General features: G+C 61.9%; 50 protein-coding genes, 1 tRNA gene and 1 riboswitch (1 of these 52 running past the window's edge). Of the genes, 22 read left to right on the top strand and 29 right to left on the bottom strand.

All coding sequences use genetic code 11. The features are described 5' to 3' along the window. The 4 genes from WA904_RS10985 to WA904_RS11000 form a co-directional block, all read left to right on the top strand. A partial coding sequence (locus WA904_RS10985) for a hypothetical protein (protein ID WP_425197160.1) occupies positions 1-209 on the top strand: 209 nt, incomplete at its 5' end. 44 nt (positions 210-253) lie between these two features. Next, positions 254-1,198: a transglutaminase family protein gene (locus WA904_RS10990; protein ID WP_425197161.1), complete on the top strand. Its 945-nt coding sequence runs from the start codon at positions 254-256 to the stop codon at positions 1,196-1,198. 167 nt (positions 1,199-1,365) lie between these two features. Continuing rightward, positions 1,366-1,836 (top strand): RidA family protein, encoded by a 471-nt coding sequence (locus WA904_RS10995; protein ID WP_425197162.1) that lies wholly within the window; start codon positions 1,366-1,368, stop codon positions 1,834-1,836. A gap of 177 nt (positions 1,837-2,013) precedes the next feature. Then, positions 2,014-2,169, top strand: a riboswitch (FMN riboswitch). 102 nt (positions 2,170-2,271) lie between these two features. Next, the gene (locus WA904_RS11000; RefSeq protein WP_425197163.1) at positions 2,272-2,781 is read left to right on the top strand and encodes a 6,7-dimethyl-8-ribityllumazine synthase; all 510 of its coding nucleotides are present in this window, start codon (positions 2,272-2,274) and stop codon (positions 2,779-2,781) included. Between the two features lie 3 nt (positions 2,782-2,784). Here WA904_RS11000 and WA904_RS11005 read toward each other — a convergent pair whose 3' ends face one another. The 3 genes from WA904_RS11005 to WA904_RS11015 all read right to left on the bottom strand — a co-directional run bounded on the left by WA904_RS11005 (position 2,785) and on the right by WA904_RS11015 (position 7,841). Then, complete coding sequence (locus tag WA904_RS11005) at positions 2,785-3,636, bottom strand: dienelactone hydrolase family protein (protein WP_425197164.1); 852 nt, start codon at positions 3,634-3,636, stop codon at positions 2,785-2,787. A gap of 47 nt (positions 3,637-3,683) precedes the next feature. Continuing rightward, positions 3,684-6,332 carry an alanine--tRNA ligase gene (gene alaS, locus WA904_RS11010; protein WP_425197165.1) on the bottom strand — a complete coding sequence of 883 codons (2,649 nt, stop codon included), beginning with the start codon at positions 6,330-6,332 and terminating at the stop codon, positions 3,684-3,686. Positions 6,333-6,425: 93 nt separating this feature from the next. Then, on the bottom strand, positions 6,426-7,841 hold the full coding sequence (locus WA904_RS11015) for a PLP-dependent aminotransferase family protein (protein ID WP_425197166.1): 1,416 nt from the start codon (positions 7,839-7,841) through the stop codon (positions 6,426-6,428). Between the two features lie 182 nt (positions 7,842-8,023). Here WA904_RS11015 and gabT point away from each other — a divergent pair, with 182 nt between their 5' ends. From gabT to WA904_RS11055, 8 genes are all read left to right on the top strand, one after another. Then, a complete protein-coding gene (gene gabT, locus WA904_RS11020; protein ID WP_425197167.1) occupies positions 8,024-9,316 on the top strand; it encodes a 4-aminobutyrate--2-oxoglutarate transaminase in 1,293 nt (430 codons plus the stop codon). Between the two features lie 26 nt (positions 9,317-9,342). Continuing rightward, positions 9,343-10,428 (top strand): ABC transporter ATP-binding protein, encoded by a 1,086-nt coding sequence (locus tag WA904_RS11025; protein WP_425197168.1) that lies wholly within the window; start codon positions 9,343-9,345, stop codon positions 10,426-10,428. A 66-nt stretch (positions 10,429-10,494) separates the two neighbouring features. Next, on the top strand, positions 10,495-11,523 hold the full coding sequence (locus tag WA904_RS11030; RefSeq protein WP_425197169.1) for an ABC transporter substrate-binding protein: 1,029 nt from the start codon (positions 10,495-10,497) through the stop codon (positions 11,521-11,523). Between the two features lie 20 nt (positions 11,524-11,543). Further along, complete coding sequence (locus WA904_RS11035) at positions 11,544-12,797, top strand: ABC transporter permease (RefSeq protein ID WP_425197170.1); 1,254 nt, start codon at positions 11,544-11,546, stop codon at positions 12,795-12,797. Positions 12,798-12,837: 40 nt separating this feature from the next. Next, complete coding sequence (locus tag WA904_RS11040; RefSeq protein ID WP_425197171.1) at positions 12,838-13,662, top strand: ABC transporter permease; 825 nt, start codon at positions 12,838-12,840, stop codon at positions 13,660-13,662. Positions 13,663-13,830: 168 nt separating this feature from the next. Then, the gene (locus WA904_RS11045; protein ID WP_425197172.1) at positions 13,831-15,309 is read left to right on the top strand and encodes an NAD-dependent succinate-semialdehyde dehydrogenase; all 1,479 of its coding nucleotides are present in this window, start codon (positions 13,831-13,833) and stop codon (positions 15,307-15,309) included. After that, complete coding sequence (locus WA904_RS11050; protein WP_425197173.1) at positions 15,306-15,755, top strand: DsrE family protein; 450 nt, start codon at positions 15,306-15,308, stop codon at positions 15,753-15,755. Before WA904_RS11045 ends, WA904_RS11050 begins: the two co-directional genes overlap by 4 nt. A gap of 50 nt (positions 15,756-15,805) precedes the next feature. Beyond that, positions 15,806-15,879, top strand: a tRNA-Gly gene (locus tag WA904_RS11055). Between the two features lie 62 nt (positions 15,880-15,941). Here the strand turns inward: WA904_RS11055 and WA904_RS11060 are convergent. The 14 genes from WA904_RS11060 to WA904_RS11125 form a co-directional block, all read right to left on the bottom strand. Next, positions 15,942-16,619: a type II secretion system protein gene (locus tag WA904_RS11060; RefSeq protein WP_425197174.1), complete on the bottom strand. Its 678-nt coding sequence runs from the start codon at positions 16,617-16,619 to the stop codon at positions 15,942-15,944. Positions 16,620-16,691: 72 nt separating this feature from the next. Further along, a complete protein-coding gene (locus tag WA904_RS11065; RefSeq protein WP_425197175.1) occupies positions 16,692-17,789 on the bottom strand; it encodes a hypothetical protein in 1,098 nt (365 codons plus the stop codon). A 59-nt stretch (positions 17,790-17,848) separates the two neighbouring features. Beyond that, a complete protein-coding gene (locus WA904_RS11070; RefSeq protein ID WP_425197176.1) occupies positions 17,849-18,487 on the bottom strand; it encodes a response regulator in 639 nt (212 codons plus the stop codon). 47 nt (positions 18,488-18,534) lie between these two features. Next, complete coding sequence (locus WA904_RS11075; protein WP_425197177.1) at positions 18,535-19,851, bottom strand: prepilin-type N-terminal cleavage/methylation domain-containing protein; 1,317 nt, start codon at positions 19,849-19,851, stop codon at positions 18,535-18,537. A gap of 4 nt (positions 19,852-19,855) precedes the next feature. After that, entirely contained in the window at positions 19,856-20,419 is a 564-nt protein-coding gene (locus WA904_RS11080) for a hypothetical protein (protein ID WP_425197178.1), read from the bottom strand. Next, positions 20,419-21,051 carry a hypothetical protein gene (locus WA904_RS11085; RefSeq protein ID WP_425197179.1) on the bottom strand — a complete coding sequence of 211 codons (633 nt, stop codon included), beginning with the start codon at positions 21,049-21,051 and terminating at the stop codon, positions 20,419-20,421. The genes WA904_RS11080 and WA904_RS11085 overlap by 1 nt, the downstream gene beginning before the upstream one ends. Further along, complete coding sequence (locus WA904_RS11090) at positions 21,048-22,631, bottom strand: hypothetical protein (protein ID WP_425197180.1); 1,584 nt, start codon at positions 22,629-22,631, stop codon at positions 21,048-21,050. Before WA904_RS11090 ends, WA904_RS11085 begins: the two co-directional genes overlap by 4 nt. Before the next feature lie 2 nt (positions 22,632-22,633). Continuing rightward, complete coding sequence (locus WA904_RS11095) at positions 22,634-23,836, bottom strand: type II secretion system F family protein (protein ID WP_425197181.1); 1,203 nt, start codon at positions 23,834-23,836, stop codon at positions 22,634-22,636. Beyond that, positions 23,836-25,551: a GspE/PulE family protein gene (locus WA904_RS11100; protein WP_425197182.1), complete on the bottom strand. Its 1,716-nt coding sequence runs from the start codon at positions 25,549-25,551 to the stop codon at positions 23,836-23,838. The genes WA904_RS11095 and WA904_RS11100 overlap by 1 nt, the downstream gene beginning before the upstream one ends. Beyond that, positions 25,548-27,236, bottom strand: coding sequence for a tetratricopeptide repeat protein (locus tag WA904_RS11105; RefSeq protein ID WP_425197183.1), 1,689 nt, complete (start codon positions 27,234-27,236; stop codon positions 25,548-25,550). The genes WA904_RS11100 and WA904_RS11105 overlap by 4 nt, the downstream gene beginning before the upstream one ends. Next, entirely contained in the window at positions 27,233-29,017 is a 1,785-nt protein-coding gene (mshL, locus tag WA904_RS11110; protein ID WP_425197184.1) for a pilus (MSHA type) biogenesis protein MshL, read from the bottom strand. The genes WA904_RS11105 and mshL overlap by 4 nt, the downstream gene beginning before the upstream one ends. Then, a complete protein-coding gene (locus tag WA904_RS11115) occupies positions 29,014-30,582 on the bottom strand; it encodes an AAA family ATPase (protein ID WP_425197185.1) in 1,569 nt (522 codons plus the stop codon). The genes mshL and WA904_RS11115 overlap by 4 nt, the downstream gene beginning before the upstream one ends. 522 nt (positions 30,583-31,104) lie before the next feature. Beyond that, positions 31,105-31,743 carry a CoA transferase subunit B gene (locus tag WA904_RS11120; protein WP_425197186.1) on the bottom strand — a complete coding sequence of 213 codons (639 nt, stop codon included), beginning with the start codon at positions 31,741-31,743 and terminating at the stop codon, positions 31,105-31,107. An 11-nt stretch (positions 31,744-31,754) separates the two neighbouring features. Continuing rightward, complete coding sequence (locus WA904_RS11125; protein WP_425197187.1) at positions 31,755-32,459, bottom strand: CoA transferase subunit A; 705 nt, start codon at positions 32,457-32,459, stop codon at positions 31,755-31,757. A 113-nt stretch (positions 32,460-32,572) separates the two neighbouring features. Between WA904_RS11125 and WA904_RS11130 the strand changes: the two genes are divergently transcribed. After that, the gene (locus WA904_RS11130; RefSeq protein ID WP_425197188.1) at positions 32,573-33,127 is read left to right on the top strand and encodes a LuxR C-terminal-related transcriptional regulator; all 555 of its coding nucleotides are present in this window, start codon (positions 32,573-32,575) and stop codon (positions 33,125-33,127) included. A gap of 341 nt (positions 33,128-33,468) precedes the next feature. Here the strand turns inward: WA904_RS11130 and WA904_RS11135 are convergent, their stop codons facing one another. The 8 genes from WA904_RS11135 to WA904_RS11170 form a co-directional block, all read right to left on the bottom strand. Further along, positions 33,469-34,962 (bottom strand): serine/threonine protein kinase, encoded by a 1,494-nt coding sequence (locus WA904_RS11135; protein ID WP_425197189.1) that lies wholly within the window; start codon positions 34,960-34,962, stop codon positions 33,469-33,471. Further along, complete coding sequence (locus tag WA904_RS11140; protein ID WP_425197190.1) at positions 34,959-35,711, bottom strand: metallophosphoesterase family protein; 753 nt, start codon at positions 35,709-35,711, stop codon at positions 34,959-34,961. Before WA904_RS11140 ends, WA904_RS11135 begins: the two co-directional genes overlap by 4 nt. 241 nt (positions 35,712-35,952) lie before the next feature. Next, positions 35,953-36,312: an HPF/RaiA family ribosome-associated protein gene (locus tag WA904_RS11145; RefSeq protein WP_425197191.1), complete on the bottom strand. Its 360-nt coding sequence runs from the start codon at positions 36,310-36,312 to the stop codon at positions 35,953-35,955. A gap of 292 nt (positions 36,313-36,604) precedes the next feature. Beyond that, on the bottom strand, positions 36,605-36,937 hold the full coding sequence (locus WA904_RS11150) for a carboxymuconolactone decarboxylase family protein (RefSeq protein ID WP_425197209.1): 333 nt from the start codon (positions 36,935-36,937) through the stop codon (positions 36,605-36,607). A gap of 244 nt (positions 36,938-37,181) precedes the next feature. Continuing rightward, positions 37,182-38,690 carry a catalase gene (locus WA904_RS11155; protein ID WP_425197192.1) on the bottom strand — a complete coding sequence of 503 codons (1,509 nt, stop codon included), beginning with the start codon at positions 38,688-38,690 and terminating at the stop codon, positions 37,182-37,184. Positions 38,691-38,846: 156 nt separating this feature from the next. Continuing rightward, complete coding sequence (locus WA904_RS11160) at positions 38,847-39,092, bottom strand: hypothetical protein (RefSeq protein ID WP_425197193.1); 246 nt, start codon at positions 39,090-39,092, stop codon at positions 38,847-38,849. Positions 39,093-39,106: 14 nt separating this feature from the next. Then, positions 39,107-39,541 (bottom strand): globin family protein, encoded by a 435-nt coding sequence (locus WA904_RS11165; protein WP_425197194.1) that lies wholly within the window; start codon positions 39,539-39,541, stop codon positions 39,107-39,109. A 215-nt stretch (positions 39,542-39,756) separates the two neighbouring features. Continuing rightward, positions 39,757-41,103 carry a sigma 54-interacting transcriptional regulator gene (locus tag WA904_RS11170; protein WP_425197195.1) on the bottom strand — a complete coding sequence of 449 codons (1,347 nt, stop codon included), beginning with the start codon at positions 41,101-41,103 and terminating at the stop codon, positions 39,757-39,759. Between the two features lie 259 nt (positions 41,104-41,362). On the opposite strand from WA904_RS11170, the gene WA904_RS11175 reads away from it, so the two are divergent. Both WA904_RS11175 and WA904_RS11180 read left to right on the top strand, forming a co-directional pair. Next, positions 41,363-43,675 (top strand): PAS domain-containing sensor histidine kinase, encoded by a 2,313-nt coding sequence (locus tag WA904_RS11175; RefSeq protein ID WP_425197196.1) that lies wholly within the window; start codon positions 41,363-41,365, stop codon positions 43,673-43,675. A 74-nt stretch (positions 43,676-43,749) separates the two neighbouring features. Next, on the top strand, positions 43,750-44,325 hold the full coding sequence (locus WA904_RS11180; RefSeq protein ID WP_425197197.1) for a peroxidase-related enzyme: 576 nt from the start codon (positions 43,750-43,752) through the stop codon (positions 44,323-44,325). A gap of 24 nt (positions 44,326-44,349) precedes the next feature. On the opposite strand, the gene WA904_RS11185 is transcribed toward WA904_RS11180, so the two are convergent. The 4 genes from WA904_RS11185 to WA904_RS11200 all read right to left on the bottom strand — a co-directional run bounded on the left by WA904_RS11185 (position 44,350) and on the right by WA904_RS11200 (position 49,180). Next, complete coding sequence (locus tag WA904_RS11185) at positions 44,350-46,776, bottom strand: Lon protease family protein (RefSeq protein ID WP_425197198.1); 2,427 nt, start codon at positions 46,774-46,776, stop codon at positions 44,350-44,352. A gap of 199 nt (positions 46,777-46,975) precedes the next feature. Then, positions 46,976-47,395: an acyl-CoA thioesterase gene (locus WA904_RS11190; RefSeq protein ID WP_425197199.1), complete on the bottom strand. Its 420-nt coding sequence runs from the start codon at positions 47,393-47,395 to the stop codon at positions 46,976-46,978. Between the two features lie 61 nt (positions 47,396-47,456). Further along, positions 47,457-48,359: a DMT family transporter gene (locus WA904_RS11195; protein WP_425197200.1), complete on the bottom strand. Its 903-nt coding sequence runs from the start codon at positions 48,357-48,359 to the stop codon at positions 47,457-47,459. A gap of 38 nt (positions 48,360-48,397) precedes the next feature. Further along, on the bottom strand, positions 48,398-49,180 hold the full coding sequence (locus WA904_RS11200) for an SDR family oxidoreductase (protein ID WP_425197201.1): 783 nt from the start codon (positions 49,178-49,180) through the stop codon (positions 48,398-48,400). Between the two features lie 140 nt (positions 49,181-49,320). On the opposite strand from WA904_RS11200, the gene WA904_RS11205 reads away from it, so the two are divergent. The 7 genes from WA904_RS11205 to WA904_RS11235 form a co-directional block, all read left to right on the top strand. Further along, positions 49,321-51,006, top strand: coding sequence for an electron transfer flavoprotein-ubiquinone oxidoreductase (locus WA904_RS11205; protein ID WP_425197202.1), 1,686 nt, complete (start codon positions 49,321-49,323; stop codon positions 51,004-51,006). Between the two features lie 390 nt (positions 51,007-51,396). After that, complete coding sequence (gene galE, locus WA904_RS11210; RefSeq protein ID WP_425197203.1) at positions 51,397-52,503, top strand: UDP-glucose 4-epimerase GalE; 1,107 nt, start codon at positions 51,397-51,399, stop codon at positions 52,501-52,503. Between the two features lie 35 nt (positions 52,504-52,538). Continuing rightward, complete coding sequence (locus WA904_RS11215; protein WP_425197204.1) at positions 52,539-52,940, top strand: hypothetical protein; 402 nt, start codon at positions 52,539-52,541, stop codon at positions 52,938-52,940. Between the two features lie 2 nt (positions 52,941-52,942). Next, on the top strand, positions 52,943-54,460 hold the full coding sequence (locus WA904_RS11220) for an oligosaccharide flippase family protein (protein WP_425197205.1): 1,518 nt from the start codon (positions 52,943-52,945) through the stop codon (positions 54,458-54,460). Positions 54,461-54,471: 11 nt separating this feature from the next. Further along, positions 54,472-55,932 carry an O-antigen ligase family protein gene (locus tag WA904_RS11225; RefSeq protein WP_425197206.1) on the top strand — a complete coding sequence of 487 codons (1,461 nt, stop codon included), beginning with the start codon at positions 54,472-54,474 and terminating at the stop codon, positions 55,930-55,932. Positions 55,933-55,940: 8 nt separating this feature from the next. Beyond that, on the top strand, positions 55,941-56,903 hold the full coding sequence (locus WA904_RS11230) for a glycosyltransferase family 2 protein (protein WP_425197207.1): 963 nt from the start codon (positions 55,941-55,943) through the stop codon (positions 56,901-56,903). 4 nt (positions 56,904-56,907) lie between these two features. Beyond that, positions 56,908-57,671: the 5' portion of a glycosyltransferase gene (locus WA904_RS11235; RefSeq protein ID WP_425197208.1), read on the top strand. It continues 319 nt past the right edge of the window; the window shows 764 of its 1,083 coding nt (coding positions 1-764); the start codon lies at positions 56,908-56,910; its stop codon lies beyond the right edge, outside the window.

The following is a 57,671-nucleotide window of genomic DNA, read 5'->3' on the forward strand; positions in this document are numbered from 1 at the left end:
CCGACCTGACCCCCACCCTGCCCGACCCGGGCAGCTGGCTGCTCGACGACCTGTGCACCCCCGCGCACGGCGCCCCGGACGAGGAGCCGTATGCGGGCTTGCTGGCACAGCTGGAGTTATGCTGCAGCGCTGCTTTCGAGCTGTCGGACACGCTGAGCCGGCGCTACTTCAGCCACGTGGCCCCGGACGAACACAGCCTGGGCGCCTGAGCCCGGGCCCAGGCTGCAATCCCCTTTTTCTTTTTCCTTCGGCGATGCTGCTTCACCTTGTTCATGAAACGCGTTATGCGTACACCCCCACCGTGGAAAGTGCGCACCATGTGCTGCACCTCCGGCCGGCCAGCCACCCGGGCCAGCAACTGCTGCGCCACCAGCTGACGATCAGCCCGCAACCAGCGCGGCTGCAGGAACTGACCGACGTGTACGGCAACTGCCGCAGCTATTTTTCGCTGCACACACCCCACGACAGGCTGACTGTGGTGGCCGACAGCATTGTCTCCACACTGGCGCTCAGCACAGGGCCTGAAAACACGCCCGCTGGCCTGCCCTGGGAGCAGGTGCGCGAGCAGTTTCGCTACCACGCCGGTGCCGCCTATGACAGCGCCTGCGAATTCGTCTTTGCCTCGCCCTATGTGCCGCGCGACGAGGCCTTTGCGGAATTTGCCCGGCCCAGTTTTGCCCCGGGCAGGCCGCTGCCGGAAGCCGCCCAGGACCTGATGGAACGCATCCACGCCGGCATGACCTACGACAGCGAGAGCACCGAGGTGGGAACGCCGGCACTTGAAGCGCTGCAGCTGGGCAAAGGCGTGTGCCAGGACTTTGCCCACATCATGGTCGCCTGCTGCCGCGCCATGGGTGTGCCGGCGCGTTACGTCAGTGGCTACCTGCTGACCACACCCGCTCCCGGACAGCCGCGACTGATCGGCAGTGATGCCTCGCACGCCTGGGCCTCGGTGTACTGCCCGGTGGAAAGCGAGGGCGCAGGCATGGCACTGGCCGACGGGCAAAGCCCGGGTGTCTGGCTGGACTTCGACCCCACCAACAATCGCGCCCCCGGCGAAGACTACGTGACGCTGGCCATAGGCCGCGACTTCCTGGATGTCTCGCCTATGCGCGGCGTGATACGCGGCGGCAGCCGCCATGTGCTGGACGTCGCCGTGACGATGACGCCCATCGCCAAGCTGCCCGAGCCCGAGTGAACGCCGCCCCGCCTGCCGGCCACTGCATGCCCGGCGCTTCGCCGGCTAAAATTGCCGGAAGCCATCCGCAATTGCTACATTTTTCATAGCTGCTTGCGCCCACCCCATAAGGGCCCGAGGCGCATTTCATTCAAAATTTCGGTCCATCCACCCTTCTGGAGCATTTCATGAGCACAGCCCCCGGCAACATCTACGACAAACTCAAAACCCTGGGCATCACCCTGCCCCCAGTCGCCGCGCCTGTGGCGGCCTATGTGCCCTTTGTGCAAACAGGAAAGCTGGTTTTCCTGAGCGGACACATTGCAAAAAAAGACGGCAAACCGTGGGTGGGGCAACTGGGCCGCAACATGGCCACGGAAGAAGGCAAGGCGGCCGCGCGCGCCATTGCCATTGACCTGATGGGCACGCTGCATGCCGCCGTGGGTGACCTCAACAAGATCACGCGCATCGTCAAGCTGATGAGCCTGGTCAACTCGACCGGCGACTTCACCGAGCAGCACCTGGTGACCAACGGCGCCAGCGAGTTGTTCGCCGAAGTCTTCGGCCCCGCCGGCAACCACGCACGCAGCGCCTTCGGCGTTGCACAGGTTCCCATGGGTGCTTGCGTCGAGATCGAACTGATCGCCGAAGTGGGATAGGTACACCCCCGTGGAGGCTTTGCCTCCTCCCCCCTTGCAGGGGGCGGCGCCCTGCGCCCGGCAAAGCCGGATCGCGGCCCCTGCTGGTAAAGGCGGTGCGCGTGGGTTGATGTTGTGCGGCCGACAGATTCCTTGAGTCTCGCTTAAACTTTGAGCGTGCCGGCGATCCCGCCGGCACAGCGTTCTCAGGGCGGGGTGAAATTCCCCACCGGCGGTGTTTGCGTTCAAAACGCATCAGCCCGCGAGCGCCCGGCCTCTTCACTGAAGCCGGGGTCAGCAGATTCGGTTCAACTCCGAAGCCGACGGTCACAGTCCGGATGAAAGAGAGCGCGATGTTTTCGGCCCATGCGGTGGGCTGGCGCTTGCGCGCCGGCGCGCCTGTGGACTGCAGACTCGTGCGCCCTGATTCCGATGACCGTTATCAGGAGAAGCCACATGAGTCAAAGACATCCGCAGGCAAACACCACGCCTTTACAAGTTCCAGCCAGGTTCTGCTTCATTCAAGCCAGCTGGCACGCCGACATCGTCAACCAGGGGCGTGACGCGTTCCTGGCTGAGATGGCCAACCAACACATCACCGCGCAAGACATTGATTTTTTCGAGGTTCCAGGCGCCTTCGAAATCCCCTTGCATGCGCAGCAGCTTGCGCGCTCTGGCCGTTACGCCGCCATCGTGGCCTGCGGCCTGGTGGTGGATGGCGGCATCTATCGCCACGAGTTTGTTGCCGACGCGGTCATCAGCGGCCTGATGCGTGTGCAGCTCGATACCGGTGTACCGGTGTTTTCTGCGGTCCTGACGCCGCAGCACTTCCACGAGCATGAGGAGCACCGCCGCTTTTTCACCGATCATCTGGCCGTCAAGGGCAAGGAGGTGGCACAAGCCTGCTTGCGTACCCTCGCCAGTTTGAAGCAACTGCGGGAGCTGCAGGAGCTGGCAGTGGCCTGAGTGCTACTGAAAAGCCTTGCGTAGCACCTCGCGCAGCCGCGCGTAAGCAGCTTCGCGTGCGACCGGATTGGGGCCGACCTGCACGCCCTGGCCGGGGTGAACGCCGTTGGGTATATCCATACGAACCTGCAAGCGGCCGGCCGGGTTGTCAAAGTCGTGATAGCTGTCCGGGTACACGTTCACTTCGGCGCCGACGGCCTTGCCCAGGGCAATACACGGAGCTGGTGGCGTCCAGTCGTCTTTTTCGCCCAGCATCAGCACCAGGGGCACGCCTCTTTTGTAGCCCGACTTCTGCGCGGCGCTGCAACCCGGGTAAAACGCGATGGCCACCGCGGGCCGTACGGTCTGCCCGCGTACGTCGGCACGCGACACATCGGTGGCGGAGAGCACAGCGCTACCGCCATGCGACCAGCCCAGCAAGGCAATGTGCTCAGCTTCTGCCCACGGCTGCACGGCCACCCAGGCCAGCGCTCCCAACGTATCGGCACGGCGCTCGGCTTGGTCTATGTTGCGGGTGCCAAGTTTCTGCGTACACAGCTCGGTCTCGCCACGCGGTGTGAGACTGTCGGGAAACACTGCGGCATAACCCTGTGCCACCAGCAGGTCGGCCATCGCCTGGTGCCGGGCATTGAGCTGGCCCTTGTTCCGGCCAATGGTGGCGTAGAGACCACCGCAGCCGTGCAGCGCAATCACTGTGCCTCTGGGCTTTTGCCCGGCGGGCTGGAACACCCAGGCCTTGAGTGCTGTTCCGTCGAGGCTGTAAAAGTGCACCTCTTGCGGAGCGGCTGCGGCCGCGGCCGAAGAGGCCAGCAGCAGCAAGTGGACAACAAAAACCGCCTTCAGCCCTTGTTTCACCTGCGCCACCAGCTATTGTTTTAGTAGCAAATGGCTATCATGGGCCATCAAGCCCGCTCAGCCACCCAGGCCTGAACCGACTTCAAGGCCGCTGGCAGTTTGGACGCATCGGTGCCGCCGGCCATGGCCATGTCGGCCTTGCCGCCGCCTTTGCCGCCTACCTGCTGCGCCACAAAGTTCACCAGTTCTCCGGCCTTGACCTTGCCCACGCTGTCGGCAGTCACGCCGGCCGCGATCTGCACCTTGTCGCCATCCACCGTGGCCAGCACAATGACGGCGGTTTTCAGCTTGTCCTTGAGCTTGTCCATGGTGTCGCGCAGGGTCTTGGCGTCCGCGCCTTCCAGCCTGGCGGCCAATACCTTCAGACCTTTGATGTCCAGGGCCTGCGTCACCAGCTCATCGCCCTGTGACGAAGCCAGCTTGCCCTTGAGCGCGGCGATTTCCTTTTCCAGCGACTTGACCTGGTCCAGCACCTGGCCAATGCGGCCCTGCAGCTCCGAAGGACTGGCCTTGAGCGAACCCGCTGCGGCCTGCACGGTGGATTCAAGCGACTGCAGGTAAGCCAGCGCGTTTTCGCCAGTCACCGCCTCGACGCGGCGCACACCGGCCGCCACGCCGCTTTCGGCCACGATCTTGAAAAGGCCGATGTCACCCGTGCGCGCCACATGGGTGCCGCCGCAGAGTTCCTTGCTGGAGCCTATGCTCAGCACACGCACCTTGTCGCCGTACTTCTCGCCGAACAGCATCATGGCGCCGGTCTTCTGCGCGGCTTCCATGTCCATCACGCTGGCATCGGTTGCGGCGTTGGCCAGAATTTCGGCGTTCACGCGCGCTTCGATCTCACGGACCTGTTCGTCGGTGACCGGCGCGTTGTGCGCGAAGTCGAAGCGGGTTTTTTCGGCATCGACCAATGAGCCTTTTTGCTGCACGTGGTCGCCCAGCACTTCGCGCAAGGCCTTGTGCATCAGGTGGGTGGCGCTGTGGTTGCGCACGGTGGCCGCGCGCACAGTGAGGTTGACTCGTGCCGAAACATGGTCGCCCACGTTCAGCGTGCCCTGCGCGACGCTGCCGTGGTGGCCGTACACATCGGCCTTGATCTTCTGGGTGTCACCGACTGCAAAATGCGCCGAGCCGCTGACCAGCTCGCCCTGGTCGCCCACCTGGCCGCCGCTTTCAGCATAAAACGGGGTGGTGTCCAATACCACCACGCCCTGCTGGCCGGTCTTGAGTGCAACCACCGGCACGCCGTCGGCATACAGGGCAATAATTTTTCCGCCGGATTCCAGGCCTTCGTAGCCCGTGAAGGTATTGCCTTCGCCGGTGTATTCCAGCGCGCGGTCCATCTTGAACTTGCCGGCGGCACGTGCCTGGTTTTTCTGCTTGTCCATGGCGGCAGTGAAGCCGGCTTCGTCCACCTCGACGCCGCGCTCGCGGCAGACATCGGCCGACAGGTCCAGCGGGAAACCGTAGGTGTCATGCAGCTTGAAGGCCACGTCGCCGGGCAGCAGTTTTGCGCCGCCAGCCAGGGCCGTGTCCAGGATCGTCATGCCGATTTCCAGCGTCTCGAAGAATCGCTCTTCCTCGGCCTTGAGCACGGCGGTGATGCGCGCCTCGTCGGTCTTGAGCTTGGGATAAGCCTCACCCATCAGCTTGACCAGATCGGCCACCAGCTTGTGGAAAAACGGCGTTTTCTTGCCCAGCTTGTAACCGTGGCGAATCGCGCGGCGGATGATGCGGCGCTGCACATAACCGCGGCCTTCGTTGGACGGGTTGACGCCGTCACTGACGAGAAACGCCGTGGCGCGGATGTGGTCGGCAATGACGAACAGGCTCTTGTTGCCCAGGTCTTTTTCGCCGGTCTCGCGTGATGCCGCCTTGATCAGCTCCGCAAAGATGTCGATTTCGTAGTTGCTGTGCACATGTTGCAAGATGGCGGCCAGGCGCTCCAGGCCCATGCCGGTGTCCACGCAGGGCGCGGGCAGCGGCGCCACCGAGCCGTCTTCGGCCATGTTGAACTGCATGAACACGTTGTTCCAGATCTCGATGAAGCGGTCGCCGTCTTCATCCGGGCTGCCGGGCGGGCCGCCGGGGATGTGGTCGCCGTGGTCATAAAAAATTTCGGAGCAAGGTCCGCAGGGGCCGGTATCGGCCATCATCCAGAAGTTGTCGGACTTGTAGCGGCCTCCCTTGTTGTCGCCGATGCGAATCACGCGCTCGGGCGGCAAACCAATCTCTTTGGTCCAGATGTCGTAGGCCTCGTCGTCCTCTTCATACACCGTGGCCAGCAGGCGTTCGGCCGGCAGCTTGTAAACCTCGGTCAGCAGCTCCCAGGCCCACTTGAGCGATTCACGCTTGAAGTAGTCGCCAAAACTCCAGTTACCCAGCATTTCAAAGAAGGTGTGGTGGCGTGCGGTGTAGCCCACGTTTTCCAGGTCATTGTGCTTGCCGCCGGCACGCAGACAGGCCTGCACCGAGGCCGCGCGAACATAGGACCGCTTGTCGGTGCCGAGGAACACATCCTTGAACTGCACCATGCCCGAGTTGGTGAACATCAGGGTCGGGTCGTTGCCCGGCACCAGTGAGCTCGACGCCACCACGGTGTGGCCCTTGGACGCGAAGAAATCGAGAAATGTCTTGCGAATGTCTGCGACGGTGAATACAGGCGTGGAAGCTGACGTGGAAGTGGGATGGCTCATGGTCTGGAATATTGGTTTTGGCAAGGCGGGCGCCCTCGGGCTCACCCGCTTTGGCTAAGCCTTTGATTATAGGTTTGAGGGGGATGCCCCCGCTTACTGGGCTGTCTGCCGGCCCAGATCAATGCGACGGGACAAAAAGCGCCATAAGCGCTCATCGTCGCTGAAAGCCACATTAAAGCGGAGCCAACCCGTCGGATGGGGTTCAAGCAGAAACAGTTGCCCCGGGCCAAGCATGATGCCCTCGGGCGCAGCCTCTTTGGACAACACGGCACCGTCAGGAAGGTCTGGGTGGCGGGCCCAGAGGTACATGCCGGCTCCCGGCTCATGGAACAGCTCAAATCCCAGGCCGGTCAGGTTCTTTTCGGTCTTGCGATGCGCCGCAGCCAGCTTCTCTCGAAGTGATTTGAGGTGCTTGCGCCAGCGGCCATCGGTCACCACGCCAAAAGTCAGCCGCTCGGAAATGTCCGAAGACGTGAGCCCCGAAATCATCTTGAGCTGGGCCAGGTCCTCCATCAGGTCGCCTCGCGCCAGCAGGTAGCCCACGCGCAGGCTCGGAGAAATTGTTTTGGAATAGCTGCCTATATAAACCACGCGCTGCAACTGGTCCAGGCTGGCCAGCGTAGACCGCGAGGTCGGGTCCATGTCAGCGTAGATATCGTTTTCCACCAGCGTGAACTCGTGCGCTTCGGCCAGTTGCAGCAAGCGATGCAAGTGGGCCGCCGAGGCAATCGAGCAGGTGGGGCTTTGCAGACGGGGTTGTGTGAAGAAGGCCCTGGGTTTGTGCGCAGCAAGCAGCGACTCCAACGCGACGAGGTCGTAACCCGTAGGGGTGCGCGGCACGCCCACGAGGTTGGCGCCCAGAAAACGCAGCATGAACATCAGGTTGGGATACCCGGGGCTGTCCACCAGCACGGTGTCACCCGGCTTGATCAGTTGCCGGGCCACCAGGTCCAATGCCTGGCTGGACCCTTGCGTCAGCAGCACCTGGTCAACCTCGACCGATATCTGATTTTCGGCAAGCGCCTCCGCAATGACCATGCGCAGGGCCATATGCCCATAAGGCAGGCCGTAACCTTCAAGGGAGGCCCCGTCCGTCGACAGGTGCCGCATGCTGCGGCGAAGCGCGTCCCCGAACAGAAAATCATGCGGCAACCACCCGCAACCGGGTTTCATCGGCAGGTTGCGGTTCTCGAAAATCTGCTTGAGGTACCAGCGTGCGTCAAATTTCGGCTGCTGGGGCTGCGCGTACGGCGCTCCCGGTGCACCATCATCGCCCCTGCGTTTGACGAAAAACCCGGCATTGGCCCGGGACACGAGCCAGCCCTGAGCCACCAAGCGGTCGTAAGCTTCAACCACCGTGAAGACACTGACGCCATGCATGGCGGCAAAAGCACGAATGGAAGGCAGCTTGACACCGGCTTTGAGCGCTTGCCCGGCAATCATCCCTCGCAGGCCGTCGACGATCTGGCTCACCAGGGGCGTCTGTAGTTCCGGGCGAAGGGTGAGCATCAAAAAACCAAAAAAGGCAGATTGTGCATCGCAATCTTCATGCACCGGGTTGGGGAATCCATGTACAGGATTCTAGACCCGCACAGTGTGCTGAAAACAGCGCAGCGGTGTACATGGACGGGCTTGGCGCAGGCTTCTAAAGTCCAGCCGTCTCCTTCCCCCAACCTGAAATCACCTTCATCATGCAGTCCAACCCAACCTCCAGCAACACCGCCCTGATGGCGCGCCGCCAAGCCGCCGTGACACGCGGCGTGGGCCAGGCCCACGAGATTTTTGTCAGCCGGGCGAAAAATGCCGAACTGTGGGATGTCGAAGGCCGCCGCTATATCGACTTCGCCGGTGGCATCGCCGTCCTCAATACCGGCCACCTGCATACCGAAGTCATCGCCGCGGTCAAAGCCCAGCTCGACCTCTACACACACACCTGCTTTCAGGTGGTGGCCTATGAGCCCTATGTTGAACTGGCGGAAAAGCTCAATGCTCTCGCGCCCGGAAATTTCACCAAAAAGACCCTGCTGCTGACCACCGGCGCCGAAGCGGTCGAAAACGCGGTCAAGGTGGCACGGGCCTATACAAAGCGTCCCGGCATCATCGCCTTCACCGGTGGCTACCACGGCCGGACCAACATGACGCTGGGCATGACCGGCAAGGTGGCACCCTACAAACTGGGGTTCGGCCCCTTCCCCGGCGAAGTGTTTCATGCGGAATACCCCAACGCGCTGCACGACGTAAGCATCGACCAGGCGCTGCATTCGGTCGAGCAGATCCTCAAAAACGACGTCGAGCCCGAGCGCGTGGCGGCCTTCATCATTGAACCGGTGCAGGGCGAGGGAGGCTTCTACATCGCCCCACCCGAGTTCATCAGCCGCCTGAAGGCGCTGGCCGACCGGCACGGCATCCTGCTGATCGCCGACGAGGTCCAGACCGGCGCAGGCCGCACAGGCACCTGGTTCGCCAGCGAACAGTGGCCCGTGGCACCCGACCTGATTGCCCTCGCCAAATCCATGGCGGGTGGTTTCCCCATCTCGGGTCTGGTCGGTCGGGCCGACGTCATGGATGCACCCGGCCCAGGCGGGCTGGGCGGCACCTACGCCGGCAGCCCCATCGGCTGCGCGGCAGCGCTGGCCGTACTCAAGGCTTTTCAGGAAGAAAAGCTTCTCGAGCGCAGCAAAATCCTGGGAGCCCACCTGGTCGAAGGCCTGCGTGCCATGGCAAAAAAAGAAAAATCCATCGGCGATGTGCGCGGGCTGGGCGCCATGGTGGCCATCGAGCTTTTTGAAAACGGAGACCTCGCCCGTCCTGACGCGGCACTCACCAAACGCGTGGTGAGCGAAGCCGCGCGGCGCGGATTGATATTGCTCTCATGCGGCACCTACGGTAATGTGATCAGGATTCTGGTTCCCCTCACGGCATCCGACGCCTTGCTGGACGAAGGCCTGCAAATCCTGGCCGACAGTTTTGAAGCATCGCGTTGATCTCCATGGCCAGTTCAGGAAAGACGATGACTGATAACGATGTCCTTGTGCGCTTTTCGGGCGTGCAAAAAACCTACGATGGCGAGCAGCTTGTCGTGCAGCAGCTCGACCTCGACATTCATCGCGGGGAATTCCTGAGCCTGCTAGGTCCTTCCGGCTCCGGAAAAACCACCACGCTGATGATGCTGGCGGGGTTTGAGTCGCCTACGGCGGGTGAAATCTTCCTCAATGGCGCGCAGATCACAGGCACGCCGCCGCACAAGCGCAACTTCGGCATGGTGTTTCAGAACTATGCGCTGTTTCCGCATCTCACTGTGGGCCAGAACGTGGCCTATCCGCTCACCGTGCGCAAGGTCTCAAAGGCCGACCAGGCCAGCCGCGTGCAGCGCGCGCTCGACATGGTCCGCCTGTCGGGCATGACTGACCGGCTGCCCGCACAGCTTTCGGGCGGCCAGCAGCAGCGTGTTGCCCTGGCGCGGGCACTGGTGTTTGAGCCCCAGCTTGTGCTGATGGACGAACCTTTGGGTGCACTCGACAAACAGCTGCGTGAGCACATGCAGATCGAGTTGAAAGAGCTGCACAAACAGCTGGGCGTCACGTTTGTCTATGTCACGCACGACCAGGGCGAGGCACTGACGATGAGCGACCGGGTGGCGGTGTTCAACGATGGGGCCATACAGCAGCTGGCACCGGTAGAGACACTTTATGAGACGCCCTCCAACCGCTTTGTGGCCGGTTTCGTAGGTGACAGCACGGTACTCAAAGGCAAAGGCAGTGCCACGGGCATTGAATTGGCAGATGGCCGTGTTCTCAACGGCATCAACGTCAATCAGGCGGTTGCCGGCGCGCCCGTTGCGGCCTACATCCGGCCGGAGCGCATTGTGCTGCATCGCCAGGCGCCGGCTTCACCCGTCGATGTGCTGCCGGCCCGCGTGGCCCGCATCATCTATTTCGGCGACCACCTGCGGCTGCTGTGCGACGTCGGTACCGGCCAGGCGGAAGCCACGGTCAAGCTGCCTTTGACGCTATTGAACGGCCTGGCACCGCCGCAACCGGGTGAGGCTGTGCATCTGGAATTTCCGGTTGCATTCACCCGAATTTACGCAACCTGACAGCCCTGTCTCCTGCATCTTTCGACCTTCACTTTTACCTTTATCAACCACCGAGGAAATAGCACCATGAAGAAAAACATCATCGCCATCGCCATGGCTTCGTGCCTGGCCCTGCCCGCGTTCGCGCAGCAGCAGATCACCGTCGTGAACTTCGGCGGCGCGAATGCCAACGCGCAGAAAAAGGCCTACTACGAACCCTACGAAAAAAACGGCATCAAAGTTGTTGCCGTGGAATACAACGGCGAGCAGGCCAAGATCAAGGCCATGGTCGAGACAAAAAAGGTCACCTGGGATGTGGTCGAAGTCGAAGCACCCGACGTGCAGCGTGGTTGCGATGAAGGCTTGTTTGAAAAAATCGATTTCAGCAAGATCGGCCCGAAGGCAGACTTCCTGCCCGCAGCGGTCAAGGAATGCGGCGTGGGCGTTTTTGTGTGGTCCACCGTGATGGCCTGGAACGCCGACAAAGTCAAAACCGCTCCCACCAGCTGGGCCGACTTCTGGGACGTCAAGAAAATCCCCGGCAAGCGCGGCATGCGCAAGGGCGCTCGCTACAACCTGGAATTCGCACTGCTGGCCGACGGCGTCAAGCCCGCCGACGTTTACAAGGTTCTGGCCACCAAGGACGGGGCCGACCGCGCATTTCGCAAACTGACGGAACTCAAGCCCAACATCCAATGGTGGGAAGCTGGTGCCCAGCCCGCCCAGTTTCTCGTGGCCGGCGACGTTGCCCTCAGCACGGTCTATAACGGGCGCATTGACGCCGCCAACCGCGAAGGCCGCAATCTGAAGATCTACTGGCCCGGCGGCATCTATGACCTGGACTACTGGGTCATTCCCAAAGGTGCACCCAACAAGGACGCATCGATGAAGTTCATCGCCTTTGCCAGCCAGCCCGCCACCCAGGCCGTCTATGCCCAGAACATTGCCTATGGCCCGGTGAACAGCAAGGCGTTGGCCAAGCTCGACAAAAAGGTATTGGACGATTTGCCAACGTCATCGGCCAATGCAAAAGAGGCCATCCAGATGAATGTCGGCTTCTGGGCCGACCAGGGCGAGGCGCTTGAAAAACGCTTTGCTGCCTGGGCCACCCAATAAGCCGGCGGAGCAAGCATCCCATGAGCAGTATCACCAGCCAGGGCACCTTTCCGGGAAATGACGCCGCCACGTTGCGCATCGCGCTGTCGCGCGCAGAGGCACGGCGAAAATGGCGCGCCTTTTCGCTTACCGTGCCCTTGCTGGTGTTTTTACTGCTGACCTTGCTGGTTCCGATTGCGGCCCTGCTGCAGCGCGCCGTTGAAAACCCGGAAGTGGTGGCGGCGCTGCCCCGGACGGTGCAAAGCCTGAAAGACTGGACTCCCGAAGCCCCACCGAAACCCGCGAGTTACGCGGCACTGGTGGAGGACCTGGGGCATCTTTCCGACAGCTCGGATGCCGGCGCACTGGCACGTCGCCTCAACTCTGAAGTGCCGGGTGCGCGCTCCCTCGTGATGGGCACGTACCGCGCACTGCCCATCGCGGGCTCTCCTGAAGAAATACAGGCCAGGCTGCTCCAGCTCGATCCGCGCTGGGGGGAACCACTCTTCTGGCAAGCGATAGCCAAAAACAGTTCCCGCTGGACGCCCGACTATCTGCTGGCATCGGTCGACCTGCAACGCGACAGCAAAGGCAACGTGGAGCGCATGCCGCCTGACCAGCGCGCGTTCGGCGCCATTTTGCTGCGTACCTTCCAGATCAGTTTTCTGGTCACCGTTTTTTGCCTGGCGCTGGGTTACCCGCTGGCCTGGTGGCTGGCCTCATTGCCGGCGCGCAAGGCGAACCTGCTGATGATCCTGGTGCTGGTGCCCTTCTGGACATCGATTCTGGTCCGGGTTGCGGCCTGGATCGTCCTGCTGCAGTCCGAAGGTCTCGTCAATCGCGGGCTGATGGGCATCGGCCTCATCGACAGCCCCCTGGCGCTGCTGTTCAATCGCGCAGGCGTGGTGATTGCCATGGTGCACATCCTGCTGCCGTTCATGATTCTTCCGCTTTACAGCGTGATGAAAAACGTGCCGGCAACTTACATCCGGGCTGCCGTTTCATTGGGCAGCGCTCCCCTGTCTGCCTTTTTTCGGGTGTACGTGCCGCAGACCTATCCAGGCATCAGTGCCGGCGCGCTGCTGGTGTTCATCCTCTCGATAGGCTATTACGTCACCCCCGCCCTGCTCGGCGGCGCTGATGACCAGATGCTGAGCTATTACATCGCCCGCTATACCAACGTCGAAGTCAATTGGGGCATGGCCTGTGCGCTGGGCGCCGTGCTGCTGACGGCCACCATGGTTCTCTACAGCGTTTACCGGCGCATCGGCAAGGCCGAACTCAGCATCGGTTGACATTCCTTTTTTCTTTGACAGACGCAGACGCCAATTCACCATGTTCAAAATCAAAGGGCCTACCTTTCCCCGCTATGCCACCCTGGCTGACAAAGCCGGCTGGTGGCTGTTGCGCGCCGCGTGCGTCGCCATTCTGGTTTTTCTGCTGGCCCCCATCCTGGTCATGGTGCCGCTGTCTTTTTCAGACAGCTCGTTCCTGACCTACCCCATTCCGGGCTGGTCGCTGAAGTGGTACCAGAACCTACTGGATTCACCGGAATGGGCAAGGGCTGCGAAAAACAGTTTCATCGTGGCCCCCGCTGCCACCGTGATTGCCACTGCACTGGGCACTCTGGCGGCCGTCGGCCTGTCCAGGACCAACTTCCGGTTCAAGAGCCTTCTCATGGGCATACTCATCGCGCCGATGGTGGTCCCCATCGTTGTGGTGGGAGTGGCCACCTACCTGTACTTCGCCCCGCTGGGTCTTGCCGACAGCTACTTCGGGCTGATTGTGGTGCACGCTGCCTTGGGCGCGCCTTTTGTGCTGACCACCGTGCTTGCGACGCTTGCAGGCTTCAACCACAACCTGGTCAGGGCGTCCCTCAGCCTTGGCGAGACCCCGTTCCGGACGTTTTTCAGGATCACCCTGCCGGTCATCGCGCCAGGCGTTATCTCCGGCGCGCTGTTTGCCTTTGCCACATCGTTTGATGAAGTGGTGGTCACGCTGTTCCTGGCGGGCGCAGAACAAGCCACCCTGCCACGGCAGATGTTCACCGGCATCCGGGAGAATATTTCACCCACGATCGCCGCCGTTGCCACATTGCTTATTCTCTTCACCACCCTCCTCCTCGTGCTGCTTGAATGGTTGCGCGGGCGCCGGCGCTGACAACACCTCGTGCATGCCAAGCGCTTGCGGCGCCGTCAGATAGCAAGGTCAGGACCGGCGCCCGCCCCTGCAGGCACCCAGAAAGCTGGCGACTACAAACCCCCCGGCCCGAAACCGGTCAAAATGAACCCATCTCCCCAGACATCCCACCCTTTCAGGATATTTCCCATGGACATGAAAACATCCCCCATTTCCCTACTCAAAGACCCCAGCCTGCTCAAGACCGACGCCCTGATCAACGGCCAGTGGATCCAGGGCTCGGCCCGTTTTGACGTCAACGACCCCGCCACCGGCCTCAAACTCGCGGACGTGGCCAACCTGGGCGCCAAAGACGCTGAAGCCGCCATCGCCGCCGCCAACGCCGCCTGGCCCGCCTGGCGCAGCAAGACCGGCAAGGAGCGCAGCATCATCCTGCGCAAATGGTTCGACCTCCTGATGGCCAACCAGGAAGACCTGGGCCGCATCATGACCGCCGAGCAAGGCAAGCCCTTTGCCGAAGCCAAGGGTGAAATCGCCTACGGCGCGAGTTTCGTCGAGTGGTTTGCCGAGGAAGCCAAGCGCGTCAACGGCGAAACCCTGCCCCAGTTCGACAACAATCGCCGCCTGATGGTCTTGAAGCAACCCATCGGTGTGTGCGCCGCCATCACCCCCTGGAACTTCCCGCTGGCCATGATCACGCGCAAGGTCGCCCCGGCGCTGGCCGCCGGCTGCCCAGTGGTCATCAAACCGGCCGAGCTGACCCCGCTGACAGCGCTGGCCGCCGCCGAACTGGCTGTGCGCGCCGGCATTCCGGCCGGGGTGCTCAACATCCTCACCGCCGACAGCGCCAACTCGATTGCCATCGGCAAGGTGTTTTGCGCCAGCGACGTGGTGCGCCACATCAGTTTCACCGGCTCCACCGAGGTTGGCCGCGTCCTGATGGCGCAAAGTGCCCCCTCGGTCAAGAAGCTGGCCCTCGAATTGGGCGGCAACGCCCCCTTCATCGTGTTCGACGATGCCGACATCGATTCGGCCGTCGAAGGCGCCATGGCCAGCAAATACCGCAACGCCGGCCAGACCTGCGTCTGCGCCAACCGCATTTATGTGCAGGACGGCGTGTACGAACAGTTTGTCGAGAAATTCGCAGCCAAGGTGAAACTGCTCAAGGTCGGCAACGGTTTTGAAGACGGCGTGGTACAGGGCCCGCTGATCGAAGACGCCGCCGTGGAGAAAGTCCAGCGCCATGTGGAAGACGCGCTGGCCAAGGGCGGCAAGCTATTGGCTGGCGGCAAAAAGCTCAAGGGCCAGTTCTTTGAGCCCACTGTGATTTCGGAAGCCACCGGCGACATGTTGTGCGCCCGCGAGGAAACCTTCGGTCCTTTTGCGCCGGTGTTCCGTTTCAAAAACGAGCAGGAAGCCATTGACGCAGCCAACAACACCGAGTTTGGCCTGGCCAGCTACTTCTACAGCCGCGACATCGGCCGCATCTACCGCGTCGCCGAGGCGCTGGAATACGGCATGGTCGGCATCAACGCCGGGGTGATTGCCACCGAGCACGTGCCTTTTGGCGGCGTCAAGCAGTCGGGACTGGGCCGCGAGGGCTCCAGCCACGGCATGGAAGAGTATCTGGAAATGAAATACCTTTGCCTGGGAGACATCCTCAAATGAACCGCCGACTTCTTCTCCAGGCTGGCCTGGCCGGTGCTGCCACCCTGGCCGCTCCGTTTTTAATAGCTGTCCACGCCCAGGGGATGGGGGCTACAGGCCAAAAACGTCACAAGATGGTGATCCAGGTCAGTGACAACGACCCGGCCAAATGGAACCTGGCACTGAACAACGCCAAAAACGTTCAGGACGATGTGGGGGCCGCCAACGTGGACATTGCCATCGTCGTTTATGGCCCCGGCATCAGCATGCTCAAGCTCGAATCACCAACCGGTGCGCGTGTGGCCGAGGCCATGAAAGCCAATGTGCGCATCGTCGCCTGCGAAAACACCCTGCGCGCCCAGAAGCTGACCCGGGACGACATGTTGCCTGCCATCGCTTATGTGCCGGCCGGCGTGACGGAAATCATGAAAAAGCAGCAGGACGGCTGGGCCTATTTGCGGCCCTGAGTCGTCCGGTTGACGAACCACCCGGGCGGTGGTTCTACAATCAGCTTCGTGCGGGTGTCGTTCAATGGTAGGACTCTTGCTTCCCAAGCAAATAACGTGGGTTCGATTCCCATCACCCGCTCCAGAACAACAGACGAACAACAAAAAACCGGGCATGAAGCCCGGTTTTTTTTGGCTTTGACCGTTTTAGATCTGGCGGCAAAGCGTCACAGGTACAGCGTTAATGGCTGGATCTTCAGAAAACTGGGTACCCGCGGCAGGTATGCCTGCGCCAGGATTGCCAGGCAGGGCAATCCGGTCTGAACGAATTTCGCCCGTAATGGGGTTGCCGTCGTCAAACCTGCGGTCAAGTGCAGCGGCAGCTTTACCGCTGAGGCCGTTGAGGCAAACCGCATTGCGCCCCACAAAACCGAATACACCGCTAGTCACAGCGATCTGCCCATCTGCTGCATGCCGGGGCCTCACGATGGTCGTTGGAATACCAGCGCGGGGATTCCCATTAATGAAACCAGCATACATCAGGGATACGATAGCCATCGTATTCTCGTTGGCGCCAACGTTGAACGTCGTTAAAGGTAACCCGATCTGGCCATTATTGCCACCGACAGTGAAAGGCGTCACACCCCACCCGTTGGTAACGTTGGTGGCTGCGACGGCAGAATCACCTGGCAAGCCCTGATAGCGATCACGGTAGCTGCCAACCGCAGCCGTCATCGAGTCCATGTCTTTCGCAATACTGGAAATCCGGCTGTTTTCGATCAATTCCTGGCCTTTCAGCACACCCGCCAGCAGCAGGCCAACAATGACCAGCACGATTGCGATTTCCACCAAAGTGAAACCGGCTTGTTTCTTGAATGATTTCATTCGTGACTCCAAATTAGACGGCACGAATTGCGCCGGTAAGAAAATGTATCTTTTGTTTTAGGAATCTGGGAGTCAGGATTTTTTACATGGGATGGAAAGCACCACCCGGATACCCGTCCCCAAGGCTTCGGCAAAAAGATTCCCCCCCGCCGCCTGCGCCTGTTTGCGCGCCTGGTACATCCCCAGGCCCTTGTTGACCGAACCTGAACTGGACCAGGGTTCAAACAGCTTCTCCAGCGGGATTTCAAGCGGTATTTGCGGTGTTTCAAAGCAAACCACCGTGCTTTGGGCATCCTGTGTCACCAAAATTCGGCAGCTCGCCGGAAGCATCCGTTCCCGCGAAAGGCTGGACACGTTGCCCAACACATTGTCCAGAACAGCGGCCAGTGCATGACTGTCCCAGTCGACTTGGGCGGCCCCCACCAGCTGGACTTCAATCTGATGCAGCTCAGCGGCTTGACGGATGTGCTCCGCCAGATCGAGGGGATCCAGGCCCGCAGCTTCGTGAGCCTCCAAAGGCGCCGAGGCAGAGGCCTGCCATACCGGGTTCAACAGCGCCTGGCTCATGCGTTCGGCCCGGCTGGTCGCCAGTGCAGCATTTTTGCGCAGACGCTTCGCGCGGGCCAGAAGCTCACCGTCGTTTTGGGCTGAGCCAAAGTCGTCCGCGACGAGCTGCACCCACTGCGCCAGGTTGCGCATATCGTGCTGCAAAAACACCCCCACCCGGGCACGCTGGCTTGCTGCAGCCACCAGCGCCAGTTGCCGCGCCGCCAGCGCGCCCTGGATCATGGCGAACAGCACTTCCGCGGCTTGTACGGCAAACAGGTGACGTTCACCCCGCAGACCCTTGAGGCCGATGCGGAATTCCAGCGAGATATCGTCGTATTGAAAGCGCTGGTAAAGGACACGGTCGTTGATTCGCTTCCCATCGAAGGAAAGAAGAGGACCACCTTCATGCAGGTTGATCGGGATCTTCGCCCCGAGTCGTGTAAACACCGGTGAACCATACCAGTTGCCGCGCCAGTCCAGACTGCGCAAACCCAGATTGGCCAATGTTTGTTGATGCAGTACCAGTGTGCCCAGCAAATCATCATGCAAGGCTTCGCGCAAGGCCAGCAGTTGGTCCATGCGCCGGCGATGCTGGCGGCTCAGGTAGCGCAGCCAGAACATCGTCAAACCGACACTGATGCCTGCCACGACCAAAGCCACAGCGGCGTCATAAAGATCAATCACGGCAAGGCTCTTTCGATACCGAACTTCTTCATGAAGTAATACAGGTGCTCACGGGTCACGCCCAATTTGCGCGCGGCTTGGGCGACGTTGAACTGGCTGTCCGCCAGCACCGAGCGCACCAGGCGCTCTTGCGCCGCCTCGCCGAACTCCCTGACGCCCTCGGAAATGGGCGCGGTCAGGGTCATGCGGGCCTGGCCGTCGTTGCTGAGCTGCCTTTCCGCCTGAAGAAAAAGCACAGCACGGTCCAGCGCCTCGCGCAGGCGCTGGTTGCTGGCGGGTTTGTTCAGGAAATCAAAGGCCCCCATCCCGATGGCCTTGAGCGCAATGGAGGGCTCGTCCTGGCCCGTAAGCACAATCGCCTTCAACGCGGGGCGCTCCAGAATCAGCAGGCGCAGCAGCTCCAGGCCAGCCGTCGGCTCATTCGGATGGGGCGGCAAGCCCAGATCAAGCAGGGCCAGATCAAACGACACCTGGGCCCGTCGGGCCAGCACCAGCGCTTCATCGGGGCTGCCTGCAGCCGACACGTTGTAGCCCATGTCTTCAAGCGAGCCAGACAACCAGTCACGAAGAGAAGCATCGTCCTCAACGATCAGGACAACGATTTTTTCCCGGACAGGATCAAGGGAGGTATTCACTGTGCAGGTCTTTGCCGGAGGGACGGTCCAGAAAATAAAAACTGCTGCTACCAGCCACCAAACTTGACAATGGCGCTGTTGATGACGGCCTGCGTCACAGGAAAAACAATGTCATCAAGTCCGAAGATATTGCCTGCGCCGCCGGTTTGGCCGTCAGGCCCATAAGAGACGAAAACAAACGGCGTGGTGCAGGCATTTGCTGCGCCAAAGGCCCCAGTGGATGCGCGCCGGTAGCGAATGGCATTACCCCATAAATCGTTGGTCAATCCTGTCAAGGCCGGGACAGTGGTCGGTAATAGTAGTGTCGTAACCGGGGCTGTACAGCCTGTGAAATCCACTGTTGGAGGAAAAACGTAGGGTGCGGCCGCACCGCTTTCTGTGGGCAGGGTGATTTGCCTGTTGGGAGTTGTTCCACTCATCGACGTATAAATGTTCTGAAGAATGGCCAGTTTGAGGGTTTCGAACTGCTCGGCCATCAGTACTTTGGGGTCTTTCAGCACATTGTTCTGGCTCAGACTGGAAATCACATCCCTGGGGGCGATCGCCAGCACAATGTCGTCGAAAGAGTTAGCGCCTGACTCAACGTAATCGTTCTGCAGGAACTGGATGTTGTTGTCGGTATTGGCCACTTCATAGGCACTGACACCTGCCGTCGGAAAGGCCGCCGCCGATTCAGGCACGAACCCGCCCCCCCGATTGGCGCCGTGGGAAATGACCACGGCGACGGCGGCCAGGTTGCAGCTGTTGTCGCCTGCAGTGGTGCTGCATGCGTTGATCTGGTTCCCGGTGGGCGCCGCGCCATTGGTAAGCACAACCGCTGCTGGAGGAATGATTTTGTGCACGGTCATGGATCCACCCATGCCGCTTACCGTATTGACCGTCAGTCGAATGGCGGAATTTCGAACAAAATAGGTGAACCGATTTCCCCACGCGTCGGTACACGCCTCGTCAGCAAGGCCCAGCGACGCGCAGGGCACTGTGCCACGCGACACGCCAGCCGGGGCGGCACCGCCGATGTTGTTGGCCAGGCCACTGGCGGCCGTGCATACTTCTGCCCCGGCGACCCCCGAGCGCTGTTCAGTGTTGTATCCCGCAGCCCCACGAACCAATCCCGGTGCCGCGGGGCAAGGCAAACGGTAATTTTGCGACACAAAAGCCACCAAAGCCTGACGCACCGCCTCGGTTCGGGTCTTGGTACTGTCAATCTTCGCCTGAGCCGTCTTGGCGCCGAGCAAGGACAAGCCAGCGCCAAGAGCGATCCCCGCGATGACAAGCACCAGCGCGATTTCTATGAGACTGAATCCGCGTTGACGTTCTTTTGCCGGCGTGGAGTTGCGCAAAGCGCGCAAAAAGTGATGCTTCATTGTGCTAATCCTTGGTAACAGGAGACTTGCCGGCTTTTGGCGGATTGATCCGGATCGCGCCGGGTGGCAACAAATCGATCGCCTGGCCCGATGGCACATCAATGATCTGACCTGGTCTGGCTTTGATTCGCATGTCTGCGCCTCCCGATTGCAGTGCACCTGCCTGCCCGGCAAGCGTTCGCAAAGGCGTGGTGGAAGCCTGCCCATACAGGGGCTGGTCATTGATCCACACCGTGCTGCGGTTGCCGGAGCGCGTGACGAAACCGCTGATGACCAGTGTGTCTGGCAAGCCTGTGGCAGCATCCGGATTTTCATCGCCTGGCAGCACTTGGGGGCTTCCATCTGAATTGCCTTCAAGCTTGCGGGCAACCTCAAGGCTCCGTCGCTGTGCAGGCGACAGAATCAATGGCCCCAGGTCAGCGTTCGGAGCACCCGTGCCCGGGACAGCCTGCGATGGTCCGGGGGGTTGCGCCATGGCAGCACAGGCGAAGGCAGTCACTGCCGCCATGAAATATCCACGGCGAGTCACACAGGTCGAAATGGTCAAGGCGAGCTTCATGGTATTCATCACGGCGTTTTGGGCACACCTGTGGCAGGCAGCACGTAGAGCCAGGACAAACTGCACTGCACATCTACCGCTGCCAGTTTTCTGTCACCGCTCATAAAAGGCTTACGCTCGTATATACAGCTGTCCGGAATAAAATAGCCCGCATTGCCGCCCTGCAGGCGTGAGAGCAAGCGCAACCATTCTTCTTCATGGACAGTGTTTGCCCGGAGCTTCATCGGCACCCTTGCCAGTTGGGCAACCGCCTCCCCTGTCTTGTCATCATTCAGAGGTCTGAGATTCTCTTGTATGCCGAGCTCCCACGCCATAGCACTTTTTTGAAGATCGCGGGCTGCGCCTTCCAATGCCTCCAATATGGCGAGCCGATCCGGCGGATGTGCAAAACGGGACTGCTTGAGCTTGCCGAACATCTGCAGATTTTCTTCGAGACGTGCGCGATCCAATTGCGTGTTCTGAAGCGATAAATTGGCTGCATCCAGTGCCGCCTGAGCTTTACCCTGCTCCAGAGCGATCCTTTGAGCCAGCCAGTTGGCACCGCCTGCTATAGCCGCAGCAACAACGCACATGACCGCACCTGCAATGAGCGACTTGGCCGCCATTTGCCAGATACTGCGTGCGGGCTGAACTTCACTCATGTTGCTGCCTTCTGCAAACACAACTCAATCGTTCGCGCGCCGACTTCGCCGAGCTTTCCGGTTTGTATCTGCTCCGGATCCAGCGTGACCGTAGACTTGAGCAACGACGCCGACCAACCGCCGGTATTCAGGTTGGTCAACAAACTGTCCTGCAATGCCAGAGCCTGCCTTTGCGTCAGCGAACGCGGGAGTTCAACATTGAGGCTTAGCAGGGCAAGCGATGACTTGACGGATTCTGCCGCTGGCGCCGGTGCAACCGGAGCGCCCGAGAGACCCTGCACACCCGGGCAGGCAAAGGGTTCTGCCGGCGCAGGAGACGCACCGGCGACTGCGGCCTGCAAGCGCGGCAACTCCCAGGTGATTTTTTGCACCTCGACCGCGGGCGCATTTTTGAGCACAGCGGCCAGATACTGCAGAGCGCCAAACTGATCGGGTTGCGCGGCGATGGTTTGCTGCCAGGCCTGCACCGTCGCTACGGCGAGACCCGCCTGGCTCAAGTCCCCCTTGGCACGCAGGACTTCCTGGCTGGCTTGCTGGTTGATGGCTGCGGCCTGCGACAGCTGCTCCTGTGTCAAACTGCGCTTGCCCCAGGACAGCCACAGCAAATCAGCCGACCACAAAAGGGCTAAAGCCAAGGCGGCGATGCCGCCATACTTCGCGCCCGCCGCAATCTGGGCGGCGCGCCACTGCATGCGTGATTCGTCCGGCAGAAATTGCAGTTGCGCAGAGACAGATTTCAGCCGGGGCAGGAGCCGCGCATAGGCGTCATCAACCCCTTCAATGAATTGCACATCCAGCGCGGGGTCGTTACTCACCTCCGCCAAGGCATGTTCGTCATCAAAAGGCAACCACATCTGCGTGGCCACCGGCTGGTCGGCGCTACCCAGCCACTCCTGCGAAATCAGGTACTGAACCGTGCGTCGTGCCTCGGCCAGCACAAAGGTCGCCGACAGGCTGCCCTCGCCAACGCTGAGAGCCAGCCGCGAAAACAGAGGCACCCTGCCGCGAACCAGCACTTGCCGTAACCCGGCAGGCGTTGCCACCAGAGCGAGCGTAGGTCGAAGGCTGGCTGGCTCCAGTGCTTTGTTCGCCGTTCCGTCAGATGGATCAACGCGTGCACGCCGAGGAGCTTTTTGTTTGACTTCCAGCGCAATCAGCGCCGACAGCGGCCACAAGCCCTTGACGCGGATGTGGCGCGCCGACAGGGCCGCCAGCCATTGGCCAATACGTTCACTCTGCCCCATGCCGATCAGGCTGACACGAGTAGGCGGGCGCCAGGAACCCGAAGGTGCCAGCACGGCAGCGCGATAAGGGTTGTCGCGCAACTGCTGCTGCAGACGGCGCTGCAACAACTGCTTCCGCGTGCCAGCCATCCAGATGGGCGGCAGGATGCTGCGAATATAAGCCTCGTCCATGATGTCGCTGACCAGGGAGCAGTTGCCGCGCGCCGGCATGTGCGCCGCGACCCAGGCAACCGGGTCGTCCTGGACTCCTGCCACCGCGACAGCTTCCGCCGCAGCACCGCTTAGCCGATACAGATGTACCGACTTCTGCGCGATGACAAGAGCAAATTCAGCCATGGCTAGAACTTGACCTTGGAAATCAGGTCGTAGATCGGCAGCATGACGGAAGACATGATCCAGGCAATCATGCCGCCCAGCACCAGGGTCAACACCGGCTGAATCAGTCCCTGCAGTTTTTCAATGGCATCGTTGACTTCACGGGTGTAGAAATAGCTGACGTTATCAAGTGCCTTGTCGAGCCCACCGGTGCTCTCACCCACGCGAATCATGCGGACAACCAGCGCCGGGAACAAGGTGGTTGCAGCGAAGGAGTCAGATATTTTTTGCCCTTGGGAAATGCTTAGCGCGGCGCCATTGATCGCTTTCCGGTAGGCAGCGTTGGTCGAGAGGCTTTCGCAAAATCCCAGTGCGTCGAGCACCGAAACACCGCTTCGGTACATAAGCCCGAAAGACTTGGCAAACCGCGCCATGATGATTTTCTTGAGGATGGGGCCAAAAACTGGTACCCGGAGTTTGCTGCCGTCTATCCAGAGTCTGGCAGCCGGCGACACGCGAACTGCCGTGATCCAGACCACGGAAACCAGCGCAATCGCCAGCGGAATGGTGTACCAATAGTTAACCAGGAAATTGGAAAAAGCCACCAGCGCCCGCGTCTGGATGGGAACCGTCCCGCCCAGATTTTTGATAAACCCGATCAGCTGCGGCACCAGGTAAATCATCAAAAAACCCACCGCACCAAGCACCACGGTGCCGGCAAACACGGGGTACATCAGCAGCTTCTTGGTCTGCGCGGCAATCTCGTCCGACCACTTCAAACTTTCCACCAGTTCTGCAAGCACTTCGGGCAGCTTGCCGGTGGCCTCACCGGTGCGGATCAGGCTGATGTTGACCTTGTCGATGCCAGCGGGTGACTGCTCCAGCGCGTCCGACAGGCTGGCGCCACCCTCGATACGGTCCACCAGGTCAGAAATAAACCGCCGCACCGTGGGTGTATCGGCAGAATCACGCAAGTCGATCAGCGACTCAAACAGCGGCACCCCGGCCTGGCTCAGCGTCTGCATGTGGATGAAGATGTTGATGAGTTCCTTGCTCTCCAGCCGCTTACGCGCAAACAGCGTGGCGGCACGCACGGGCGTGGCTTTGAGGAGCTCAAGCTGCATGCGGCCCAGCCGCGCCTCGAGGTCGGACTCGCTGGTGGCGGATTGGCGCCCCGAGATGGTTCGACCCTCGGGGGTGATCGCGCGGTAATTGAACTCAAGCATCAGGTGGCCAGCCTGGTCAAGTCCACCACGCGTGCAACCTCCTCAAGGGAAGTGGTGCCCGCCAGAACGCGCCCCAGCCCATCTTCGGCCATGGTGGTGAAACCATTGCTGCGCGCGTGGGCCAGCAGCTCGGGTGTGCGTGCGTTGCGCGACAGCAGGTCGTCCAGGCCCATGTCAAAACGCAGCAGCTCCATGATGCTGGTGCGCCCCTTGTAGCCCTGCCCCTTGCAATGGGTGCACCCCACGGCACGGTACAGGTGCAAAGGCAGGTGGTGCGCAGCATTCAACAGGGATTTTTCAACATCACCCGCTTCGTAGGCCTCCTTGCATTTGGGACACAGCAGCCGTATCAGTCGCTGCGCGACGATGCCAATCAGGTTGCCCGTCATCACACTCACGGGGATGCCCAGATCAAGCAGACGCGCAATCGCCAGCACGGCCGAGTTGGCGTGCAGGGTTGAGAACACCTGGTGGCCCGTCATGGCAGCGCGAAAAGCCATCTCGGCTGTTTCATGGTCGCGGATCTCGCCGACCAGGATGATGTCCGGATCCTGCCGCATCATGGAGCGGATGCCGTTGGCAAAGTCCATTTTGGGGTTGTCGGCAGCAGAGGCCTGGCGGATGCGCGCCATCGGGTATTCAACGGGATCTTCCAGCGTCATGATGTTGACGCTTTCGGTGTTCATCTCATTGAGGATGGAATACAGCGTGGTGGTCTTGCCGCTACCGGTGGGCCCAGTGACCAGGATGATGCCGTAGGGCCGCGCCAGCATGAGCCGTAGCGTGTTCATGCGGTCGGCGGGCAGGCCCATCTGGTCCATGGGCACGATGGACTTGCGTCTGTCCAGCACACGCAGCACAAAGTTTTCGCCATGGATGGTGGGCTGCGCGGCGGCGCGGAAGTCAACATCATGGCCGCGTATGACCATGGAAATGCGCCCGTCCTGCGGCGCACGCGTTTCGGCAATGTCCATGCCCGACAGAACCTTGAGCCTGACCGACAGTGCCGGCCAGTACTGCTTGTGCAGCACCCTCACCTGCCGCATGACACCGTCGATGCGATAGCGGATGCGCAGAAACCCCTCTTCAGGCTCAAAGTGAATATCGGAGGCGCCTTCGAGCACGGCGTCGGCCAGCAGCGCATCGATGAGCCGGACAATCGGGTGCGCAAACGCCTCCGCACCGCGCATCGACAGCGCGCTGTCGTCCATCTTGCCGGTGCGCAGGCCCTTCAGGATGTCGTCTATCGACAGCACATAGCCGTAGAAGCGGTCAATGGCCGACTTGATGTCGGCCTTGGACGCCAGCCGCCAGCGCAGTGAAATATCGGCAGGCACTGCCGACCGGCACTGGTCCATGGCCACGACATCGTTGGTGTCGCTGATGGCCACCGTCAGTTGCCGGGCCACATCGTCGAAGCCGACGGGGAAGACGTCGTAATTTTGCGCCAGCGTTTTAGGAATGAGCTGGATGGCACCGTCGTCGGGAACCATCTCGCCCAGGCGAATCGCTTCTGTCGCGCTGGCCGCCGCCATGATGGCCGTCAGGTCATCGAGCGACAGCATGCCCAGGCTGACCAGGATGTCGCCAAAGGAGCCGCCGCGCTTTTCACGCTCGGTCCATGCAATCTCGGCCTGGTCGTGCGTGATCAGCCCACTGCGCTCGAGCTCAAGGTAGAACGACGTCGGGTTGTAAACGTCGAGTTTGGCGTTCATCGGGCGGTTCCCGCAGAGGCGCCCGCTTTCAGCGCAGCAAGCCTGCTACGTGCGCTGGCTTCGTCAAAGCCCGACACTTTGCCCTGGGCCAGACCTAGCGCAGTTTCGTAGTACTGCGCCGCCAGGCTGGCTTTGCGCAAGTGGTCCAACGTCACCGCCAGGTTGTAGGCGAATTGCGGCTCCTGCGGCGCGGCAGAGTGAGCCTTGAAAAACAGGGGTTGCGCTTCTGACCAGCGCCGCTCGCCGGACAGCACCAGCCCCAGCGCGTTGTTCAGGTCGGCCTCCTGCGGGGTTCGGGCCAGCATTTCCCTGAGCCTTGATTCCTGCTGAGGTTCGCCCGCATTGGTGATCAGGCTGCTGAGGCCGGCCAGCGCCGTCGCGTTTTGCGGCTCCAGGCGCAGTACCCGCTTGTAAGCGTCCATGGCCGGCTCACGCTGGTTGCTGGCGTGTGCAATGACGGCAAGACCGAGCCAGGCATCACGCTGGGTGGGGTCGGCTCTGAGCACTTCCTGATAAAGCCGGGTAGCTTCACCGAGCTTGCCTGCCTGGTAAGCCGCATAAGCGGATTCCATCTGCGAGGCAGGCTTGGCCTTGCTGGAAAGCAGCGACACACCCTGCAGATCCTTCGCCGTGGTTCCAGCGACGTCGCGGTTCGCAGGGGTATCTTGCTGCTGCCTGCGCTCTGTACGGCGCACGGGAGCGGTAGCAACCATCCGTGGACGATCTGCTGCACCTGCAACGCCAGAGGCCGCAGCTTGTGTGGCAGCCGTGGGCAAAACCGCGCTGGCCGTCGCCTGAGCCGCCACGGGTGCATTGCTGGCGCCAACAGGAGCCGCCGAAGTTTCAACTGCTCCCGAAACAGGCTTGTCCGCAGCTGGCACATCGGCGGGAGACGCCGCCGGGCTGTCTGGTACCGTCACGACAATGGCGGGGGATCGCACAGCCAGCGTGCTGGATGACCCAAAAAGTGCGTCACCGAACAGAAGAAAACCAACAAGCGGTAAAGCCACCAGGAGGACCAGGGCAACCAGCACCCACTGCCGGCGTTGAACCTTGCCCATTGCCGGACGAACCCGCGCGCCGGCCATGGCACCCGCCGCAGACAGGGCCTGGCGCTGGGTTGTTGCTGAAAGAGGCGCGGCCACATCGATGCGCGCCACCGGCGGCTTTGCCGACGCGGTTTCCGCCAATCTGGCATCCTGAGAACCATCTGCCATGGCTTCGGCAGTCGGTCGGACAGGCTCGCGTGCGGCCTGGGCAACAGCCCAGCCCCCTTTGGCAGGCTCTGCATTTTGTTGACCAGCTTCCGCACCGACAGGCCTGGCGTAGCGGCCATAGGGTTGAACGGGGGCGCGCGAGTCGGCTGCAGCAGGCATGGGCGCGGCTTCAGGGGCCGACACCGCTGCAGGTATGCCATCCCGGGTAGGCGCCAGGTCAGGAAAACCCGTGGCATGCACTGGCGGCCTCGTGGAAGAAACCGGGTCAGCGCCGGTCAGCCCGGATGTGTCTACCGCTGTTGGCGCCGGGGTTGGTGATGTCGGCGAGGTCTGCTCTTGCAGGGTCAATTCGGGTGCGCCTACTTTTTCGGCCAGAGAAATCTTCGCCGGGGCTACCGACTCGGTGTCCGACTTGCGTTTACGCGAGTCCTCTTCGGCCCTGCGAAGCGCATCGAGCAGCAAGCTCATGGCCTGCGCCCCACGGGCACCGGCGTGCCAATGGAAAGCTGGCTCCGGATAAAAGAGGCATCGCCGTCGATGCTTGAATCGCGCAGAATGGTTGGGCGCAGGAAAATGACCAATTCACTTTTATTGGACTGGTTGCTGCGAAGCTTGAACAACTCGCCGACAACAGGCACATTGCCCACGCCGGGAATCTGGTCCGTGGCGTTGCTCTGGTCGTCCTGCATGAGGCCACCCAGCACCGCCGTCTCGCCGTCACGCACCTTCATGATGGACTCGAACTCGCGCGTCTGTATTTCAGGAATCCGGTTGGTGATGCCGGCGATCGCAAGCGCGGGGCTGGGGTCATTCGCATAACTTGTGATGCGGGAGACAGAGGGACGCAGGTTCAGGGTGATTTCATTGTCATCACCGACCTGGGCGGTCACATTCATCAAAAAGCCCACCGGCACGGTGTTGATGGTGGTGGTGTAAACGGCCGCCGTGGCCGGAACCCCCAGCGAGGCTGGCGTGCCCGGCGTCACTGAGATGGTGAAATAAACCTTGTTGTCCACGACCTTGAGCAGTGCGGCCTGGTTGTTCATGACACTGACTTTGGGGCTGGACAACACGCGTGTCTTTCCAAAAGACTCAAGCAGGCGAACCGCCGCCGAAATATCGGTCCGACCATAAGACCTCTGAGCGGTGAAAGTCCCGAGAAAAGGTGGATTGACACCCGTGGACAGAGGAGTCCCACCGCCGCCGGCCATCACCAGGCTCAGCGGCGTGGAGACCGCATTGCGGACCACCGACCAGTTAATCCCCTGCTGGTAGTCGTTGGTCAATGCCACTTCCACAATCGTGGCCTCGATGAGCACCTGGCGCCTGGCGTTGCCAACAACCTGATCGAGGAACTCGCGCACGCGCGCATGCTGCTTGCCTGTGGCGCGAACGCTGATCACGCCGGTTTCCGGATTGGCGATCACCGAGGCGGCTTCGCGATACAGCGGTTGCGGTGCGGCCGGTGTCGCGGGAGCAGCCGTGCCGGTGATGGTTCTTGTTGCTGTTCCCAACGCTCCTGCCGCTGAAGAAACCGCAGAAGCAGGTGCCGGTGCGGCGGCGGCAACAGGCGCAGCGCCAGCGGTCGTTTCAATGACCTTGTCTGTTTCCCGAAGCAGGTCACGGATGTTTTCCGTGAGCGTGACCCAGAAGCGGTTGTTGGAGGTGTTGCGAATCGATGCGGACGAAGAGTTGCCGGTGCCAGAGGCTGTCCCCTGCCCGGTGGTGGCAACCTGCGACTCGGACCCGGTGCTGCTGGACGAATCGCGCGTGATGTTCGGGTAGTCTGCCTTGTAGAGGCGCAAAAATGGCGCATCGGGCAACACGAAAAGGTTTTTGCCTTCCAGCTCATAACGCATGTCGATCTGGCGCGCAATGCGGTCAAGCAGTTCGGCAATGGTCTGGTCCAGCGCATTGAGGGTGACTGTGCCGGTGATGCCGGGATGCACGTCCAGGTTGAGCTTCGCGTCCCGGGCCAGGGCGAACAGCAGGGTCTGCACGCTGACGTTGCTGACGACCACGCTGTAGGTTTCCTGCGGCGGCACCACCCGCGGTGCGGGCAAGCGCGGCGCCCCCGTAGAGAGCGGGGGAATATTGGCGACATCATTGGGCGCTTGAGCAACTGCAGGGGCAACACCCGGCTCTTCTGCCAGGTGCCCGCGCAACAGCGGTGGTGGCGGTGTGGCGCAGCCTGCAAGCACAAACATGGCCACCAGGACCGGACTCCATACGGGGCAATGGGTTTTCAAGGGACAGGCTCCTTACGGATGGCATCCAGACTGCGCACAACTGGGTTGTAGCGCTTTATTGCGGCAGGAGCGGATTGCATGAACGCCATGGCAGCTGGGCGGGTTTCGAAGTTCCCCGCGTAAAGAGCGTGAAAAATCTGGCGCTGGTAGAGCCGGTTATGCACGAAGACCGGCGTGGCGGACTGGCCGGACCCGTCCAGCGCCGCCTGCACTTCGTTGGCCATGGCCAGCACTTCCGCATCCCTGGGAGCGCGCTGGGACAGCAGTTGTACCGTGAAGCCTCCGCTGGGAGGGCCGGCCATGAATTCATCCGTCCCTTGCATGCGCACAACCAGGGAGCTGTTGCGCAGTTTCGCCGCAAGCCTCAAGTCGCCCCCTGCCTTCAGTCCCGCAGTCGGAGTTGAAACAGTTTTGCCGGCTGGCAACGCAGGTGCCGCCGGTCGGTCTGATGAAACCGGCTCCGTGGCCGGGGTCACAGCAGGACGGAGCGCAACGGCCTGGGCAACAGGAACCAGTGGGTTCTGCGGGGAACGTTCGTTCGCGGCGACAGTCGGCGCCTGAGCTTGCTCCGGCGCCGTCACGGCCAGCGTCACCGCAACCCGCTCGCTTCTGTCCGGCCCCTGGCGACCACCCAGCGCATAACCCACACCCAGGGCAACCAGCATTCCCAGACCGGCAGGTACAAACTTCCGCCACATACCACCCGGTTGGCCGCCGGAAGCGCCAGGAAGCAGCGCAGCACGCCGGGACAGGGGCAGGCTGTCCCCCACCGCGCGGCGTACCTGCGCCAGACCCACCTGCGGCACACCTTCCGCATAGGCGGCCAGCATGGACTTGTCGGCCAGCATGTTGAGCTTGCGAGTGCGGCCTTCAGAGGCCTGAACCAGCAGCTTGAGCGCTGCTGCGTCAAACAGCTCGCCCCCTTTCCAGCCGACCTTGTGCAGACGAAACATCAGATAGGCCGACGCCTCCTGGGCGTTGAGCGGTTGCAGTTCGAAGCGGTGGCTGATGCGGTCTTTGACCTGCCGCAGTTGCGGTGCAGCCAGCAACTCGTCGAGCTCCGGCTGGCCAAACAGGACGATCTTCAGAAGCTTGTTCTGGGTGGTTTCCAGATTTGACAGCAGGCGGATCTCTTCCAGCGTGGTCGCCGGCATGCTGTGCGCCTCATCAATGACCACGACCACACGCCGGCCTTGCGAGTAGCGCTCGATCAGCACCGCCTCGAGCGCAGCAAGCATGTGCGCGCGATTGCCTTGAGGCGGCTCGGGCATGAGATCGCGGGCAATCGCACCCAGAATTTCGTCGCGGTCAAAAACCGGGTTGGCCAGATAAACAGTATCCGAGGGCAGCGGACGCAGCCGCTCCAGCAGCATGCGGCTAAGCATGGTCTTGCCCATGCCGATTTCCCCGACCACGCTGACGATGCCTTCGTCATGCATGGCGGCCACGATCAGGCCCTCCAGAATGTCGCCGCGCTGGCCTCCGGTAAAGAAGAGTCCTGTGTCTGGCGTAATTCGAAAGGGGTCTGACGAAAGCTCGAAGTGATCTAAATAAAGAACACTCATGTTTTCAAGTACTTGTTAAAGAATGTTCATGTTTTGCTTAACTCTTTCCAAGGGTACAGCTCACCCCCCGATTATGCGTTTGAATCAAAAAATGCAATAAAATGTTACAAGTCGATTTTGATACTGTTGCATTAAGGGAATAGTATTCCCACCACGCCGCGACTTGCTGGTTGCTGCTCCATTGCCAGGAGCCTTCCGTCGTCTGGATCTTCCAGAGGACGGGAAAACGGGGTTCAGAACGGAACGGGCGCCCAATCATCCTTACTGGAGCGTCCGCCCTGCCGCCTTGGGCAGTGTGGAGGCCAGTTTACGCGCGTGATGCCAGGGAAAGCAAATATTGCAGCCGGCCACCCAGGGGCGATACGCCGACCTGTCGGCAGCCCGGTGAGACATCCGGGTTCAGGCTGGACAGTCGGCCCGGCATCCAGGCTGTCTACGAAACTATTGAATGGCAGCAGTATGCGCCCCTGGGCGCACAAGCCGGGCCGCCAGCCCTGAAAAGGTCAGCGGCCGGGCAAGCTCTCAGTGCAATTTGCAGCCGGTTTTGGCCTGCACGGCTTCCATGGTCACGCCAGGCGCCAGTTCGATCACCTTGAGACCTTCCGGCGTCACGTCCATGACAGCGAGGTCGGTGATGATGCGATCCACCACGCCGACCCCGGTCAGGGGCAAGGTGCACTTTTCGAGGATTTTCAGGTCCTCCGTGCCGTCCTTTTTCTTCGCCACGTGTTCCATCAGCACGATCACGCGCTTGACGCCGGCCACCAGGTCCATCGCGCCGCCCATGCCCTTGATCATCTTGCCCGGAATCATCCAGTTGGCTAGGTCGCCCTGTTCACTGACCTGCATGGCCCCAAGGATGCTGAGGTTGATCTTGCCGCCGCGGATCATGGCAAAGCTGTCGTGGCTACCGAAAATCGCCGAGCCCTTGATGGTGGTCACGGTCTGCTTGCCGGCGTTGATCAGGTCGGCGTCCACCTCGTCTTCATACGGGAAGGGGCCAATGCCCAGCATGCCGTTCTCGCTTTGCAGCCACACCTCGATGTGGTCGGGCACAAAATTGGCCACCAGCGTCGGAATGCCGATGCCGAGGTTCACATAAAAACCGTCTTCGAGTTCCTGCGCCGCGCGTGCGGCCATTTGATCCTGGGTCCATGCCATGTTCGTGCTCCTCAAACTTTACGGTCGCGGGTGGTGCGCTTTTCAATGCGCTTCTCGGGCGTGGGGTTGTGCACGATACGGTGCACATAAATCCCGGGCAGGTGGATGTCATCGGGCGCCAACTCGCCGGTGGCGACGATGCGCTCCACTTCCACGATGCAGATCCTGCCCGCCATCGCCGCGGCGGGGTTGAAATTGCGCGCCGTCAGGTTAAAGCGCAGGTTGCCCGAGCGGTCGGCGATGTCGGCCTTGACCAGCGCCACGTCAGGCACCAGAGAGCGCTCCATCAGATAGGTTTCGCCATCGAACTCGCGTAGTTCCTTGCCTTCCGCAACGAGGGTGCCGACACCGGTTTTCGTAAAAAATGCCGGAATACCGGCGCCACCCGCGCGCAGCTTCTCGGCCAGTGTGCCCTGCGGCGTGAACTCCAGCTCCAATTCGCCGGCCAGGTATTGGCGTTCGAACTCCTTGTTCTCGCCCACATAGCTGGAAATCATCTTCTTGATCTGCCGTGTCTCGAGCAGCTTGCCGAGGCCGAAGCCATCAACGCCTGCGTTGTTGGAGATCACGGTGAGGTTTTTGACCTGGCTGGCCTTCAGCGCCTCGATCAGCGCCTCGGGAATGCCGCACAGGCCAAAACCGCCCACGGCCATCAACTGGCCGTCCTTGACGACGCCCTTCAGGGCTTCGGCAGCGGAGGGAAAAAGTTTGTTCACAAAAGTCTCCTGCAGTACTTCAACACCAACTTTAAAAGCCTTACGATACTACTTATCAGCATACGTAGTTATCCCTAAAGTCAAACCCGCACTCCCGGCTCACCTGCACCTCTATGGACATCGATTACCGCCTGGCCTTCGACATGGCCCCCGTGGGCCTGGTGCTCTCGCGCAACCGGTTCATTGTCGATTGCAACCAGCATGTGTGCGAAATGTTCGGCGCCACTCGTGAGCAGTTGATCGGCCAGTCTTTCCAGATTCTCTACCCCAGTGCGGACGAATATGAGCGTACGGGTGCACGTATGCTGCCCATCCTCAATGCGAAAGGACACTACGCGGACGACCGCATCATGAAGCGGGTCGATGGCCGGCTCAAGGGTGAAACCTTCTGGTGCCATGTGACCGGACGCGCCCTGAACCGCGCGGCGCCGCATGAGTCCGGCATCTGGACGTTTGAAGACCTCAGTTCCCGCCGGCCCGTCAAGGCCGAACTCACCGCACGCGAACGCGAAGTTGCCGCGCACCTGATGGACGGACTGACCTCCAAGGAAATCGGCCGCGCCCTGGTCATCAGCCACCGCACGGTGGAAATCTACCGCGCCCGCCTGATGCGCAAGTACAAGGCATCGACGACCGCCGACCTGGTGCACAAGCTGATGGCGGGCTAGGGCCTGTTAACGCTATTTGTGCAAATGCGAACGGGGTGAAAACAGCGCCAATCAAGGCGCGCGACGACGCACAGACTGGGCGTCTGGGCTAGGTGTGCAGAGACTAGTGGCGCTGTTTTCACCCCGTTCCCTCCGGGTTGCGGCCAAAAAGGCCATGCGTAGCGTTGCAAAGCCTGGCCGGGCTCCAGCCCGGCTGCATTTTGCGCCTCACGCATGACCTTTTTGACTCGCAACGCATCTTGCACAAATAGCGTTAACAGGCCCTACACCAGACGCTCTTCTATTGATAGCGCCTCGCGCTTTCCTGCAAAGGGCTGACGGCCTTTTTGGCCCCTATTTTCCTAAATCATGACCCTGGAAACACGCGCGGGCCTGTCGTCCAGTTGGTCCTGGGCGTGGCCGGCGTCGGTCGCGACCAACTGGTCGAACGGCAGAGCCTGCTTGACCAGCACCACGGTGCACGGTGCCGCCATGGCGACCCGGATGGGAACCGTGGCCAGCAGCCGCTGCATCTGCAGCCCGTGGGTGGCCGCGCCCATCACGATCATGCTGACGTGGTTGCCTTGCGCATATCGCAGCAGGGCCTGGGCGACATCACCGTTTTCGAGGATGTGGAAGGAGACGGTCTGGCCGTTCAGGTCCAGGGGTTGGGCCCATTGCCGCAACATGCCGAGGTAGCGCCGGTGAACCGTGGTCTCGCTGGAGGCGGTATCGTGGCCCGGCGTTTCTGACGGGTTGATGACACTCACGCAGGCCAGCCGCGCACCGGGCACGGTACCGAGGGCACGCGACACCGCCTCGCGCAGGGAGTACAGGGTGGCATCACTCACGTCACGGTTGGGAACAGCCACCATGATGATGGGCACCGCGTCGATCTGACGGGATGGCAGCACGCTCGGCTGGTAGTGCATGCCGGCGGCGCGCATCCAGCGCTTCAGATGCGCCCAGAATCCGGTGGATCGGACGCGGCGCCCGCGATCGGTCACCTGCACCTGCTGCGGATGGGACAGGTCGAAGGCCAGGTGGGCGGCAGATGCGTAGCGCCGCGCAGCCTCCGGTTCCAGGCAGCGCAGGATCACTTCCTGCAGCCATTCGGGAAGCTCCGGGCGCCACTTGCGCGGAGGCACCGGGTCCATCCACAGGCGCTGGCGCAGACCACCGGTGGTCTGCGGATTGCCAAAAGGAAGCTCCCGCGTGGCCAGCTCATACAGCATGACGCCGATGGCAAAAATGTCGCTGCGCGGGTCACCGCGCATGCCCACCACCTGCTCGGGTGCCATCCACGTGGGCGATCCCACGGCGGGCCGCAACTCCTCGGCCAGCAGGTCCGGGAAGTGGGCATGACAGGACAGGCCGAAGTCGAGCAGCACCGCAAGACCCTGCGGCCGTATCAGCACATTGGCCGGCTTGAGGTCCAGATGGCAGACGTCCTGCAGGTGCAGGCTGTGCGCAGCCTGCGCCACGGCTGCGCCCAACCAGGCAATCTCTTCAGCCGGCAACGGTGCGGGGCCGTCGTCCAGCCATTGCTGGAGGGTGCGCCCGGGCACGTGCTCCATGACCAGGTAAGGCAGCTTCGCCAAATCGCCGGCGGCCACCAGGCGCGGCACATGCGGCCCCGTGAGCACGGACAGGATCTGCCGCTCCACTTCGAACCCGACGATGTTTTCCGCGCCGTCACCCTCGGTCATGCGCGGCACCTTCATGACCATGGGAAAAGGCTCCCGCTGCGCAGCGCCCGCATAACTGACCTGGTAGATGTGGGCCATGCCGCCGGCATGCAGGCAGTCGCCGACCTGGAAGCCGTCAATCACCGTCCCGGGGTCCAGCAGCTTCACAAGCCCTGCTCCAGCCGTTTCGCAAAATCCTCCGGCAGCCCCGCAGCCCGCACATCGGCCGCCGCCGCGAGATGGTCGTAGGCGACCCGGTGAAAGGTCAGTTCAGCGCGAGCCGCATCAAACATCGCATACATCGCGTCGGTGTCGCCATCACGCGGCTGTCCGACCGAACCCACAGTGGCAATCCAGTGGCGATGGGGCGGTACCGGAATGGTGACCCCCGCTGTCGGTTCAAAACGCAGGAGCTTCTGGCTCGCGCCCCGAAAATAAAGCGTCTGCTGGTGCACGTGACCGCCAAAGACATAACGCACACGCGTGTCCGCGCAGGCCGCATGGAGGCTGGCCTCGGCGCGGTGTCCGCTGTCGACATACAGCCAGCGCTGCGGCGCGTCGGCGCTGGCGTGCACCAGAAACGCGGCGCCGTCGGTGACGGTCAGCGGCAGGCCAGCCAGGAAATCCAGGTCGGCAGGCTCCAGTTGCGCGCGGGTCCACGCCGCGCCACCTGCATCCATGGTGCCGGCCTGGTCGAACGGGGCTACAGCCAATGCGTCGTGGTTGCCCTTCAGGACGATGGCGCCCCCCTGCGCCAGTTCGCGAACCCGGCGCATCACCTGCGCAGGCTGGGCCCCGTAACCGACCAGATCGCCGAGCACGGCGAAACGTTGCACACCCTGGGCAGCGGCGTGCTCCATGCAGGCGTCGAGCGCGCGCAGATTGGCATGAATGTCGGACAGCAGGGCAATTTTCATGGGTTGATGCGTGCATCATCACCCCTGAACCTGATGCGAGGCTTGCAATCGCGCGGCCGGCGTCATATCGCCCGTCATGCCGCCAGCGCGCAGAAGGGCAGCCACACACGCCGAGCCCAGATAGCTATCATATTAATAGCCATCTGCGCTCGCATTCATTGGGCTGGAGGCCAAAAACACTTCAAAACAGTAGCTGATCCCCGTCAACGCGCCGGTAGCCGGGCGCTGCCTGTCTGCAGGCTCAGAGAACGCCCGGATCGGGCTCTCGGCGGATGGACTCCCGCGAGCGGTGGTCGCGCAGCTTGTCCAGTGTGTGTTCGAGCAAACGCTTGAGCTTGTCGCTGGCGCCACGGAAAGCCAGGTCCTGGCTGGAGGCGTCGTGGTTCACGGCCACCGGCTCGTGGTGCGCGAGCCGGGCTTCCATCATGCAGCGCTTGTGGTCGGTGCTGACCTTGCCGCTGTTCTCGTCGCTCATGTGCACCTCGATGCGGGTGATGTCATCCTTGAAGCGGCTTAGCGACGCGTTGAGCTCCGTGCTCGCCCACCGCTCAAACGACTCACCGGTGTGGATGGTGTGGTTGGCGTTGACTTGAATTTGCATGCGTTTTGTCCTTTCATGAGCAGCAGCGTGCGGCGCAGGGGCCGGTTGCCACGACGCCGCCAGAGTGACGGCTGGAAAATTCATTGTGCGCCTGCAAGCCGCGCTGCCTGTAGTCCTCGTTCGCATGCCCGGGTAAGGTCCGTATTTGTTGAAGGCTGGCGGCCCATAGCGCTTTCCCCACCCCATCCAGCCACGATCTGCAGTTCCGGCGGCCACGCAGTCGCTATCAACTTAATAGCTGCCTGCGCCCGCCGTCATTGGGCAAAATGCCAAAATGACCACCACCCGAAACTCAAACAGCCTTGGGAGCGTCCACCACCTCCGCGGCGGTACGGAAAGCCTCCACAGCCGCGGGCAAGCCACAATAAACGCTGGCGTGCAGCAGCAGCTCCTGCAACTCCTCGGGCGTCACGCCGTTGTTGAGTGCGCCGCGCACATGGCCCTTGAGCTCATGCTGCTTGCCCAGCGCCGTCAGCATGGCCACCGTGATCAGGCTGCGCGTCTTCAGGTCCAGGCCCGGCCGCTGCCAGACGTCGCCCCAGGCATTGCGCGTGATGTAGTGCTGGATGGGCGCCGAAAACGCCGTCACCTTGCCAAGGGCATTGGCCACGAAGTCTTCGCCCATCACCTGTTTGCGTGTGGCCAGGCCTTTGTCGAAATCCTTGTCTGCGGGTGGGGTCACGGCGGTCTCCTGAAAAACCTGGAGGATAGTGGAAACGGAAAAACCCGCCAGGCTCCCCCGGCGGGTTGCTGTGCACGCATTGTCTCGCGGCCAGCGGGTCAACCCGCGTGCCACTGCGCCAGGTTGGCCAGCATCGCCAGCAGGCCCGCGGCGTTGATGGCAGCGCCGACGGAGAGGCGCAGCGCCTTCATGCGACGGCCTCTTTTGCCACGGACAACGGCTTGGCTGCCTGGGCACTCGCCGCCGCCAGGGCCGACAGCTTGCGCGCCACCGCGGCGCCATAGGCCGGGTCAGCCTTGGTGAAATGACCGATCTGCACCTGCTGGACGTCCCGGCTCACGTCCTTCAGGGCACCCGCAATGTTGCTGGTCAGCCGGTCCTGCGCGTCCGGCTTCATCACGCGGAACAGGTTGCCCGCCTGGGTGAAGTCGTCCGAGGCGCCACGCTCGTCATACCGCCCCGCCATACCGTTGAGCGCCAGGCCCGCGTCGCCATGGCCCAGTCCGCCCGGCGAAGTGCCGGCCGCCGCGACGGTCTCGTAGTTTTGCGCAGAACTGCCGTTGTCGATCGCCATCTGACCGTCGCGCTGCTGGTTGTGGAAAGGGCAGCGCGCGCGGTTGACCGGCAGGTGCTGGTGATTGGTACCCACGCGGTACAACTGCGCGTCGTGGTATGCAAAGAGCCGGCCCTGCAGCATCTTGTCGGGGCTGTAGCCCATGCCCGGCACGATGTTGGCGGGCGAGAACGCCGCCTGTTCGACGTGCGCATGGTAGTTGTCGGGGTTGCGGTTGAGCTCAAGCACGCCGACGGGAATGCGCGGGAAATCTCCATACGGCCAGACCTTGGTCAGGTCAAACGGGTTCCAGCCCGTCCGGCTTTCCCAGGCCACGGCTTCGGCCTCGGTCATGACCTGGGTGGACACGTCCCACTGCGGGAAGTTGCCCTCGGCAATGGCGTTGAACAGGTCGCGCTGCGCGTGATCCGGATCGGTGCCCGCCAGGCGCGCGGCTTCGTCGGCACTCAGGTTCTTGATGCCCTGCTTCGTCTTCAGGTGCCACTTGGCCCAGACACGCTCACCCGCAGCGTTGATCAGGCTGAAGGTGTGGCTGCCGAAGCCGTCCATATGCCGGTAGCCATCGGGCGTTCCACGGTCGCTGAACAGCATGGTGACCTGGTGCAGCGATTCGGGCGCCTTGCTCCAGAAGTCCCACATCATCTGGGCCGACTTCAGGTTGGTTTGCGGGTCGCGCTTTTGCGTGTGTACAAAGTCGGGAAACTTGATCGGGTCCTTGATGAAGAACATGGGCGTGTTGTTGCCCACCAGGTCCCAGTTGCCCTCTTCGGTGTAGAAGCGCATGGCAAAACCGCGCGGGTCCCGTTCGGTGTCGGCACTGCCTTTTTCACCACCCACCGTGGAAAAGCGCACAAAGGTTTCCGTCTTCTTGCCCACTGCATTGAACAAGCGGGCCTTGGTGTACCGGCTGATGTCATGGGTCACTGTGAAAGTGCCGTAGGCGCCGGAGCCCTTGGCGTGGACCACACGCTCCGGAATTCGTTCGCGGTTGAAGTGCTGGAGTTTCTCGATCAGGTGAAAGTCCTGCAGCAGAAGCGGGCCTCGCGGACCGGCGCTGAGGCTGTTCTGGTTGTCGGCGACGGGAATGCCGGACGCGGTGGTCAGAGAGGGGTGTTGACTCATGAAAAAGACTCCTGCTGTTGAAAAAGGTGAGGCATGCACGAATGCTAGAAGCACCTCATCAATAAACAAAGTCAATTAAATAAATTCAATCGATAGTTTTTTACAAAGATCTGAAAATACCCCCTCCGACGGCGCTCACGCAGCGCTCCCTGGCTTTCACAAAGCGGCCCGCGGCACCATAACAGGCGCCGGTTTGGCGGAAGCAGCGGGTTTCGCAAACGGTTCGGTCCCGCCAGCCTGGGCAATGCCATGGGCGATCAGGGCCGAGCCGGCAAACAGGATGATGGCCACGAGCGCAAGCACGAGGCCGGTGCCGCGTGGCCGGTGAACGGCGGTGGTGCGGATGGTGTGGGCGTTCACGCGGTAACCTGAATCGCTTTTGAAATTGGCAACGGCTTTCATGGCAGAAGCCTCGCTCAGGCCGCAGCAGCTTGCTGCGACCGGGCCTCGATGAGGCCCAGCTGCATCACGCTGGCCAGCAGTGCGTAGGCCGCTGTCCAGGCTTCACGCACATCGGCCGTGAATTTTTCGCCCAGCCCCTGCTCCAGCGTCCACAGCAGTGCACTGCCCACCGTGTCGAAGTGCTCGTCCTGGACGCCGTACTTCGCATGGCGCATGCCCAGCTGGCGCACAACCGGAACAATGGCGTCCAGATTCGTCAAGCCGTTCACGGCCGTACTGAGCATGGACATCAACATGCGTCCCTGGTCGGCCAGGTCACCCTTGAACAGGGTCTGCAACGACGGGTCCAGCACAAACAGGCGGGTATAAAAAATGTCAGCTGCAAGCGCAGCGATGGGGCGCACATCCTTGAAACTGGATTGCACAAGATTGATTTGTTCGGAGTTCATGGGTTTCCTTGGGTGAGCGGTGTGGGACCCCCACTGCTACCCAAGATACGTGCCACCGCCATTTCCCAATGGAATCAACAACTTGGAGGTTCCCCACCCTGGCAGCGGTGTCGGGTTTCGCAGACAGCCAGGGCGCCCAGGGACAGAAAAGTGTGTGAAATCAGGGATGTAGCCTGTCTGTCAATACAGACAGATGAACACGACACACGGCGCGCTCAAGCCTTGAAGCTGGCGGCGTCGAGCTGGTGGCGGGCCAGCAGGGCATAAAAATCCGTCCGATTGCGGCGGGCGAGCTTGGCGGCCTGGGTGACATTGCCATTGGTGATCTTCAGCAGCCGCGTCAGGTAGTCGCGCTCGAACTCCTTGCGGGCCTCGTCGAGCGGCAACATTTCCCCGCCCTGGCTGGTCAGGGCGCTTTGCACCAGGGCCGCCGGAATGAGCGATCCGGTACACAGCACCACGCATTTTTCGACCACGTTTTGCAGCTGCCGCACATTGCCCGGCCAGGGCGCGGTGCTGAGCTGCTCAAGCGCGCCCGGCGCAAACGCTGTCACTGATTTGGCGTAGCGCAGCGACAGGCTGCGCATGAAATGGTTGGCCAGCAAGGGAATGTCTTCGCGGCGTTCGGCCAGCGGCGGCAGGCTCAGCCCCACCACATGGAGGCGGTAAAAAAGATCTTCGCGGAAACGGCCGGCCGCCACCTCGTCCTCCAGCCTGCGGTTGGATGCCGAGATCACGCGCACATCGACCTTGTGGGACCTGGCCGCCCCTACCGGACGCACTTCCCGCTCCTGCAGGACGCGCAACAGCTTGACCTGCATGGCCAGCGGCAGGTCGGCCACTTCATCCAGGAAAATCGTGCCGCGGTGTGCACTGGTGAACAAACCTACGCTGTCGCGCACGGCACCGGTGAAAGCACCCTTGACGTGACCGAAAAGCTCCGACTCGACCAGGTTTTCCGGTATCGCGCCGCAGTTCACGGCCACCAGCGCTTCCTGATGCCGTGCGCTGGAAGCATGCAGGGCGCGGGCCAGCAATTCCTTGCCCGTGCCGCTCTGGCCGTGGATCAGCACGGAGGCATCGCTTTGTGCCATGAGACGCGCTTCGGCCAGAAGTTTCTCCATGCGCGGGCTGCGCGTGATGATGGCCTCCCGCCAGGCTTCGCCGGGCAGCTCACCGGGCATGTCCGCACCCAGCGTGGAGGACGCCTCCAGCGCCCGGCCCACTTCACGCATCAGGTCCAGGCCTTCAAAGGGTTTGGTCACATAGCCGAAAACTCCGCGCTGCATGGCATGCACCGCATCGGGAATCGTGCCATTGGCCGTCAGGATCAGCACCGGCAGGAGCGGGAAACGGCGATGAACAGCCTCGAACAGCTGCAGACCGTCCATGCCGGGCATGCGCAGATCGGTGATGAGAATGTGCGGCAATTCCTGGTCCAGACGGGCCAGTGCCGCCGCGCCGCTGCTCGCCTCTATGGCCGTGTGGCCTTCGTAGTGAAGGCGCAGGGACAGCAGCCTCAGCAGGGCCAGGTCGTCGTCGACGATCAGAATACGCGCCATAGTTCCCCGTTGATCAAGCACGTACCTCAGGCTGGCAGAGCTGTTGTTGAAGTTTTTTTGCCAAGCATAACGTCTAACCGGCGGACCGTACACCGTTGCAGCGCACATGACATGCCCGGTACGCTCCTCACCCGAGCCTGCTTGGCTTGACGGAACCGCGCTTCCCTGATTTGACCGAACAGACAGCTATCGCAGAGAATCCCGTTACCGATTCACCCCCGGACCGGCCGTTCAAGGCACGTCCCCGCCCTGGCCATCCATGAACAAACAGACCCCACGATCCGCTGCCACCGCGCCGCCGGAGCCCGGATCAGCAGAGGATGTCATCGCCAGCCAGGCCGAAACCATCAAGGCGCTGGAAGCCAGGCAACGCCACCTCACCTCACTGCTGGATTCCGCACGCGATGCGGTGCTGGAAGTGGACGCCAGCGGGACCATCACCCACTGGAATCTCGGTGCCGAACGCATGCTGGGCTGGAGCGCCGGGGAGGCGGTTGACCGGCGCATGGGCGACCTGATCGTTCCGGACAAATACCGCGAAGCGTACGAAACCAGTTTCGCGGCGCATCTGGAAACGGGCGAGGCGAACACCGCCAACCGTCTGCTGGAGATCGAAGCGCTGCACAAGAATGGCACGCTGATCGCCATCGAACTTTCCATCTTCACCGTGCTGGGCGATGGGACCAACAGCTTTGGCGCCTTCATCCGCGACGTCTCCGGCAGGCGCTCGGTGGAGCAGGCACTGCGCGGCTCGGAGGAAAAGTACCGTGCCGTGGTCGAACATGTCAGTGAAGGCATGATTGTGGTGAAAGACCAGAAGGTCGCCTATTCCAACGCGAGGGCTGCCGAGATTGCCGGCATGTCTCCGCAGGACATGCAGCAGATCGGTTTCCTGCACCGCATCCACCCCGATGACCACGCCCTGGTGCTGGAGCGCCAGCGCAAACGCCTGGCCGGTGAGGAGGCGCCCAGCCGCTATGAACTGCGGCTGCTGCTGCCCGATGGGACCATCCGCTGGATAGGCATCAGCGTGACGGTGGTTCCCTGGGACGGCGAGCAGGCCACCCTCACCTTTTTCTCGGACATCAGCGAAAAAAGAGCCCTCGAGGCCAAGCTGCGCGACACCCTGGAAGAGCGGGAGACCATTCTTGAAAACTCGCTGGTCGGCATTGCCTTCCTCACGAGTACCGACACTTTCCGCTGGTCCAACCAGGCGCTGTCGAAAATTTTCGGCATCACCCCCGGCACAACCGCACCGGCACACTGGAGCGAACTGTTCGAGTCGGAGGCCGAATACACCCGTGTGGCCAGGGACATCGCGGACTGCATGAGCGAGGGCCGCGCCTACCAGAACGACCTCCGGATGCGCAAGCTTGACGGCAGCCTGTTCTGGGTCACAGCCTCCGGCAAGGCCGTGAGCATTCTCGACAGGACCCAGGGAACGGTCTGGGCGGTGATGGACATCACGGCGCGCAAGGCGCTGGAAGCCGCGCTCGAGAAGACCTCGTCGGAACGCGAAGCCATCTTCAACAGCGCGCTGGTGGGCATCAGCTTCAACGTGGACCGGCGCTTCCAGTGGGTGAACGACAAGTATGTGGAAATAACCGGCTACTCGCGCCAGGAGCTGGTGGGCCAGTCGTCGCGACTGCTCTACCCGGACGACGAGGCATTCGAAGCTGATGGCCGCGTGACGCGCGAAGCCCTGTTGCGTGATGGTGTTTACGTGGACGAGCGGCGCTTCCTGCGCCGCGGTGGCGAGGCCGTATGGATGCAGCTGGCCGGCCGCTGCGTGGTGGACCGCACCCCCTCGGCCGGCGTGATCTGGACGCTGCTGGACATCACCGAGCGCCGGCGTGCGGAAGACAACATCCGCGCCGCGCTGGAACGCGAAAAGGAACTCAACGACCTGCGCTCGCGCTTTGTGTCCATGACCAGCCATGAATTCAGGACACCGCTCGCGGCCATCCTGTCAGCGTCGGAACTCATCAGGGACTACAGCGACCGGATGCCGGCCGAAGAACGACTCGAAATACTCAACAGCATAGGCACCGGTGTCCAGCGCATGGCCAGGATGCTGGATCGCGCCCTGCTGATTGGCCAGGTGGACGCGCAGATGCTGGAATTCCGGCCGCAGCAGACTGACCTCCTGGCGCTTTGCCGCGACATCGTGCAGGAGGCGCGCTTCCTGCTGCCCAAGACCAACTGCGAAATAGAAACACAGTTCTCTCCGGAGGCCTGTGCCGGCTCCTTCGACGCCAAGCTGCTGCGCCACATCCTGGGCAACCTGCTGTCCAACGCTATCAAGTATTCGCCGCAGGGCGGCAAGATCAGCCTTGATGTTTCCAGGCAGGACGGCCGCACCGTGTTCGAGGTGCAGGACCGGGGCATCGGCATCCCGCTCGAAGAAATTCCCCATCTTTTCCAGTCCTTCCACCGCGCCAGCAATGTGGGTGACATACAGGGCACCGGGCTGGGCCTGGCCATCGTGAAAAACTCGGTCGAACTGCATGGTGGAAGCATTGATGTCCGCAGCGTCCCCGGCCAGGGCGCCTGCTTCACCGTCACCCTCTAACCAGGACGGTTGAGAGGCCGGACGTATCATCCGGTCCATCGCCCCCGCTCGCCATTGATCTGAAGGAACCCAAGATGTTCGCGCCCTACCCCACCCCGTCGCTCAATAAACTGCCCGATGACATCAAGGAAAAAATCCTGGAGATCCAGGAAAAGGCCGGCTTCGTGCCCAATGTGTTCCTTGCGCTGGCACGCCGTCCAGCCGAATGGCGCGCTTTCTTCGCCTATCACGACGCGCTGATGCTCAGGGAAGAGTCCGGCCTCAGCAAAGGTGACCGCGAAATGATCGTCACCACGACCAGCGCCGCCAACCAGTGCCTGTACTGCGTGGTTGCGCACGGCGCCTTGTTGCGGATTTACGAGAAAAAGCCGCTGGTGGCCGACCAGGTCGCGGTGAACTACCGCAAGGCCGACATCACGCCGCGCCAACGCGCGATGCTGGACTTTGCCATGAAGGTCTGCACTCATTCGCACGAAATCGAGGAGGCGGATTTTGTAGCAGTGCGTGCGCACGGGTTCAATGACGAGGACATCTGGGACATCGCTGCCATCACAGCCTTCTTCGGTCTGTCCAACCGCATCGCGAGTTTTTCCAGCATGATGCCCAACCCCGAGTTTTACCTGATGGGCCGGGTGCCGAAGCAGAAATAGGGATCAAGAGATCACAGGCCCCGGTCAGCGCAGTTTTCCGGGTTTGCGTTCGGACTTGTGCTGCTCCGCGCGCTGGCAGGAGCGCCGGAAATCCTGCAGGGTTTTCTGTGCACGGCCAAGCACGCTGGCCTCCGGGTAGTCGCCCGACGCGCCGAACTCGCCAAAAGACGCGCCGGTAAGCAGTTCCAGGCCTTCACTGGCATGTTCGGCCGTGTAGATGTGGAACCGCCCCGCTGCCACCGCCTCCACCACCTTGCGCTCCAGCATCAGGTGGCGCCGGTTGCGGTGGGGAATCAGTACGCCTTGGCTGCCGTCCAGCCCGACAATCTCACAGCTGCGAAAGTAGCCTTCTATTTTTTCGTTGATCCCGCCCACCGGCAGCATGTCGCCATGCTGGTTGATTGCCCCGGTCACAGCGACGCCCTGTTTCAGCGGCAGCCCTGACAGGGACGAAAGCAGCACATACAGTTCGGCACAGGAGGCGGAATCGCCCTCAACGCCGTGGTACTCCTGTTCGAAAACAATGGCCGCATTCAGCGCCAGCGGCGCAATATGGGCAAACAGCGCCGACAGGTAACTGTGCAGGATGAGCACCCCCTTGTCATGGATGGGACCGGAAAGCTCCACCTCGCGCTCCACGTTGAGCAGGCCCTCATCGCCGGCGTAGGTGCGTGCCGTGACACCCACCGGAAAACCAAACCGGTAGTCGCCCAGGTCAATCACGGTCAGGGCATTGAGCTGACCCACCTTCTCGCCGGTCAGGACGAGCAGCCGCTCTCCGTCCGCAATCGTCTCCTGCTGGCGCTGCTCGGGGTAATCGTGCCGGTAGTTGCGGGCATGAAGCGCCGCCTCGACATCCTGCATGTCCACCAGGGCGGCCCGCCGCGCGCGGCACATGGACGCGCTCTCCATCACCAGTGCCTCGGTACGGGAAAAGATGGCGCTCTGGCGGGTCTGGTCGTCCACCTCGCGATGGGAATCTTCCAGCAGGCGTGCGACCGCCGCTGCGGAAAAGTGGGGAAAACCCATCTTGCGGCAGGTGTGCGCCACAAAAACTGCTGAGGCCCGGCGGGTATCGGGGTTGGCCGGAAAACTTTCAGCCACGTCCACCTTGCAGCGGAAACGGCGGGTGAATTCCGGATCGCTCTCCTGAAGGAGGTAGTACTCCTCGACGGATCCGATCAGGATGATCTTGACATCCGCATCGACGGGTTCCGGCTCCAGTGCCACGGCCGCCATGGGCGAATACGTCATGCCGGACTCCTCGATCTGCACGCGGCCGCTACGCAGGAAGCGGCGCAGCTTTTCCCACACCAGATCATCGGCCAGCAGGTCGTGCAGGTGCAGCATCAGGAAGCCGCCGTTCGCCTTGAGCAGGCTGCCTGCGCGTATGCGCGAGAAATCCGTGACCCGCACATCGTTGTCGGGCTGGTACTCGATGCTGCCAAACAGCCTGCGCAGCAGGGGATTGTCTTCGACCATCACCGGCGCACCGGTCAGGCCGTGGTTGTCCACCACCAGGTTGACCCGGTAACGGCCCAGCACGGAAGCAAGAGCCTCAAGCCGGACCTCCTCTTCGGTATCGCCCGCCTGGAACAGCTCCAGGTTTTCAAGCACATCGTGCAAGACCAGGTCCAGGTAGTTGCCCAGCTTGACCGAGTCCTTGATCTGCTTGCGCAGCTCGTTGCGGATCTCCTGCAGCTCGTGCTCCACCATCGGCTTGACCATCTGGCGGCGCAAGGCAGCAAGACCTTCGTTCAGGACCCGTTCCATGGACCGAGTTTTATCGAGAAACCGGGCAATTTCGGCACGCAATTCCTGCTCGGCGCGGTCAATCTCCACACGCCGCTCTTTCGGCAGGGCCAACGCCTCACTTTCGGTCAGGGCACGGCCTTTGTCGTCCCTCAGGGTGAAGACCAGGTGGCCCGCTTCGCGAAACAATGAAAAGCTCCGGGCCTCGGCAAATGCATCCAGCTCCGCGTAGGCCGGATCCTCTTCCGCCTTGTAAGTTTTTTCGATGCGCTCGCTTTCCGTGCGGAAATCCTGGTCCGCGAGACGTCTGGGAATTTCCGCCTGAAGGGCTTTGGTCAACTGCAGCATGAGTTGGCGCAGCAGCCGGCCCTGCCCTGCGGGCATGCGCAGGGCCCGGGGGCGCTCAGGGGCATCGAAATTATGCAGATAACACAGATCTGGGGGCACCGACCGGCTGGCCGCCGCCGTCTGCATCATTTGCAGCAGCAGGGTGGACCTTCCCGTGCCCACCTCGCCCAGCACGAAAAGGTTGTAATCGGGCTGTGCCATCGCCAGGCCAAAACGGGCTGCGGTTTCGGCACGCTCCTGGCCGATCCAGTGCATCGGCTGATCCAGCAGTTCAGAGGTGTCCGCAAACCCCAGAAGCCCGGGGTCGATGGCAAGACGGAGATCAGCGGGAAGGACTTTGGCAACGGGCATGGGTCGGGCTAGTAGGCTGAATCAGTGAAATCGCTGGCAAGCGGCTGCCCAGCGGTGTGCCAGGCAAGGCGCAAAGCACAGGCGGGCCCGCAGGCCCGGCGCGCATTTGCAACGCCGCATGGCGCGGCGAGGGGCGGTCGAGTGACAGTGAATTTCATTGATTCAGCCTACTCGGTGGAGAGATTCCCGGATTTTGCGCTCAGCTGACCAGCTGGCGCATCCAGTCCGGCAACATGCTGGCTTTCTGGGTCGGAAAATGGACCCAGATCGTTGTGGCGCCGCCGGCTGCGTAAATCACACCGGGCTGGTCCGCGCGCTCCATCGTGCCCCAGCTCTCGAAGGTGGTTCGGCCGGGGTCGCTGACATACATCTTCACCCGAACGTCGCCCGGGTATTCGAGCTGCTTGTAAAAGTTGCAGAACGCATTGACGATCACCGGGCCTTCGCCTTTCGGATCGGGCACGCAACCGATGGAATGCATCCAGTCGATGCGGGCGGTCTCCAGGTAGCGGAAATAACTCGCGTTGTTGACATGGCCCATCGCATCCATATCACCCCAGCGGATGGGAATGTTCATTTCAAAAACCAGTTTCTTCTTCTCGGGTATTTCAATTTTCATGGCGGTGCCTGCGGGTGAAGGTGACGGGATGACGGTGCGAAGATGATCGGCGGATGGGTGTTCAACGATGCGCCCGTATGGAAACGAGAATGCCCAGCGTGAACAGCACGCAGGCTGCCAGCTGCGCATGTGTGGGCCAGTGGCCGTCCCACACAAAGGAATAAAGCAGCGCAAAAATCGTTTCGCTGACGATGAGTTGACCGCACAGGCTGGCGTTCAGGCGCTGGCTGGCCATGTTCCACAATATCGTGGCCAGCCAGGTGGAGCCTACACCGGCCAGCACGCACAGCAGCACAAAGGTTCCGCGGTCCTCACGCGCCACCATGGCATGAAAGTCCGAACCTGCAACGGCCCACATCAGCAGCGCACCCAGGCCGGTGGCAATGCCCAGCCAGTTCGCCCAGTCGGTGGCATTGACTTCCGGGTGACGCTTCAGCCACGCGGAATTGAGAATGGCAAAAGCGGTCCAGCACACCAGCGAGGCCGTGACAAACAGCATGCCGCGCCAGAAATGCGTGGCCGTCTCCTGGCCCGCCTCATGCGTGGAACCCATCATGAGCGCCAGCCCGGCCAGGGTGAGGGCCAGTCCCGGTAGCAGCGAGGCCCAGCGCAGGCCCTGCGGCTTGCCCAGCAGCATGACCCAAAGCGGAATGGTGCCGATGACCAGCGAGGGCACCTCGGTGCCCGCATCACGAATGGCCAGCACCAGCAGCAGGTAATAACCGCTAAAGCCCAGCACACTCATGACCAGTGCCGTACCGGCCTGGCGCAGGCTGGGGAAACGCCTGCTGCGCCAGCCCGCAAGCATCACCAGCGCCGCGACGAGGCCATAGACGGCAAAACGGCCCGCCATCAGGTCCACCGATGAGAACCCGCCGGTGCCCATGTCGACCATGCGGGGCGCCACAAAAACCAGGCCCCACAGCGCTCCGGCTGCCAGGCCGGCCAGAACACCTGCCAGCATCAGCGAAAAATTGTCTGAAATGAAAACCCGCGCAAGCTTCAGACCCCGAAGCCGTCGTCTGCCGCAATGACGGCACCGTTGACGAAATGGCTCTGCCCGCTGGCCAGCATCACCAGCAACGCGTCCAGGTCCTCCGGCTTGCCGATGCGTTTGCGCGGCAGCATCTGCACCAGCTTCTGGCCCTGCTCGGTCTGCCAGTGGTGGTGGTTGATCTCGGTGTCGATGTAGCCCGGGCAGATGGCGTTGACGTTGATGCCGAACTTGCCCCACTCCAGCGCCATGGCCTTGGTCATTTGCACCACCGCGGCCTTGCTCATGCAATACACACCGATCTGCGGCAACACCCGAAGGCCAGCCATCGACGCGATGTTGATGATGCGTCCGCCGGAAAACGTACCGGGTGCCATGCCGCGCGAACGTGCAAGCATGCGCTTGCCGACTTCCTGGGCAACAAAAAATGCCCCTTTGACATTGGTGCCGAAAATGAAGTCGTAGTCATCTTCGCTCACGTCCTGAATGCGCTGCGTGGTGCTCACGCCCGAATTGTTGATCAGGATGTCGATGGGCCCGACCTCGGTTTCCGCATGCGCAACCGCTGACTTGATGCTGGCATGGTCTGTCACATCCAGCATGACCACGTGGGCATCGCCGCCGTCGGCCTCGATCTGCGCACGCAATGCTTTGAGCTTGTCCATTCTGCGGCTGGCCAGTACCACTGCAGCGCCGGCACTGCTCAAGGTTCTGGCGAACTGCGCACCGAGACCACCCGATGCGCCGGTCACCAGTGCGACACGCCCTGAAAGATCCAGGCTGTAAGCCATTAGAGGCTCCTCTCAATAAAAGTGTACGAATGCGAACGGTCGTTCGATACGCCGGATTCGCGACATAAAATCAGGCGCGACACCTGTGGCCGTTACCCAGGAGGCCACCGTTCCTGAAAATCATTATCAGCGAGTCCACCATGAATAACCAAGAAATACTGGCCCAGTTCGGCCCCCGCGAAGCAATGGAATACGACGTGGTCGTTGTCGGGGGCGGCCCCGGGGGCCTGTCCACTGCGATTCAGCTGAAACAGCTGGCCGCCGAAAAAGGCACCGAGCTTTCCGTGGTGGTTCTCGAAAAAGGCTCCGAGCCCGGCGCGCACATTCTCTCCGGCGCGGTCATGGACCCGAAGGCCCTCACCGAGCTGATCCCGAACTGGAAAGAACTCGGAGCCCCGCTCAACCAGCCCGTCACCAGCGACGAGGTATTGTTCCTCAGCGAAAATGGTGCAACCAAAACGCCGGCGTTTTTTGTGCCTGAGTGTTTTCACAACGAAGGCAACTACGTGGTCAGCCTCGGCAATGTGGTGCGTTGGCTGGCACAGCAGGCCGAGAACCTGGGGGTCGAAATCTTCCCCGGCTTCGCAGCAGCCGAAGTGCTTTACAACGACAACGGCTCCGTCAAGGGCGTGGCCACCGGCAACCTGGGCGTCGGCAAGGACGGCCAGCCAAGCGATCACTTCCAGCTCGGCATGGAGCTGCACGGCAAATACACGATTTTTGCCGAAGGCGCGCGCGGCCACCTGGGCCGACAGCTGATGGCGCAATTCAAGCTCAACGAGGGCAAGGACCCGCAGGCCTACGCGCTGGGCGTGAAGGAGTTGTGGGAAATTGATCCGGCCAAACACAAGCCGGGTCTGGTGGTGCATACCGCTGGCTGGCCCATGGACAGCCAGACCTACGGCGGCGGCTTCATGTACCACCTGGAAGACAACAAGGTCACACTGGGCCTGGTGGTCGGCCTGGATTACAGCAACCCCTGGCTCAGCCCGTTTGAGGAAATGCAGCGCTGGAAGACGCACCCCAGCATCAAGGCCTACCTCGAAGGCGGCAAGCGCATCAGCTACGGCGCGCGTGCCATCACGGCCGGCGGCATGGTCAGCCTGCCCAAGACCGTGTTCCCCGGTGGCGCACTGATAGGCTGCGAAGCCGGCTACCTCAACGCCGCGCGCATCAAGGGCAGCCATGCCGCGATCAAGACCGGCATGCTCGCAGCCGAAGCCGCCTTCGGTGCCGTGACCGCGGGCCGCCAGCACGACGAGCTGACCGCCTATCCGGAAGCCTTTGCCAAAAGCTGGCTGCATGCCGAACTGAACCAGTCACGCAACTTCAAGCAGTGGTTCAAAAAAGGCGTGTATGTCGGCTCCTTCATGACCGGCATCGAACAGTGGCTGCTGCCCAAGCTGGGCATCCGCAACCCGCCCTGGACGCTGCGCCGCAAGATGGCCGACCATGCCATGCTCAAACCGGCAGCCGAGTGCCCGCAGATTGTTTACCCCAAGCCCGACAACAAGATCACCTTCGACCGCCTGAGTTCGGTGTTTGTTTCCAACACCAACCATGAAGAGCAGCAGCCCGCCCACCTGACCCTCAAGGACGCGAGCGTGCCGGTCAATGTCAACCTGGCGACTTATGCCGGTCCGGAGTCGCGTTATTGCCCAGCCGGCGTTTACGAGTTTGTCAAGAATCCGGACAACAGCGACCGCCTGCAGATCAATGCGCAGAACTGCGTGCACTGCAAGACCTGCGACATCAAGGATCCGACCCAGAACATCGTGTGGGTGACACCGGAGGGCGGTGGCGGCCCCAATTACAGCGGCATGTAAAGCCGCTCTGCAAAAAGGCCCGGATTCCCGGGCTTTTTTTTGCGCTCCACTCGCCCCTCTCGGCAGGGTAAGTGGTTCACGAACTTTGTGACTTTATGTCGCCGGCGCTCGAAGCCGAGCTGCCCTTGCGATGCCCGCCCCCCATGGGAACAGGGAATGTTTCGTCTGTGGGCACAGTTTGCCCGGCGAACGATTGGACACGCTTTGTCGTCACATGCCGTCAATTGCGCCTCTGTCTGACGCACACAATGGTGTTCCTCCGACATCGGCTATTCCGGCAATCGGGGAATCTGTATGCACGCAGTTGCAAACCACCCACTGGTTGCAGCGCTAACCACCGTCTGTCGTTCTCCATCCCCTCAACCCCACCGGTCCTCCCGGTTCTTTCAAATGACCTTGAACAAACCTCATGTATTGCTGACCGGTGGTGCGGGCTATATAGGCAGCCACACCTACGTCGCCCTGGTCGAGGCTGGCTACCAGCCTGTGATCCTTGACGATTTTTCCAACAGCCACCCGGTGGTGCTGGACCGGCTGCAACACCTGACGGGACAGCACGTGGTCTGCGAGCGCGGAGACGTCCTTCATACCGGACTGGTTGCAGAAGTGCTGCAGCGCCATGCCTGCGTAGCCGCCATTCATTTCGCAGGCCTCAAGGCCGTCGGGGAAAGTGTTGAACAACCGCTGAGGTACTACCGCACCAACGTGGGCGGATTGGTCAGTCTGTTGCAGGCCATGGAAACAGCCGGTTGCCGTTCCGTGGTTTTTTCTTCCAGCGCAACAGTCTACGGTGATCCCGAACACATTCCGGTCACGGAACAGTCTCCGTGCATGCCGGAAAGCCCGTACGCGCATACCAAACTGGTGTGTGAAAACATCCTGGCCTCACTCAGGGCGTCTGATCCAGCCTGGCGCGTGGGAGTCTTGCGCTACTTCAATCCCGTGGGAGCACATCCGAGTGGCCTGATCGGCGAAGATCCCGCCGGCGCACCGAACAACCTGATGCCCTACGTCACCCAGGTGGCTGTCGGCAAGCGCGCCAGGCTCCGCGTGTTCGGAAACGATTACCCGACACCTGACGGCACGGGCGTGCGCGACTATCTGCATGTCGCAGACCTGGCCGAAGGCCATGTGGCAGCGGTGCGCGCCCTGCTCGCGCAGAACCGGAGCTTCACGGTCAACCTGGGTACCGGCGAGGGCACGAGCGTTCTCGGGGTCCTGGACGCTTTCGAGCGCGCCAGCGGCCAGCCCATTCCCTTCGAATTCGCACCGCGGCGTGCCGGCGATGTCGCAAGATATTTTGCCGATGTATCGATGGCGGAGGATCTCCTGGGCTGGCGTGCCACCCGCACCATCGACGACATGTGCCGCGATTCCTGGCATTGGCAGCAAAACAACCCCGACGGCTACCGGACAGTCGGGAATGTACGCACCAGTCCAGGGCACCCTCTCCGGGCGGCAGCTGCCAGCCCGGCCCTGACCGGCGGTGCGGCCTGAATCCAGCGCCAGACAGCCATGGCCCATTCGGACTATTGTTAATTGCTGCACTGCACAACAAACTCCTCTTTCGCCTCAACAAGAGGACCTTCATGCGTCTCCCTTTGCTCTCCTTCGTTTTTTTTGCCGCCTGCCTTACAACAGCTGCGGCCCAACCCGGCCCAAACACACTCTCCACCGCCAACACCAGCAAAATCGTCAAAAGCAAGCAGGTTGCAAAAGCCCCTGAGGCAACGACCCGCATGAAGTTGCAGCCCGGCCAGGAAGCGATCAAAGTCAGCGCGGCGCACACGGCGATGCAGGGCCGCCCGATGGCCCAAGGTACTGTTGCCGGCCAGCCGGACGAACCCGATGGACTGTCCTATGGCACCCTGCTGGCCACGCTGGTCCTGATGGCCGCCATTGCCGTGCGGCGGTCAAAAGCAGGAAGGCCTTGAGCATGGGCGGGCTCGGCCGGCCTGGCGTGACAGCGGTCAAGTGGAGTGCGGTTTCCACCGCCGCCCGTTTTGCGCTGCAGTTGCTGGCGCAGGTGGTGCTGGCCCGCACACTGGGACCGGAGATTTTCGGGGTCTTCGCCATTGGCATGGTGGTGCTGACCTTCGCCACCTTTGTTTCCGGCTTTGGCTTCAGCTGGAGCCTGCTTCAGCGGACAACACTGCGGGACCAGGACATCCGCTTCGCCTGGACGTGGCAACTGCTGGTGGGCGCCATGACCATGCTTGCCCTCTACCTGCTGGCGCCCCTGCTCGCGCAATATTTCAGGGAACCCCGGGCGCAGTCGGTCATTGAATGGCTGTCGCTCGCCTGCCTGCTCACAGCGGCGGCCGCGCCGGCCACTTACCTGTTGCAGCGCGACCTGAACTTCCGGGCCGTCGGACTGGTGCAGGTCGGCAGCTATGCGGCCGGTTATGTTGCGGTAGGCATGCCCATGGCACTGCTAGGCTGGGGTACGAGCGCCCTGGTGGCGGCCTGGCTGGTGCAGGCCGCTGTGCAGCTGGTCGCGAGTTATGCACTCAAGCCGCATGCCGTACGCCCGCTTTTCTGGTACCCCGACGCGGCGTCAGCCGTGGGCACAGGACGGACGGTTTTTTTCACCAACATCGTCAACTGGGTGCTCAACAACATGGACCGCGTGCTGATAGGCCGCCTGCTCAATGCCCAGGCGCTGGGTTTGTACAACGTTGCCTACAACCTGGCCACCATGCCCAACACGCTGCTGCTGGGTGCCTTGCAACCGGCTTTCCTGGCAGCCGGCGCGCGTCTCCAGAACGAGCGGCAGAGGCTGGGCCAAGCCTACTTCCAGATGCTGGCCACCATTCTCGTCCTGGCGGTTCCGGCCTTTGTTTTTCTTGCTGTCATTTCCGCCGACCTCGTGCGCCTGCTCTACGGGCCCCTGTGGAGTGGCGCGGCCTGGGTACTGGGCACCCTGTTCCTGAGCATGCCGGCCTATGTGATCTGGGGGCTGTCCACGCCGGTGCTCTGGAACACCGGACGCAAGCACCATGAATTTGCGCTGCAACTGCCATTGGTGGCCGTGGGGGCCCTGGGCTTTTATTTCTTCGCCGGCCAGGGCATCCGCTTCGCAGCCAGCGTCGCCGCCCTGCTGCTCGTACTGCGGGCATTGGTGGTCGGTGCAGCAGCGTTTCGTGCGCTGCAGCTGAGCTGGACGGGGTTACTGCCCCAGCTCGCGCGCGGTCTGCTGCTGAGCACCCTGGCAGTGGCGGGCGCCCTGGCGGGCCAGGAGCTTGCAGGCCGGTTCGGGCAGCCGCTGTTTTCCCTGATGGCCAGCACATTCATAACCCTCGTTCTGCTCACCTCCATCGTGGCGTTGCGCCCGCAAGTGCTCGGCGAACAGGCTGCCGCCATGGTGCTCAGGTTTGTACCCGGACTCGCTCATCTTCTGCGCCGGGCCAGTCCGGCGGCGCTGGTGAAAACACTGGGCGAGCAACGTCCCTGAGTGGCTCCATCATGGAACAAGTCATCATCATTTCCATTCTCCTGACCGGCGTCGTCCTGGCAGCATTCGGGGCGACACTGGGCATGGCCGGCGCTGTCCAGCTGACCTCCCAACGCAACCATGGCTACCTGCACTGGATGTTCTATGCAATCTTGCTGATGCAGGTGCTTTCCGTCGTGCTTTCCGGCCGCGATGTCACGGTGCCACTGAGCGTGAGCGAACTCGATGTACCCATCCATCATCCACTGCAAAAGCTGGCCCAGCCCCTGGTCTCGCTGCTTCTGCTGACTATCGCCTGTGAACGCATCCTCACGCATTGGTTGAAGCGGGACAAAGCCGTGCTCATGCCTTCTGCGGTCCTGGTGGCCTTTGTTCTTTTCTGGCTGGGCACCGTGGCTGCACCTGCGCTGCTGGGAGCCAACCCGAAGGTATCCCATGCCTACATTTATCCGCTGGTGATCGGCATGGCCGCCGTATTGACCCAGAGAGACGAACTGGACCATGCCTTCAGGGCCGCACGCGACGCCCTGTTGCTGTTCATGGTGGCAGGGCTGCTGCTGATTCCGTTCAAGACCAGCATGGTGCTTGAAACGTCCTATTCCCAGGGCCTGCTGCCAGGCGTCCCGCGCCTGGCGGGCCTGGCAACCCATGCGGTGTCATTGGGAATGCTGGCGCAGATTGGCTTGCTGTGTCTGCTGGCCTGTCCCTATCGGCGCACATGGCTGAACCGGCTGGCGTGGGCCATCGGGCTCGGCGTGCTTTTCCTGGCCCAGTCCAAAACCGCATGGATTTCATTCATCCTGTGCTCGGCCTGCATCATCGCAGTGCGCGGCGGCCCTGTTTTCTGGCGCCGTGTGGGTGACCCGGTGCGCCCCGAGTTCGGCATCGTTTCCATCCTGGCTTTCATGGCCGCCGTGGCGGCTCTGGTGCTGCTGCTGATGCTTGGCGATGTGGGTGGCAGGCTGAGCAGTTTTTTTGACAGCGCCGAAGGTGCCCAGCTCGCGTCCCTGACCGGCAGGGACCGGATCTGGGCCGTCGCCTGGGACGAATGGCAGCGCAATCCGGTTTTCGGTTATGGGCCTTCCTTGTGGGACGCCAGTTTCCGGGCGAGCATTGGCATGCCCGCCGCCACACATGGCCACAACCAGTTCATGGACACGCTGGCGCGCGCCGGAGTCGTCGGTGCCGCGGCCCTGGTGGTTTATGCACTGGTGCTGCTGGTGCTGTCTGTCCGGTATGCGCGTGCCAGCCACGGCATCTCGCTGGCGCTGTTCGTGGCGCTGGCGATGCGCTCCATCAGTGAAGTGCCCCTCCTGCTGTTCGGCTATGGGTCCGAACTGGTCACGCATATGTTGCTGCTGATGACGCTGGCATCTGCCGCCAGCGACACACGCCTGGCCAGGGCCCGGCCCGCCGCGGATCGCCGCGCATCCGGCACAACCTTCACAGCACAACAGCCATCGGCCACCTGATCAATTCCATGAAGTTTTCCATCATTGTTCCCCTCTACAACAAGGCGTCCTATATCGCAGGCACATTGAACTCGGCACTGGCGCAGACTTTCGCGGACTTTGAGGTCATCGTCATTGACGATGGATCCACCGACGGCGGCCCCGCCCTGGTCGCTGCCGTGGATGACCCGCGCGTGCGACTGGTGCGCCAGCCCAATGCCGGCGTTTCTGCCACGCGCAACCATGGGATCGAACTGGCCCGAGGTGAATGGGTGGCATTTCTTGATGCCGACGACTGGCATCACCCCAACTATCTGGCCACCCTGGTGGCCACGCAGGCAATGCACCCCGAAGCCGACACCGTGGCCACCGGGTTTGTGTTCATCCCGGACAGCCCTGCCATGTGGCCGCCGCGCTGGCCGGAGTACCCCAGCCCGCCCGGCGTGGAACTCATCACGAACCTGCCAGCGCGGTGGATGAGGGGCCCGTCACTTTGCACCAGTGCGGTTTCCGTGCGAACCTCACGGCTGCGGCAAATGCAGCCCTGTTTTCCTCCCGGAGAGTCGCACGGCGAGGACCTCGATCTGTGGTTCCGCCTGGCAGAGCAAACCCCGATTGCACTGGTTCGGGCTCCGCTGATGGCCTACCGCGTGGCAGCAGAAGGCAGTTTGAGCACCACCCATGTCACTTCGGCAATTCCACCGTTTTTGCAGCGCCTGCGTTTTCGCGCCATTTCCGGAACCATGAGCCCCTCATTGCGTGGATCCAGCCTGTGGCTGGCAGCGCAACACGACGTCACGCTGGCACGCCAGGCCGTGGCTTCAGGCCACCGGCTCGAGGCGTTGCGCTGCCTGTACCGGGGGCGCCGCGCGATCAACAGCGGACGCTGGTGGCTGACCGCCTTCATCGCGCTGCTTTTACCCGGCCAGACGATCCAGAACTGGGAACTCTGGCGCATGCGCAGGACAGCCTCTCCGCCCGACATGAGATAAAGACATGAAACCAGAAAACTTCTCTGCCCCCCGGCGAGCGTCGCCACCACCTTGCCGCGTGTCGGTCATCATCAAGGCTTTGAATGAAGAAAAAAGCATTGCATCGACCATAGAAAGTGCATTGCGCGCGGTCGCGCCCCTGGGAGGCGAGGTCATCCTTGCCGACTCGTGCTCGATGGACCGTACAGTGGAGGTGGCAAGCGTGTACCCGATACGCATCGTGCAGCTGATGCACCCCCACGAGCGTTGCTGCGGCGTCGGTCCCCAGCTGGGCTTCCAGCACTCACGCGGTGAATTTGTCTACATTCTTGATGGCGACATGCAGATGCGCGCAGGTTTCCTGGAGCACGCCCTGACCTTCATGGCAGGACACCCGGAAATCGCGGGCGTCGGTGGTCACGTCGTCGAACTGAACACCGAGAGCCTGGAATACCGTGCGCGGGCAGAACGCGCCTCGGTGCACCGGTCACCCGGCCAGGTCGACCGGCTTGATGGAGGCGGCCTCTACAGGCGCCATGCCGTCGAAGCCGCCGGCTATTTTTCTGATCGCAACCTGCACAGCTATGAAGAATTCGACCTGGCAATACGGCTACGTACGCTGGGCTGGAAGTTATGGCGGCTGCCAGTCGATGCTGCCGATCACTTTGGCCACGATGCACCGCCCTATCGCCTGTTGTTGCAGCGTTGGCGCAGCCGTTATATCTGCGGTCTGGGCGAGCTGGTCCGCTCTGCGGCTGGCCAGCCGCGCATGCGTCTGGTGTTGCAGGG

The organism is Polaromonas sp., assembly GCF_049790275.1.
Classification (GTDB): domain Bacteria; phylum Pseudomonadota; class Gammaproteobacteria; order Burkholderiales; family Burkholderiaceae_C; genus Polaromonas.

Bases quoted from the DNA above. Each gene is read 5' to 3' on its own strand.
- WA904_RS10990 (WP_425197161.1), top strand. From the start codon at position 254: ATGCTGCTTCACCTTGTTCATGAAACGCGTTATGCGTACACCCCCACC.
- WA904_RS10995 (WP_425197162.1), top strand. From the start codon at position 1,366: ATGAGCACAGCCCCCGGCAACATCTACGACAAACTCAAAACCCTGGGC.
- WA904_RS11000 (WP_425197163.1), top strand. From the start codon at position 2,272: ATGAGTCAAAGACATCCGCAGGCAAACACCACGCCTTTACAAGTTCCA.
- alaS (WP_425197165.1), bottom strand. From the start codon at position 6,332: ATGAGCCATCCCACTTCCACGTCAGCTTCCACGCCTGTATTCACCGTC.
- WA904_RS11015 (WP_425197166.1), bottom strand. From the start codon at position 7,841: ATGCTCACCCTTCGCCCGGAACTACAGACGCCCCTGGTGAGCCAGATC.
- gabT (WP_425197167.1), top strand. From the start codon at position 8,024: ATGCAGTCCAACCCAACCTCCAGCAACACCGCCCTGATGGCGCGCCGC.
- WA904_RS11025 (WP_425197168.1), top strand. From the start codon at position 9,343: ATGACTGATAACGATGTCCTTGTGCGCTTTTCGGGCGTGCAAAAAACC.
- WA904_RS11030 (WP_425197169.1), top strand. From the start codon at position 10,495: ATGAAGAAAAACATCATCGCCATCGCCATGGCTTCGTGCCTGGCCCTG.
- WA904_RS11035 (WP_425197170.1), top strand. From the start codon at position 11,544: ATGAGCAGTATCACCAGCCAGGGCACCTTTCCGGGAAATGACGCCGCC.
- WA904_RS11040 (WP_425197171.1), top strand. From the start codon at position 12,838: ATGTTCAAAATCAAAGGGCCTACCTTTCCCCGCTATGCCACCCTGGCT.
- WA904_RS11045 (WP_425197172.1), top strand. From the start codon at position 13,831: ATGGACATGAAAACATCCCCCATTTCCCTACTCAAAGACCCCAGCCTG.
- WA904_RS11050 (WP_425197173.1), top strand. From the start codon at position 15,306: ATGAACCGCCGACTTCTTCTCCAGGCTGGCCTGGCCGGTGCTGCCACC.
- WA904_RS11060 (WP_425197174.1), bottom strand. From the start codon at position 16,619: ATGAAATCATTCAAGAAACAAGCCGGTTTCACTTTGGTGGAAATCGCA.
- WA904_RS11065 (WP_425197175.1), bottom strand. From the start codon at position 17,789: ATGTTCTGGCTGCGCTACCTGAGCCGCCAGCATCGCCGGCGCATGGAC.
- WA904_RS11075 (WP_425197177.1), bottom strand. From the start codon at position 19,851: ATGAAGCATCACTTTTTGCGCGCTTTGCGCAACTCCACGCCGGCAAAA.
- WA904_RS11080 (WP_425197178.1), bottom strand. From the start codon at position 20,419: ATGAATACCATGAAGCTCGCCTTGACCATTTCGACCTGTGTGACTCGC.
- WA904_RS11085 (WP_425197179.1), bottom strand. From the start codon at position 21,051: ATGAGTGAAGTTCAGCCCGCACGCAGTATCTGGCAAATGGCGGCCAAG.
- WA904_RS11090 (WP_425197180.1), bottom strand. From the start codon at position 22,631: ATGGCTGAATTTGCTCTTGTCATCGCGCAGAAGTCGGTACATCTGTAT.
- WA904_RS11095 (WP_425197181.1), bottom strand. From the start codon at position 23,836: ATGCTTGAGTTCAATTACCGCGCGATCACCCCCGAGGGTCGAACCATC.
- WA904_RS11100 (WP_425197182.1), bottom strand. From the start codon at position 25,551: ATGAACGCCAAACTCGACGTTTACAACCCGACGTCGTTCTACCTTGAG.
- WA904_RS11105 (WP_425197183.1), bottom strand. From the start codon at position 27,236: ATGAGCTTGCTGCTCGATGCGCTTCGCAGGGCCGAAGAGGACTCGCGT.
- WA904_RS11115 (WP_425197185.1), bottom strand. From the start codon at position 30,582: ATGAGTGTTCTTTATTTAGATCACTTCGAGCTTTCGTCAGACCCCTTT.
- WA904_RS11120 (WP_425197186.1), bottom strand. From the start codon at position 31,743: ATGGCATGGACCCAGGATCAAATGGCCGCACGCGCGGCGCAGGAACTC.
- WA904_RS11130 (WP_425197188.1), top strand. From the start codon at position 32,573: ATGGACATCGATTACCGCCTGGCCTTCGACATGGCCCCCGTGGGCCTG.
- WA904_RS11140 (WP_425197190.1), bottom strand. From the start codon at position 35,711: ATGAAAATTGCCCTGCTGTCCGACATTCATGCCAATCTGCGCGCGCTC.
- WA904_RS11145 (WP_425197191.1), bottom strand. From the start codon at position 36,312: ATGCAAATTCAAGTCAACGCCAACCACACCATCCACACCGGTGAGTCG.
- WA904_RS11150 (WP_425197209.1), bottom strand. From the start codon at position 36,937: ATGGGCGAAGACTTCGTGGCCAATGCCCTTGGCAAGGTGACGGCGTTT.
- WA904_RS11155 (WP_425197192.1), bottom strand. From the start codon at position 38,690: ATGAGTCAACACCCCTCTCTGACCACCGCGTCCGGCATTCCCGTCGCC.
- WA904_RS11160 (WP_425197193.1), bottom strand. From the start codon at position 39,092: ATGAAAGCCGTTGCCAATTTCAAAAGCGATTCAGGTTACCGCGTGAAC.
- WA904_RS11165 (WP_425197194.1), bottom strand. From the start codon at position 39,541: ATGAACTCCGAACAAATCAATCTTGTGCAATCCAGTTTCAAGGATGTG.
- WA904_RS11170 (WP_425197195.1), bottom strand. From the start codon at position 41,103: ATGGCGCGTATTCTGATCGTCGACGACGACCTGGCCCTGCTGAGGCTG.
- WA904_RS11175 (WP_425197196.1), top strand. From the start codon at position 41,363: ATGAACAAACAGACCCCACGATCCGCTGCCACCGCGCCGCCGGAGCCC.
- WA904_RS11180 (WP_425197197.1), top strand. From the start codon at position 43,750: ATGTTCGCGCCCTACCCCACCCCGTCGCTCAATAAACTGCCCGATGAC.
- WA904_RS11185 (WP_425197198.1), bottom strand. From the start codon at position 46,776: ATGCCCGTTGCCAAAGTCCTTCCCGCTGATCTCCGTCTTGCCATCGAC.
- WA904_RS11190 (WP_425197199.1), bottom strand. From the start codon at position 47,395: ATGAAAATTGAAATACCCGAGAAGAAGAAACTGGTTTTTGAAATGAAC.
- WA904_RS11195 (WP_425197200.1), bottom strand. From the start codon at position 48,359: ATGCTGGCAGGTGTTCTGGCCGGCCTGGCAGCCGGAGCGCTGTGGGGC.
- WA904_RS11200 (WP_425197201.1), bottom strand. From the start codon at position 49,180: ATGGCTTACAGCCTGGATCTTTCAGGGCGTGTCGCACTGGTGACCGGC.
- WA904_RS11205 (WP_425197202.1), top strand. From the start codon at position 49,321: ATGAATAACCAAGAAATACTGGCCCAGTTCGGCCCCCGCGAAGCAATG.
- galE (WP_425197203.1), top strand. From the start codon at position 51,397: ATGACCTTGAACAAACCTCATGTATTGCTGACCGGTGGTGCGGGCTAT.
- WA904_RS11220 (WP_425197205.1), top strand. From the start codon at position 52,943: ATGGGCGGGCTCGGCCGGCCTGGCGTGACAGCGGTCAAGTGGAGTGCG.
- WA904_RS11225 (WP_425197206.1), top strand. From the start codon at position 54,472: ATGGAACAAGTCATCATCATTTCCATTCTCCTGACCGGCGTCGTCCTG.
- WA904_RS11230 (WP_425197207.1), top strand. From the start codon at position 55,941: ATGAAGTTTTCCATCATTGTTCCCCTCTACAACAAGGCGTCCTATATC.